This is a genomic window from Staphylococcus sp. HMSC063A07, from assembly GCF_001836955.1.
Lineage (GTDB): Bacteria > Bacillota > Bacilli > Staphylococcales > Staphylococcaceae > Staphylococcus > Staphylococcus lugdunensis.
Map to the genome: position 1 here is coordinate 1 of NZ_KV830905.1, position 55,954 is coordinate 55,954.

68 protein-coding genes (1 of these 68 cut by a window edge) are annotated in these 55,954 nt (G+C 34.1%); 53 read left to right on the plus strand and 15 right to left on the minus strand.

What is annotated here, in order from left to right; translation table 11 throughout:
- Positions 1–200: 200 nt before the first annotated feature.
- The 5 genes from HMPREF2597_RS01240 to HMPREF2597_RS01260 form a co-directional block, all read right to left on the minus strand.
- Positions 201–1,154, minus strand: a complete 954-nt coding sequence (locus HMPREF2597_RS01240) for a 2-hydroxyacid dehydrogenase family protein (RefSeq protein ID WP_002492284.1) — start codon at positions 1,152–1,154, stop codon at positions 201–203.
- Between the two features lie 68 nt (positions 1,155–1,222).
- A complete protein-coding gene (locus HMPREF2597_RS01245; protein WP_002478798.1) occupies positions 1,223–1,537 on the minus strand; it encodes a DMT family transporter in 315 nt (104 codons plus the stop codon).
- On the minus strand, positions 1,537–1,869 hold the full coding sequence (locus HMPREF2597_RS01250) for a DMT family transporter (RefSeq protein WP_002478799.1): 333 nt from the start codon (positions 1,867–1,869) through the stop codon (positions 1,537–1,539). Before HMPREF2597_RS01250 ends, HMPREF2597_RS01245 begins: the two co-directional genes overlap by 1 nt.
- A 412-nt stretch (positions 1,870–2,281) precedes the next feature.
- Positions 2,282–2,818, minus strand: coding sequence for a CHAP domain-containing protein (locus HMPREF2597_RS01255; RefSeq protein WP_002478800.1), 537 nt, complete (start codon positions 2,816–2,818; stop codon positions 2,282–2,284).
- 298 nt (positions 2,819–3,116) lie between these two features.
- Positions 3,117–3,539, minus strand: a complete 423-nt coding sequence (locus tag HMPREF2597_RS01260) for a DUF4870 domain-containing protein (protein WP_002478801.1) — start codon at positions 3,537–3,539, stop codon at positions 3,117–3,119.
- A 231-nt stretch (positions 3,540–3,770) separates the two neighbouring features.
- Here HMPREF2597_RS01260 and HMPREF2597_RS01265 point away from each other — a divergent pair, with 231 nt between their 5' ends.
- Positions 3,771–4,844, plus strand: a complete 1,074-nt coding sequence (locus HMPREF2597_RS01265) for an NAD/NADP-dependent octopine/nopaline dehydrogenase family protein (protein WP_002478802.1) — start codon at positions 3,771–3,773, stop codon at positions 4,842–4,844.
- 42 nt (positions 4,845–4,886) lie between these two features.
- Positions 4,887–6,278 carry a Na+/H+ antiporter NhaC gene (nhaC, locus tag HMPREF2597_RS01270; protein ID WP_002478803.1) on the plus strand — a complete coding sequence of 464 codons (1,392 nt, stop codon included), beginning with the start codon at positions 4,887–4,889 and terminating at the stop codon, positions 6,276–6,278.
- Positions 6,279–6,931: 653 nt separating this feature from the next.
- Here nhaC and HMPREF2597_RS01275 read toward each other — a convergent pair.
- Positions 6,932–7,669: a CHAP domain-containing protein gene (locus HMPREF2597_RS01275; protein WP_002478804.1), complete on the minus strand. Its 738-nt coding sequence runs from the start codon at positions 7,667–7,669 to the stop codon at positions 6,932–6,934.
- Positions 7,670–8,239: 570 nt separating this feature from the next.
- Between HMPREF2597_RS01275 and HMPREF2597_RS01280 the strand changes: the two genes are divergently transcribed.
- From HMPREF2597_RS01280 to HMPREF2597_RS01295, 4 genes are all read left to right on the plus strand, one after another.
- Positions 8,240–10,216, plus strand: a complete 1,977-nt coding sequence (locus HMPREF2597_RS01280) for an AraC family transcriptional regulator (RefSeq protein ID WP_002478805.1) — start codon at positions 8,240–8,242, stop codon at positions 10,214–10,216.
- Positions 10,217–10,252: 36 nt separating this feature from the next.
- Complete coding sequence (locus HMPREF2597_RS01285) at positions 10,253–10,993, plus strand: transcriptional regulator, SarA/Rot family (protein ID WP_002478806.1); 741 nt, start codon at positions 10,253–10,255, stop codon at positions 10,991–10,993.
- 29 nt (positions 10,994–11,022) lie between these two features.
- A complete protein-coding gene (locus HMPREF2597_RS01290; RefSeq protein ID WP_002478807.1) occupies positions 11,023–11,343 on the plus strand; it encodes a PH domain-containing protein in 321 nt (106 codons plus the stop codon).
- Between the two features lie 371 nt (positions 11,344–11,714).
- Positions 11,715–12,056, plus strand: a complete 342-nt coding sequence (locus HMPREF2597_RS01295) for a transcriptional regulator, SarA/Rot family (RefSeq protein ID WP_002478808.1) — start codon at positions 11,715–11,717, stop codon at positions 12,054–12,056.
- 157 nt (positions 12,057–12,213) lie between these two features.
- Here the strand turns inward: HMPREF2597_RS01295 and HMPREF2597_RS01300 are convergent, their stop codons facing one another.
- Positions 12,214–14,307 (minus strand): AAA family ATPase, encoded by a 2,094-nt coding sequence (locus tag HMPREF2597_RS01300; protein ID WP_070817113.1) that lies wholly within the window; start codon positions 14,305–14,307, stop codon positions 12,214–12,216.
- A 206-nt stretch (positions 14,308–14,513) separates the two neighbouring features.
- On the opposite strand from HMPREF2597_RS01300, the gene HMPREF2597_RS01305 reads away from it, so the two are divergent.
- The 5 genes from HMPREF2597_RS01305 to HMPREF2597_RS01325 all read left to right on the plus strand — a co-directional run bounded on the left by HMPREF2597_RS01305 (position 14,514) and on the right by HMPREF2597_RS01325 (position 19,330).
- Entirely contained in the window at positions 14,514–15,659 is a 1,146-nt protein-coding gene (locus HMPREF2597_RS01305) for an acyl-CoA dehydrogenase family protein (RefSeq protein ID WP_070817114.1), read from the plus strand.
- Between the two features lie 239 nt (positions 15,660–15,898).
- Positions 15,899–16,807 (plus strand): ABC transporter substrate-binding protein, encoded by a 909-nt coding sequence (locus HMPREF2597_RS01310; protein ID WP_002478811.1) that lies wholly within the window; start codon positions 15,899–15,901, stop codon positions 16,805–16,807.
- A 178-nt stretch (positions 16,808–16,985) separates the two neighbouring features.
- Positions 16,986–17,927, plus strand: a complete 942-nt coding sequence (locus HMPREF2597_RS01315) for a nucleoside hydrolase (RefSeq protein WP_002460105.1) — start codon at positions 16,986–16,988, stop codon at positions 17,925–17,927.
- A gap of 69 nt (positions 17,928–17,996) precedes the next feature.
- On the plus strand, positions 17,997–18,542 hold the full coding sequence (locus HMPREF2597_RS01320) for a biotin transporter BioY (protein WP_002460104.1): 546 nt from the start codon (positions 17,997–17,999) through the stop codon (positions 18,540–18,542).
- Positions 18,543–18,565: 23 nt separating this feature from the next.
- A complete protein-coding gene (locus HMPREF2597_RS01325) occupies positions 18,566–19,330 on the plus strand; it encodes a GNAT family N-acetyltransferase (RefSeq protein ID WP_002478812.1) in 765 nt (254 codons plus the stop codon).
- Positions 19,331–19,436: 106 nt separating this feature from the next.
- On the opposite strand, the gene fdhD is transcribed toward HMPREF2597_RS01325, so the two are convergent.
- Entirely contained in the window at positions 19,437–20,225 is a 789-nt protein-coding gene (gene fdhD / locus HMPREF2597_RS01330; RefSeq protein ID WP_002478813.1) for a formate dehydrogenase accessory sulfurtransferase FdhD, read from the minus strand.
- Positions 20,226–20,409: 184 nt separating this feature from the next.
- Between fdhD and modA the strand changes: the two genes are divergently transcribed.
- From modA to HMPREF2597_RS01355, 5 genes are all read left to right on the plus strand, one after another.
- Positions 20,410–21,186: a molybdate ABC transporter substrate-binding protein gene (gene modA, locus HMPREF2597_RS01335; protein ID WP_002460100.1), complete on the plus strand. Its 777-nt coding sequence runs from the start codon at positions 20,410–20,412 to the stop codon at positions 21,184–21,186.
- Between the two features lie 13 nt (positions 21,187–21,199).
- Positions 21,200–21,871 (plus strand): molybdate ABC transporter permease subunit, encoded by a 672-nt coding sequence (gene modB, locus HMPREF2597_RS01340; protein WP_002460099.1) that lies wholly within the window; start codon positions 21,200–21,202, stop codon positions 21,869–21,871.
- The gene (locus HMPREF2597_RS01345) at positions 21,872–22,477 is read left to right on the plus strand and encodes an ATP-binding cassette domain-containing protein (protein WP_002460098.1); all 606 of its coding nucleotides are present in this window, start codon (positions 21,872–21,874) and stop codon (positions 22,475–22,477) included.
- 215 nt (positions 22,478–22,692) lie between these two features.
- Positions 22,693–23,697, plus strand: a complete 1,005-nt coding sequence (locus HMPREF2597_RS01350) for a ThiF family adenylyltransferase (protein WP_070817115.1) — start codon at positions 22,693–22,695, stop codon at positions 23,695–23,697.
- Positions 23,698–23,710: 13 nt separating this feature from the next.
- Positions 23,711–24,217, plus strand: coding sequence for a MogA/MoaB family molybdenum cofactor biosynthesis protein (locus HMPREF2597_RS01355; RefSeq protein WP_002478815.1), 507 nt, complete (start codon positions 23,711–23,713; stop codon positions 24,215–24,217).
- 23 nt (positions 24,218–24,240) lie between these two features.
- Here HMPREF2597_RS01355 and moaC read toward each other — a convergent pair whose 3' ends face one another.
- Entirely contained in the window at positions 24,241–24,726 is a 486-nt protein-coding gene (gene moaC / locus HMPREF2597_RS01360) for a cyclic pyranopterin monophosphate synthase MoaC (RefSeq protein WP_002460095.1), read from the minus strand.
- Positions 24,727–24,787: 61 nt separating this feature from the next.
- Between moaC and glp the strand changes: the two genes are divergently transcribed.
- The 7 genes from glp to HMPREF2597_RS01395 all read left to right on the plus strand — a co-directional run bounded on the left by glp (position 24,788) and on the right by HMPREF2597_RS01395 (position 29,637).
- Positions 24,788–26,047, plus strand: a complete 1,260-nt coding sequence (gene glp, locus HMPREF2597_RS01365; RefSeq protein WP_002478816.1) for a molybdopterin molybdotransferase MoeA — start codon at positions 24,788–24,790, stop codon at positions 26,045–26,047.
- A complete protein-coding gene (gene mobB, locus HMPREF2597_RS01370; RefSeq protein WP_002460093.1) occupies positions 26,044–26,514 on the plus strand; it encodes a molybdopterin-guanine dinucleotide biosynthesis protein B in 471 nt (156 codons plus the stop codon). The genes glp and mobB overlap by 4 nt, the downstream gene beginning before the upstream one ends.
- A gap of 5 nt (positions 26,515–26,519) precedes the next feature.
- Positions 26,520–26,972, plus strand: coding sequence for a molybdenum cofactor biosynthesis protein MoaE (locus HMPREF2597_RS01375; RefSeq protein WP_002478817.1), 453 nt, complete (start codon positions 26,520–26,522; stop codon positions 26,970–26,972).
- Positions 26,972–27,205 carry a molybdopterin converting factor subunit 1 gene (moaD, locus tag HMPREF2597_RS01380; protein ID WP_002478818.1) on the plus strand — a complete coding sequence of 78 codons (234 nt, stop codon included), beginning with the start codon at positions 26,972–26,974 and terminating at the stop codon, positions 27,203–27,205. Before HMPREF2597_RS01375 ends, moaD begins: the two co-directional genes overlap by 1 nt.
- Before the next feature lie 8 nt (positions 27,206–27,213).
- On the plus strand, positions 27,214–27,816 hold the full coding sequence (mobA, locus tag HMPREF2597_RS01385; RefSeq protein ID WP_070817116.1) for a molybdenum cofactor guanylyltransferase MobA: 603 nt from the start codon (positions 27,214–27,216) through the stop codon (positions 27,814–27,816).
- Positions 27,817–27,833: 17 nt separating this feature from the next.
- Positions 27,834–28,856, plus strand: a complete 1,023-nt coding sequence (gene moaA, locus HMPREF2597_RS01390) for a GTP 3',8-cyclase MoaA (protein ID WP_002460088.1) — start codon at positions 27,834–27,836, stop codon at positions 28,854–28,856.
- A 430-nt stretch (positions 28,857–29,286) separates the two neighbouring features.
- Positions 29,287–29,637 carry a SarA family transcriptional regulator gene (locus tag HMPREF2597_RS01395; RefSeq protein ID WP_070817117.1) on the plus strand — a complete coding sequence of 117 codons (351 nt, stop codon included), beginning with the start codon at positions 29,287–29,289 and terminating at the stop codon, positions 29,635–29,637.
- Between the two features lie 188 nt (positions 29,638–29,825).
- Here HMPREF2597_RS01395 and HMPREF2597_RS01400 read toward each other — a convergent pair whose 3' ends face one another.
- Both HMPREF2597_RS01400 and HMPREF2597_RS01405 read right to left on the minus strand, forming a co-directional pair.
- Positions 29,826–31,031, minus strand: coding sequence for an MFS transporter (locus HMPREF2597_RS01400; RefSeq protein WP_002478820.1), 1,206 nt, complete (start codon positions 31,029–31,031; stop codon positions 29,826–29,828).
- Complete coding sequence (locus tag HMPREF2597_RS01405) at positions 31,028–31,462, minus strand: MarR family winged helix-turn-helix transcriptional regulator (RefSeq protein WP_002478821.1); 435 nt, start codon at positions 31,460–31,462, stop codon at positions 31,028–31,030. Before HMPREF2597_RS01405 ends, HMPREF2597_RS01400 begins: the two co-directional genes overlap by 4 nt.
- Positions 31,463–31,623: 161 nt before the next feature.
- Between HMPREF2597_RS01405 and HMPREF2597_RS01410 the strand changes: the two genes are divergently transcribed.
- The 3 genes from HMPREF2597_RS01410 to HMPREF2597_RS01420 all read left to right on the plus strand — a co-directional run bounded on the left by HMPREF2597_RS01410 (position 31,624) and on the right by HMPREF2597_RS01420 (position 37,027).
- Positions 31,624–32,400, plus strand: coding sequence for a VOC family protein (locus HMPREF2597_RS01410; protein ID WP_002478822.1), 777 nt, complete (start codon positions 31,624–31,626; stop codon positions 32,398–32,400).
- A 91-nt stretch (positions 32,401–32,491) separates the two neighbouring features.
- Positions 32,492–33,742 (plus strand): lipid II:glycine glycyltransferase FemX, encoded by a 1,251-nt coding sequence (locus tag HMPREF2597_RS01415; RefSeq protein ID WP_002478823.1) that lies wholly within the window; start codon positions 32,492–32,494, stop codon positions 33,740–33,742.
- A 99-nt stretch (positions 33,743–33,841) separates the two neighbouring features.
- Positions 33,842–37,027, plus strand: a complete 3,186-nt coding sequence (locus HMPREF2597_RS01420) for an efflux RND transporter permease subunit (RefSeq protein WP_012990769.1) — start codon at positions 33,842–33,844, stop codon at positions 37,025–37,027.
- Positions 37,028–37,106: 79 nt separating this feature from the next.
- Here HMPREF2597_RS01420 and mspA read toward each other — a convergent pair whose 3' ends face one another.
- Both mspA and HMPREF2597_RS12685 read right to left on the minus strand, forming a co-directional pair.
- The gene (mspA, locus tag HMPREF2597_RS12800) at positions 37,107–37,424 is read right to left on the minus strand and encodes a membrane stabilizing protein MspA (RefSeq protein WP_002478825.1); all 318 of its coding nucleotides are present in this window, start codon (positions 37,422–37,424) and stop codon (positions 37,107–37,109) included.
- A gap of 62 nt (positions 37,425–37,486) precedes the next feature.
- Positions 37,487–37,654: an SE1832 family protein gene (locus HMPREF2597_RS12685; protein ID WP_002460077.1), complete on the minus strand. Its 168-nt coding sequence runs from the start codon at positions 37,652–37,654 to the stop codon at positions 37,487–37,489.
- A gap of 136 nt (positions 37,655–37,790) precedes the next feature.
- Here HMPREF2597_RS12685 and HMPREF2597_RS01430 point away from each other — a divergent pair, with 136 nt between their 5' ends.
- Positions 37,791–38,702: an AEC family transporter gene (locus HMPREF2597_RS01430; protein WP_002478826.1), complete on the plus strand. Its 912-nt coding sequence runs from the start codon at positions 37,791–37,793 to the stop codon at positions 38,700–38,702.
- A 205-nt stretch (positions 38,703–38,907) separates the two neighbouring features.
- Here the strand turns inward: HMPREF2597_RS01430 and HMPREF2597_RS01435 are convergent, their stop codons facing one another.
- Entirely contained in the window at positions 38,908–39,792 is an 885-nt protein-coding gene (locus HMPREF2597_RS01435) for a GNAT family N-acetyltransferase (protein ID WP_002478827.1), read from the minus strand.
- Between the two features lie 150 nt (positions 39,793–39,942).
- Between HMPREF2597_RS01435 and HMPREF2597_RS01440 the strand changes: the two genes are divergently transcribed.
- Positions 39,943–42,078 (plus strand): DNA topoisomerase III, encoded by a 2,136-nt coding sequence (locus HMPREF2597_RS01440; RefSeq protein ID WP_002478828.1) that lies wholly within the window; start codon positions 39,943–39,945, stop codon positions 42,076–42,078.
- A gap of 111 nt (positions 42,079–42,189) precedes the next feature.
- Positions 42,190–43,524 carry an NCS2 family permease gene (locus HMPREF2597_RS01445; protein ID WP_002460073.1) on the plus strand — a complete coding sequence of 445 codons (1,335 nt, stop codon included), beginning with the start codon at positions 42,190–42,192 and terminating at the stop codon, positions 43,522–43,524.
- A 175-nt stretch (positions 43,525–43,699) separates the two neighbouring features.
- Here the strand turns inward: HMPREF2597_RS01445 and HMPREF2597_RS01450 are convergent, their stop codons facing one another.
- Positions 43,700–44,095, minus strand: a complete 396-nt coding sequence (locus tag HMPREF2597_RS01450) for a hypothetical protein (RefSeq protein WP_002460071.1) — start codon at positions 44,093–44,095, stop codon at positions 43,700–43,702.
- Between the two features lie 352 nt (positions 44,096–44,447).
- Between HMPREF2597_RS01450 and rpsJ the strand changes: the two genes are divergently transcribed.
- The 24 genes from rpsJ to infA all read left to right on the plus strand — a co-directional run.
- Positions 44,448–44,756 (plus strand): 30S ribosomal protein S10, encoded by a 309-nt coding sequence (gene rpsJ, locus HMPREF2597_RS01455; RefSeq protein WP_001118667.1) that lies wholly within the window; start codon positions 44,448–44,450, stop codon positions 44,754–44,756.
- A gap of 27 nt (positions 44,757–44,783) precedes the next feature.
- The gene (gene rplC, locus HMPREF2597_RS01460; protein WP_002478829.1) at positions 44,784–45,446 is read left to right on the plus strand and encodes a 50S ribosomal protein L3; all 663 of its coding nucleotides are present in this window, start codon (positions 44,784–44,786) and stop codon (positions 45,444–45,446) included.
- A 28-nt stretch (positions 45,447–45,474) separates the two neighbouring features.
- Positions 45,475–46,098, plus strand: coding sequence for a 50S ribosomal protein L4 (rplD, locus tag HMPREF2597_RS01465; protein ID WP_002478830.1), 624 nt, complete (start codon positions 45,475–45,477; stop codon positions 46,096–46,098).
- Entirely contained in the window at positions 46,098–46,373 is a 276-nt protein-coding gene (rplW, locus tag HMPREF2597_RS01470) for a 50S ribosomal protein L23 (RefSeq protein WP_002460068.1), read from the plus strand. The genes rplD and rplW overlap by 1 nt, the downstream gene beginning before the upstream one ends.
- A 31-nt stretch (positions 46,374–46,404) precedes the next feature.
- Positions 46,405–47,238, plus strand: coding sequence for a 50S ribosomal protein L2 (rplB, locus tag HMPREF2597_RS01475; RefSeq protein WP_002460067.1), 834 nt, complete (start codon positions 46,405–46,407; stop codon positions 47,236–47,238).
- Positions 47,239–47,304: 66 nt separating this feature from the next.
- Positions 47,305–47,583 (plus strand): 30S ribosomal protein S19, encoded by a 279-nt coding sequence (gene rpsS / locus HMPREF2597_RS01480; protein WP_002478831.1) that lies wholly within the window; start codon positions 47,305–47,307, stop codon positions 47,581–47,583.
- A 27-nt stretch (positions 47,584–47,610) separates the two neighbouring features.
- On the plus strand, positions 47,611–47,964 hold the full coding sequence (gene rplV / locus HMPREF2597_RS01485; protein ID WP_000387527.1) for a 50S ribosomal protein L22: 354 nt from the start codon (positions 47,611–47,613) through the stop codon (positions 47,962–47,964).
- A 23-nt stretch (positions 47,965–47,987) separates the two neighbouring features.
- Positions 47,988–48,641 (plus strand): 30S ribosomal protein S3, encoded by a 654-nt coding sequence (gene rpsC, locus HMPREF2597_RS01490; protein ID WP_002460064.1) that lies wholly within the window; start codon positions 47,988–47,990, stop codon positions 48,639–48,641.
- A gap of 2 nt (positions 48,642–48,643) precedes the next feature.
- Positions 48,644–49,078, plus strand: a complete 435-nt coding sequence (rplP, locus tag HMPREF2597_RS01495; protein ID WP_002460063.1) for a 50S ribosomal protein L16 — start codon at positions 48,644–48,646, stop codon at positions 49,076–49,078.
- Complete coding sequence (gene rpmC, locus HMPREF2597_RS01500) at positions 49,068–49,277, plus strand: 50S ribosomal protein L29 (RefSeq protein WP_000644737.1); 210 nt, start codon at positions 49,068–49,070, stop codon at positions 49,275–49,277. The genes rplP and rpmC overlap by 11 nt, the downstream gene beginning before the upstream one ends.
- Before the next feature lie 17 nt (positions 49,278–49,294).
- Entirely contained in the window at positions 49,295–49,558 is a 264-nt protein-coding gene (gene rpsQ / locus HMPREF2597_RS01505) for a 30S ribosomal protein S17 (protein WP_002460062.1), read from the plus strand.
- 31 nt (positions 49,559–49,589) lie between these two features.
- The gene (rplN, locus tag HMPREF2597_RS01510) at positions 49,590–49,958 is read left to right on the plus strand and encodes a 50S ribosomal protein L14 (RefSeq protein ID WP_002460061.1); all 369 of its coding nucleotides are present in this window, start codon (positions 49,590–49,592) and stop codon (positions 49,956–49,958) included.
- Between the two features lie 36 nt (positions 49,959–49,994).
- Complete coding sequence (gene rplX, locus HMPREF2597_RS01515; RefSeq protein WP_002448459.1) at positions 49,995–50,312, plus strand: 50S ribosomal protein L24; 318 nt, start codon at positions 49,995–49,997, stop codon at positions 50,310–50,312.
- Between the two features lie 25 nt (positions 50,313–50,337).
- Positions 50,338–50,877 (plus strand): 50S ribosomal protein L5, encoded by a 540-nt coding sequence (rplE, locus tag HMPREF2597_RS01520; protein ID WP_002460060.1) that lies wholly within the window; start codon positions 50,338–50,340, stop codon positions 50,875–50,877.
- 24 nt (positions 50,878–50,901) lie between these two features.
- The gene (locus tag HMPREF2597_RS01525; RefSeq protein ID WP_001140799.1) at positions 50,902–51,087 is read left to right on the plus strand and encodes a type Z 30S ribosomal protein S14; all 186 of its coding nucleotides are present in this window, start codon (positions 50,902–50,904) and stop codon (positions 51,085–51,087) included.
- Between the two features lie 31 nt (positions 51,088–51,118).
- A complete protein-coding gene (gene rpsH / locus HMPREF2597_RS01530) occupies positions 51,119–51,517 on the plus strand; it encodes a 30S ribosomal protein S8 (protein WP_002460058.1) in 399 nt (132 codons plus the stop codon).
- A 24-nt stretch (positions 51,518–51,541) separates the two neighbouring features.
- A complete protein-coding gene (rplF, locus tag HMPREF2597_RS01535; protein ID WP_002478832.1) occupies positions 51,542–52,078 on the plus strand; it encodes a 50S ribosomal protein L6 in 537 nt (178 codons plus the stop codon).
- A 31-nt stretch (positions 52,079–52,109) separates the two neighbouring features.
- Positions 52,110–52,472, plus strand: a complete 363-nt coding sequence (gene rplR / locus HMPREF2597_RS01540; protein ID WP_002460056.1) for a 50S ribosomal protein L18 — start codon at positions 52,110–52,112, stop codon at positions 52,470–52,472.
- A gap of 20 nt (positions 52,473–52,492) precedes the next feature.
- Complete coding sequence (rpsE, locus tag HMPREF2597_RS01545) at positions 52,493–52,993, plus strand: 30S ribosomal protein S5 (protein WP_002460054.1); 501 nt, start codon at positions 52,493–52,495, stop codon at positions 52,991–52,993.
- Between the two features lie 16 nt (positions 52,994–53,009).
- On the plus strand, positions 53,010–53,189 hold the full coding sequence (gene rpmD, locus HMPREF2597_RS01550) for a 50S ribosomal protein L30 (RefSeq protein WP_002460053.1): 180 nt from the start codon (positions 53,010–53,012) through the stop codon (positions 53,187–53,189).
- Between the two features lie 19 nt (positions 53,190–53,208).
- The gene (gene rplO, locus HMPREF2597_RS01555) at positions 53,209–53,649 is read left to right on the plus strand and encodes a 50S ribosomal protein L15 (RefSeq protein WP_002460052.1); all 441 of its coding nucleotides are present in this window, start codon (positions 53,209–53,211) and stop codon (positions 53,647–53,649) included.
- Complete coding sequence (gene secY / locus HMPREF2597_RS01560; protein ID WP_002460051.1) at positions 53,649–54,941, plus strand: preprotein translocase subunit SecY; 1,293 nt, start codon at positions 53,649–53,651, stop codon at positions 54,939–54,941. The genes rplO and secY overlap by 1 nt, the downstream gene beginning before the upstream one ends.
- 17 nt (positions 54,942–54,958) lie before the next feature.
- A complete protein-coding gene (locus HMPREF2597_RS01565; protein ID WP_002478833.1) occupies positions 54,959–55,609 on the plus strand; it encodes an adenylate kinase in 651 nt (216 codons plus the stop codon).
- 193 nt (positions 55,610–55,802) lie between these two features.
- Positions 55,803–55,954: the 5' portion of a translation initiation factor IF-1 gene (gene infA, locus HMPREF2597_RS01570; RefSeq protein WP_001829792.1), read on the plus strand. Its footprint extends 67 nt past the window's final position; the window shows 152 of its 219 coding nt (coding positions 1–152); it begins with the start codon at positions 55,803–55,805; its stop codon lies off the right edge, out of view.

The window sequence follows — 55,954 nt, forward strand, 5'->3', positions numbered from 1 at the left end:
GAATTCAATTCATCTGAGTGTTATTTTTCTAGGATTTATGTCCCAACCTGACAAGGTTGACTTGAATTGAAAAAAGCTTAGTATAAGCGTATTTTCAATTCAATCAACTACCGTCAATATAGAGTTCAGAGTCTAAAATATCATTATGTTCTAGACTATTGTTGTATTTATATTAAAGGAAATTGATAGTTTAGAGGTCATTAATTGACGATAAATTGCGGCGTTTCACCTGTTAATTTTTTAATTGTATCATTTGCAACAATTTTAGACATCATATCACGTGCTTCATACGTCGCATTCCCAATATGCGGTGTGATGACAACGTTATCTAATGATTTCAAGCCTTCAGTAATTTTAGGCTCGAATTCATAAACATCTAATGCTGCGCCTTCAATCTCTTTATCATGCAATGCTTGTACAAGTGCTTCTTCATTAACAATAGGACCACGTCCAGCATTTACAAGATAAGCAGTTGATTTCATCAATTTAAATTGCTCAGTATCAATAAGATGATGTAGCTTTGGAGAATACGCTGCATTAATCGTGATAAAATCGGAATTTTTAAGCAACGTTTCTAAATCAACATATTTTGCACCAATCTCGCGCTCTTTTTCAACCTTTTGATGTGGACCTGTATATAAAATATCCATATCGAAAGCTTTTGCACGTTTGGCAACAGCGCCACCAATTTCGCCTAATCCAATGATACCAATCGTTTTACCTGATACTTCACGTCCTCTAAAGAAAAGCGGAGCCCATCCATCAAAGCCTTGTGTGCGTGATAATTTATCACCTTCAACGATGCGTCGAGCAACTGCTAAGACTAATCCAAAGGTAAGTTCGGCTGTTGCATTTGTAGATGCTTTAGGCGTATTTGTTACATCGATATTTTTTTCGCGAGCATAATCAACATCGACATTATTAAAACCAGCACCGTAATTTGCAATGATTTTTAAATTATTAGCAGCATCAATTACCTCTTTATCAACATTTGTCGATAAGATACTAATAAGTGCAGAAGCATCTTTGACACCACGTTTTAACGTTTCTTTATCAATAATACCTTCACCTTCATACATTTCAACTTCGAAATGCTCTTTTAATAAATTTAAACCGACTTCTGGAATTTTTCCGGCAATATAAACTTTTTCCATCATTATCACTTCCTTTAGCTCCAGTATAGTAAATTGAGAAAACGTATACAATTTATATACTTTACTAATTAGCCGAGCAGCCGGAGTCCAATTACAGCTGCAATAATTACTGCAATAAAACCTATGCGTAATGGGTGTGTAGATTCTTGGTAGAACAACATACCGATAAATGTGCCTCCTGCAGTTCCTATGCCCGTCCATATTGCATAAGCAGTACCCATCGGAATGGACACCATAGCTAATTTTAAAGTTGTAAAACTAAGCACAAAGGTAAGTGCCAATAAAATTATGTAGTACCAACGAGATGTGCGTGCAAGTTGATTTAACAGCACAACACCTAAAATTTCAAAACAGCCAGCAATGATTAAATAAAACCAAGACATTAGTTGCTACCTCCATGTTCTGTTATATCAGTAGTTAACTTGAGCCCTAAAATGCCTATAATCAACATTAAAATAAGTATTAGTTTTAATATGGAGATGGGCTGATGGAAAAATAGCATGTCAACAATAACTGTTCCAGCCGCACCAATACCAACAAATAATGCATAGACTGTTCCAACGGCTAGAGACTTTGTTGCAGATATAACAAGATAGAAACTTAGCGCAATCATTAATAATGTGAAGCTCCAAGATGTCAATGAATGCGCTTGATTCAAGCTTGTGACCCATACTATTTCCAATAAACCTGCCATGATGACTTTTAACCAGGTCATTTGTTATTCCTCCTCTAGCTTTAAATCGCAACAGTCGTATTTTCTCAAATATGCTATACAACTGCAATATTTGGGCATTAAAAAAGTGTGGCACAGAAATTTAAAGCGTTCTCTTTCACACTAATTTACTTTCTTTGTATATGCTTGGAGCACCAGCTTGTATATTTTTTGAAATGCATATGCCATTTTTCCTTGCATAGAGCTTAGACAAGGTTGATTCATTAGAATGTCTGAGTCATTTATTGGTAAACGTGCATATGCTGAAAACTGTTATGATGGATACATGCGATATATAAGTATAACTAATTTTTAAATAGAACCAATTGAGTATTGTCAAAATATAGATGTGAGCCCAGGACAAGAATGATGTCCCAGGCCCAAACGTGTAATTTATGATATTTAAATATTATGCTTAGTTCAAATGAATATAATTATAAGCGCTAGCTTGACTGGCTGAAATTGTGCGTGTGTCTGTTGAAAATGGACCGTTTGAGTAGTTCATTTCTGATATAGTCACTGATCCATCACTATTGACACTTTCTACGTATGCAACGTGTCCATAACTACCTTCAGAAGTTTGTAATATCGCGCCTTCTTCAGGTTGATGATCTACTGTGTAACCCGCTGCTTGAGCTGCACTTGCCCAGTTATTGGCATTGCCCCATGTAGAACCAATTTTTCCGTCGACACGGTCAAATACATACCAAGTACATTGACCGGCAGTATATAAATTGCCAGAAGATGTAGATATTGATTGTGTAGATGTGCTAGTTGATGTTGTATTTGTTTCTGTAGTGTGATATTGATAAGCTTGTTGGCTAAAGTTTTGTTGTTGATAGCTGTATTGATGTGAAGGTTGAAATTCTGCTGCATCAGCTTGATGGGATGTGCTGATTAATGTGGCACCTAATCCTGCAGTTAAAGTTGTTATTGTTAGTAGTTTTTTCATTATAATAAAATCCTCCCAATTGTATGAAATATTCACAAAGATGGTAGCGCATCTTAATTGTGAATGTTATCGTCGTTTAACGACAAAACTTACTTTAACAGAAATATACATGGAAATGTGTGATGTTATCTTTTCGTAAATAAAATAATAAAACCCTGCATCTCTCTGTAATAAAAGAGCTGCAAGGTTACAAGTGATATACAGAGCTAAATGTGCGCTGCAAAGATGAAAAGTAGCTGATTTAAATAAAACTAACCTTTAAATATTACAAATGTTTGTAACAAAAACACTGTACAATTTATTTGAAAAATCGAATGGATAATGGAGCTTGGTAATAGGTACCTTGATAATATTTAACACAGCCAATGATGTTGAAAACAGAAAAGGTAATCAGTAATCCCAAAATGACCAAATTTAATAACAAAAATATAAATATTGAAATCAAGCCTGAAGTTGGATCAAAAGGCATATAAAAAATGAGTGAAAACATCATGATTACTACAGGTACTGCACACCAAATCATATAAGAAATAAACATATTTAAATAGCTTTTTCCTGACTGATCAATTAATTTAGAATCATCTTTTTTAACTAGCCATATAATTAGAGGGCCTATAAATCCTGAGACGAAACCTAATAAGTAAATAAGCATAGCCATAAGACGAACATCGTCACTATCGTTATGTTGTGGTGTATTAAAACCTTGTGATTGTTGCGTCATAATAACTCCTCCTGAGTTTAATAAAAAATCTAATCACATTAACTATAGCAGAATAAGTAACCCATGGGTATTAAGAACGTATTAACATGCAGTACTTATGCAAATTGTAGGTTTAACATATATGATAAATGGTTATATATTTATGAATATGTATGGTGCGCTTTGTTTAAAACGCATCATTTTTTATTGAATTTATTTTGTATTGAAATATTTTAAAAGTGAGGTATTCAGATGAAAATAGCTATTATTGGTTCAGGTAATGGTGCGGTTACTGCCGCATTAGACATGGTAGATCAAGGACATGAGGTAAGATTATATTGCCGAAATCAATCACTGGAAAAATTTAATACTGCATTTGAGCGTGGCGGCTTTGATTTTAATAATGAAGGAAATGAAAAATTTATAGAATTCACTAATATTAGTGATGATATAGCTTATGTATTACAAGATGCCGAACTCGTTCAAGTGATTATTCCTTCATCTTTTATAGAATACTATGCAAAGGTTATGTCATATCACGTAACCAATGACCATTTAATCTTCTTTAATATTGCAGCGTCAATGGGCTCAATTCGTTTTATGAATGTGTTAGAAGATCGCAATATTGATGTACACCCTAAATTTGCTGAAGCTAACACGTTAACATATGGTACAAGGGTAGATTTTGCACAAGCGCGTGTTGACTTATCTCTTAATGTGCGACGCGTGTACTTTTCAACATTTAATCGTGAAGAATTAAATGATAGTTATGATAAAGTAAGTCAAATTTATCCTCAACTAGTCAAAGAAGAAAGTTTATTGAAAACGAATTTAGAAAATGGGAACCCAGAAGTGCACCCAGGGCCAACGTTACTTAATGTAGGCCGTATTGATCATGCACAAAAGTTTTCACTTTATAAAGAAGGAATTACGCAACATACAGTAAGATTACTCCATGCGATAGAATTAGAGCGTATTAATTTAGGCCGTCGATTAGGATTTGAATTAGAATCGGCGAAAGAATCAAGAATTCAACGGGGCTATTTAGAACGTACAGACGAAGATGAACCTTTAAATCGATTATTTAATACAAGTCCAGTCTTTTCTCAAATACCGGGTCCTAATCACGTAGAAAATCGTTATTTAACTGAAGATATCGCTTATGGTTTAGTGTTATGGTCAAGCATAGGTCGTGTTATTGATGTGCCGACGCCCAATATTGATGCAGTTATAATTATCGCTTCAACCATACTAGAGAGAGACTTTTTTGAAGATGGACTTACTGTTGAAGAATTAGGTCTTGAAAAGTTAGATCTCAGTTACTGATAAATAAAATCATAACTAGTTGTGAGATAAGGAGCTGACTATATGACAAGAAAACCAACGTTTTTCGAGGCACTTTCTACCATCATTGTTATGGTCTGTGTAGTGACAATAGGATTTATTGTTTTTAACATTCCCATTCAAGTACTATTACTTATTTCATCAGCTTATGCCGCATTGATTGGTATTCGAGTAGGGTTGAAATGGAATGACATAGAAGAAGGGATTACGCATCGGTTAACTACAGCGATGCCTGCTATATTTATCATATTGGCTGTGGGTATTATTGTTGGGAGTTGGATGTACGCTGGTACTGTGCCTGCTTTAATCTATTATGGATTAAAATTTTTAAATCCTCAGTATTTTTTAGTGTCTGCATTTATTATTTCTGCCATCTGTAGTTTAGCTACAGGTACAGCTTGGGGATCCGCATCAACTGCAGGTATAGCGCTTATTTCCATTGCAAGCCAATTGAATATGAATTTAGGTATGGCTGCAGGTGCCATCATTGCAGGTGCCGTCTTTGGGGATAAAATGTCACCGCTATCTGATACAACTAATTTAGCAGCATTAGTTACGAAGGTGAATATATTTTCACATATTCGTGCGATGATGTGGACGACAATACCTGCTTCACTCATTGGTATGATTGTCTGGTTTGTCTTAGGCTTACATAACGATGGTCATGTAAATACAAAGCAAATTCAATCACTATTATCTGAACTTGCAACGTTATATCAGTTTAATTTCTTTGTTTGGATACCGCTCATTGTTATTATTATTTGCCTTATGTTTAAAGTATCGACAGTGCCGTCGATGCTAGCATCTAGTATTACTGCAATTTTTGTAGGTGCGTTTAATCATCACTTTAATTTAGCAGATGGATTTAAAGCTACATTTGATGGGTTTACAGCTAATATGACTGGACATAGTCATATTTCTCATAATGCTAAAACATTAATTGAACAAGGTGGCATGATGAGTATGACTCAAATTATTGTTACCATTTTTTGTGGCTATGCATTTGCTGGTATTTTAGAAAAATCAGGCTGTTTAAATGTTTTATTAGAGACCATTTCAAAAGGTGTCAAATCAACAGGTAGCCTTATTTTAATTACTGTTATTTGTTGTTTAATGATGGTGTTTGCTGCTGGCGTAGCATCTATTGTAATTATTATGGTTGGTGTTGTGATGAAAGATATGTTTGAAGACATGGGGTTAGATCGATCAAATCTATCTAGGACGCTGGAAGATGCAAGTACAATGGTATTACCTCTTATTCCATGGGGAACTTCAGGAATATATTATGCACAGCAATTAAATGTGCCGGTTGATCAATTCTTTATTTGGACAGTACCATGTTATTTATGTGCTATATTAGCTGTTTTTTACGGGTTTACAGGTATTGGTATTAAAAAAAATAATAAAGTTACGTAAAAATTATTTCAAAGCATGTTTAACTATAGCTATATCCGGTTAATATAAAGTATGCTAATAATTATTAGAAGTCACTGTTTATTTTTGTAGCGAGAATAAATGTAGCGATATGATTATTAGTAAAATATCCTCTACATAGGATGATGGTTCAATTTTTGTAGCGAGGATTGAATCTATTAATCTTACATGAATTCCGTAATGTGCATCATTAATATATAGACATAACCATTAAAAGAGATACTGAATTTGTGAAGTAAGGTGAGCCATAAATATGACTCACCTTATTAATGCGTTGTAAAAAGAAATGTAACATTTTATTAGATTGCATCTGTCATAAGGCACTTTGATTAATTCGTTAAGTAAAATTTAATATATAGTACGAAAACACCTTATTTTTTAAAATTTCCAGTACAAAAACACATATAAATACACCGCAATCTAGCGAGCGGGGCCCTAACAAAAAGAAATGCAACAAGCATTTCCACGGACAACGCAAGGTTGGGGCTAAGCACAGAAAAACTGGCTGAAGCGGGTCTTAAGTAAGTCAATCATACAAAGTATTAAATATAAAAGAAGCACAAAGATGATTTATGTTAAACCATCTTTGTGCTATTATTTTGGGATTTATATCCCAGCCTTGATAACTTTAAATATTAATGAATGAAGTTGTATGAAGCTGCTTGAGATGCAGAGATTGTACGTGTTGTTACAACACCTGGTCCATGACCATAGTTCATTTCTGAAACAGTTACTGAACCATTACTTCCAACACTTTCAACATAAGCAACGTGACCATAGTAACCTTGAGATGTTTGCATGATTGCGCCTACTGAAGGTCTGTTATTTACAGTGTACCCAGCAGCTGCAGCAGCATTTGCCCAGTTGCTAGCATTGCCCCAAGTTGAACCAATTTTACCGCCAACTCTATCGAATACATAATAAGTACATTGACCACTAGTATATAAGTTGCTACCTGAATGTGAAGCACTTGAGATTGACACACCATGAGATGATGGTGCACTTGTAGTTGTCACATGTATGTTAGAGCTAGAAGTTGAATAGCTTGCACCCAAGCCACCAGTACGGTATGAATTTGATGAAGCATATGTGTTGCTGTAATTATAGTTGTTGTAATTGTAATAGCTATTATAGTTATTGTAATAAGTGTAACCTTGGTTTTGGTTTAATTGATTTGGTGACCAGTTACCTTTCCAAGTGTAATGATAGTTACCTTGTGCATCGATTGTATAAGAGTAGCTGTATGAGTAAGGGTCATTTGGATTATAACCGTCATGATTTGTTTGTTCAGCAGCATGAGCATGGTGTCCACCAGTCAAAGCAAATGTAGCAATTCCTGCAGTAGCGATTGTAGCAGTAGCGATTTTCTTCATTATAAAATATCCTCCCGAAAAATAATTTAATATAATTGTATTTTTTATAGTGGTTGATGAATCGGACATCAACAATTAATCATCTTGTTTAAGACAAACAATACTTTACCAGAAAAAAGTTGGTTTGTGTGGGTTGTTAACATTTTGTAATTTTCCTCTAATATATTTTAAACGTATTTTGCATAATGAGATATTTTGTAATAAAAAGAAATGCTTATATAACAGACTTTATTCAATTTTTTTTGATTTGTTAATTTTTTTATGTCATCATTTTGTAAAAAAACAGAAAATAAAATAATACAGTTGAATTATGTAGAAAATGGTGCATAGGATAATTGATGATAAAAAACATGGATAAAGGATAAAAAGTTTTAACTGATATGAAATAATATGCGAATAATAAAAAGTTGGCTATAATTAAATATGATTTTGTTACTACTTATACCGAAATAAAAATTACAATTAACTATGTGAGATAGATACATTGAAGGAATGGTGTATGAATACTTCAGGTGGGGATTGAAGTATATTGTTGTATATCTCTGTAATTAATTGATGAGAGGACGACATATGAACGGACAGTTTTCGGTAAAATTATTACAAAAGTTAAATACTTATGGGCAAAAGACAGTCAATGTTAAGTTGATTTATTGGGTGAAAGGGCAAGGTACGATTGATATTAATTTGAAGCAATATCACATGACAGAAGGGGATATTGTACTTTTAATGCTGAACGATTTATATCAAATTCAAAGCGATGATGATGCAGTGACGTTAGTTGTTGATTTGTCTTTTAAAGACTATGTGAAATATGCGAGTGAATATATTGATATCAGTGGCTATAAACTATCAAATATTGAGAAGCAACAAGTATTACCTATATTAATGAATATCATTGAGTTAGAATGCTTTAATAAAGCAGACGAACAGACAACTTTAAAAATGATTAAACATTTATGTGTTGAATTAGGTTCAATGTCGCACTTATATAGAGCAAAAACACAAAATATGACAGTATTAGATGAAGTCCATGACTATTTAATTTCACACCATACAAAAAAATTAAAAAAGCAAGAGATTGCTAATGCATTAAATATGACAAATCAAGAATTGTCAAATGTTATAAAATACCAAACACCTTTTCAAAGTATTAATCAGTATGTCAATGATATTCGCTTGAAATGCGCGCTTATCGATATTTTAAAAGAGCATCGAACTGTGGAAGATATTGCATATCAGCATGGGTTTAATCATTACTCTAGGTTTATTAATTTATTCAAAGATTCATATGGATATACCCCAAAAGAAATTAGAAAGCAGTATCATAGTTTAACAACAAGTTATTATGAAAATATTCAATATTTACCATTAAGCGAACAAACTTATCAATCTTATTTTCATAAGGTAAAACATTATACAACAGTGTCCAATAATAAAGATATCATCCTCTCTTCTAATACTTTGCCAATTTGTCATATAGAACCTAAAGATTTATTTATTACCAGCCAACAATTGTTGTACTTGAATGAGCATCAGATATTTTATGTAACACAGCATTTATTTTCTAAAAATAAACATGTTTATGTGATTATACCCTTTGATTTGACTGATTTCTCAGCGGTGCAGAGAATGTGTGAATATTACCTTACTAAATTAAACTATTTAGGACTAACGCCTATATTTTATTTTAAGGGTTTAGATTTAACATACCTCGAGCAACATGGATTTAATAATGTGAATCAATTATTTATAACTTTATTTTATTCACGCTTTGTAAATGAAGTAGATGGTGTATCAATTATGTTAGATAGTACTGACAAACAAGTGATACAGAAGGTTGTTAATGAGGTTAGACAATTTTTTAACAGATGCACATTGTATTTATCAGTACCTCATCGAGATGTTAGACCATATGAATTTAATGAAATTGATGAGTATATTACCTCATACTTTATAACTTTTGAACAATTAACTACTTGGAAAAAGTATCATCACAAAGTGATTTTAGATACAACAATGTTAAATATGAATCAAAATGGCGAGATCACTCAACAAAATATAATCAATTTTTCTTTGATGGCACGGTACTATTTAATGCTTAAAGGCATAAGTTTTTCGCTTGATTTTTTGCTGCAGTATTTATTTCACGGACGTAATATGGATAACAATATGTTTTTAGCGTTTTTCAATATGATGAATCAACTTAGAGGGGATATTGTCCATCAAGATAATCAAATTATTTTAACCAAGTTTAAATTTGAGTATCAATGTTTAGCTTTCAATATGAATATTTCAACCGCAGAACAGTTACAAGACTTGCAATTAAATTTTAAAACAACTCAGCCGATGAGCCATGCTGAAAGTAGTTTAATTACTTATACAAAAGCACCGAACTTAAATCATCATCAAGATCAAACGAAAAACAAAGATAATTTGTTTCAGCCACATTTTTGGAAAGGCCAATTATCATACCCAACGATAATTAACCGTAAATATATATTGCCTAGTATGAGTATAGGGCATATTAAATTTTCACTTAGAAGCTAATGCATGGTATTTGCTGACTAAGGAGGGTGTGTAGTGATGAACATTAACACACGAATTAGATTGGTGTTAGGATGCTATTCACTAGTAAAAACCGTCAATGAAAGTTTGAGATATGCTTATCATATGAATATGCAACAATTTAAAATACTTCTATTTATTAAAGATTATTCAACAGCGCATGAGCGCCCTTTGACGATTCAAACTTTAGTGATAAAAGAACACTGCAATAAAGCAATGATGCTTAAACATCTAGCTCAGTTATACGCAATGCACTGGATATCAAAAAAGCGTAATCCTAATGATCAACGGCGACTTATTATTTATATGACCAAAATACAACATAAAAAAATTGAGCACCTGCTTCAAGAAATTAAAAAGATAATTGCCAATTATGATATAGATGCTAAGTTGGATTTACACTGTCATTTTAAACTTAAAGAGTTTATGGATGTGAAAGTACTCCACGATGACTTTGAATTAACAAGTTTACATGACAGTATACATTTAGATGAATTATTTATTTTAGGGCTTATCTATCTATATCCTAATGCGTACAATATGGCACAATTAAAATATGTTATTGAACAGCATAATATGTATATTACTCCATTGATCAAATCTTTAGTGGATAAAAAGTACATTTATAAAGAAAGATGTCGAACGGATGAACGGCAAATTCGAATAGGTATTAAAACAGATAAACTGTCCCAAGTGAAATTACTGTTTAATGAATGTTACAATACTATTGTTAACCACTTAGAATTAACCCATATATAGTCAATTCAAAGTGAATAGGATGATAAATAATGATACTTGATAATATTAATCCAAATGATTTGTTTCCAACTGAAACGAAAGGGCCATCTGTCTTAGGGATAATTGAATATCATGTTCAAGGACAATCTGAATTTGAAGGTGCATTTATAGCAACCTCAGAACGTTTAATTATGAATGTTGATATGAATGGCCAATTTTATTACAGAAATATTCCTTATAATGAAATAGAGTCAATTAACATGACTGACGATGGTATCAGTTTTACTTTTAATATTGGGAAAGTTCCAATGACGAAAATTAAGAATAGAGATATTCAACGATTTGTCGATTATGTGTCTAATAAAATATAAAAAAGAGGATATGTAAATCTAAGTATTTGTTGAAGATTATTCAATATCTTAGTTAATGATTGAACTTCATTATATGTATCAATTCCATACGTATACTAGAGGTGGTATAGTAAAGGTCATTGGCCTTACTTTTACCATCTTTTTTCTATGAAAACTGCCATCATTACATAAATAGGGATGTAATTCATTTTGGCGGAATAGAAAAATCTATAATTGCAATTAATGAATTAAATCACTTTAGCTTAATAAAAATATTGAATTTTATTATCTAATTGTTATAAAATATTATTTATAACAAGAGATGCGTTAAAATTTAAAAAACATTTAGCAAACCAAGCAACAAGATATGCATCAGAGGAGTGGTTGAAATTATGAGTAAGATAAAAAATATTGATGAACTAGTCAGTGCAACATTTCAAGTTAAACAATTTTTCAAAGCGACAAAGAAAAAATATAATTTAAGCTATGAAGAAATCTTTATTTTAAATTATATTTTAAAAAGTGAGTCCAATGAAATAACTTCTAAAGAAATTGCAGTGACTTCAGAGTTCAAGCCTTATTATTTAACAAAAGCACTACAAAAACTTAAAGAGTTAAAGCTATTATCTAAAAAGCGTAGCGTTCATGATGAAAGAACCGTTATTGTTTATGTTTCTAAAGATCAACGTCAGCGTATTCAAGAACTTATTCATGAATTAGAACAATATATTTAACTCATATAAGCATTGTTCATTAGCAAATGATGCCATCATTTATTCAAAAAAGCGCACTTTTTTCAGGAGTGATGTGCACCCCAAAAGTTGGATTAAAAATCTAACTTTATGGGGTGCACATCACAGTAGGAGAAAAAGGTGCGCTTTTAATTAAATATTAATTTGTACCTTTTACAATGATTTCATCATTATCAATATCTATGTCAACATGTTTTACATCAGTATGATCTAAATAATAGTCTGTAATTTTATCTCGTACCTGTTGTTCAACAACTCTGCGTAATGGACGTGCGCCCATTTGTTTATCATAGCCTTGTTCAATTAACCAGTCTTTTGCTTCTTGAGAAACATTCATTGTAATATCTTTTTTATCTAAAGTCACTTGAACATCATCTAAGAGTAAATTAATAATATCTTGTAAAGCGTGTTTATCTAAATGCGTAAACTCAACGATACCATTAAATCTGTTAAGAAATTCAGGTCTGAAGAATCTTTTTAATTCATTCATAATGTCATCAAATTCTTCGTTGTCTCCATAACCAGCATTGGAAGTGCATATGACGATTGTATTTTTAAAGTTAATAACATTGCCTTGCCCATCTGTTAAATTACCATCATCCATTACCTGTAAAAGCAATGTGAGAATTTGAGGATTTGCTTTTTCAATTTCATCAAATAAAATAACTGAATAAGGATTGCGTCTTACTTTTTCAGTTAATGTATTGGAGTTGTCATCATAGCCAATATAGCCTGCTGTAGTACCTATCATTTTAGACACTGCTGTTTGATCACTATACTCACTCATGTCTAAACGAATCAATGCTTCTTTGTTACCAAATAAATCAATAGCCAACTGTTTTGCTAGTTCAGTTTTACCTACACCAGTAGGTCCTACAAATAAGAAACTACCAATTGGACGGTTACCTTCATCAAATCCAGCTCGATTACGACGAATGGCTCTAGAAACCATATCTACCGCTTTATCTTGTCCAATGATTTTATTTTTTAAACGGCGATTAATATTTTTTAAACGTTCGATATCATTATCATCCATTTGTGATACAGGTATTCCAGTTAGCCTTTCAATCGTATCAGAAACATCTTGGACAGTAGCTACGGATTGTTGTTCTTTCGTACCATTATCTAATTGATTTTGTAATTCTTTAATTTGGGATTGAATTTTATCTGCTTCTTTGTAAGCTTCTTTACTTACCGCTTGTCTCTTATCATTTTCTAATTCAGTGATTCTCTTTTCAGTTTCTACTTTATCCAGCGCAGGGTTTTGAGCAGATAAATGTGCGGATGTAATATCTAAGACATCAATCGCTTTGTCAGGTAAAAGCCGTTGAGGAATATATTGATTTGATAAATCTACACATGCTTGCAATACTTCATCTGGCAACTTAACTTGATGATGTTCTTCGAATTTTTCTCTAATACCTTTTAAAATTTCGACTGTGTCTTGTGCACTTGGTTCATTAACAACGACTTCATTAAAGCGTCTTGCTAGTGCAGCATCCTTTAAAATATTATTACGATACTCATCTTGTGTGGTAGTACCTATAATAGAAATCTCACCCCGACTTAATGCTGGTTTAAGTATATCTGATAATCCTTTACCACCAGATTCACCGCCTGTTGAGCCAGAACCTATCATTTGATGAATTTCATCAAAGAATAAGATGGCATTTTCATTTTCTTTTAAGGCATCAACTAATTTTTGAACGTTTTCTTCATAAGCACCGCGATATTGTGTGCCAGCTTCTAAACTAGAAATATCGACTGAAATAATATCTTTATCTTTAATCGAAGTTGGGACATTCCCTTTAACGATTTCTTGGGCTAAACCTTCAACGATTGCAGTTTTACCTACACCTGCTTCGCCGACAAGTATAGGATTATTTTTAGTACGACGACATAATACTTCTGCTGTCTTTTGAATTTCAGTATCGCGACCTATCACGGGATCAAGTAAACCATCACGTGCTTCTTGTGTTAAATTGCGTCCAATTTGGGATAAGTAATCTTTGCCACCAGTATGTTGTTGATTATTTTGAGCATTTTGAAATACATTTGCACTTTGTTCTGCAGAATGTTGACCTTGCTGTCTTAATTGATTTAATTCTTCAGGAGAAACTTCTTTACCATTAATATAAAACTTTTTATTTCCAGTATTGTTATTTGCTTGCATATCTTGCATCATTCGTCTAAGGATTGAATCAAAATCATTACTAAAAAATTGATTATTCATAAAATTCACCTCAAATATCAAAATTATTTTACATATGTATATTTACACTATTTTATAGTGATCAAACTTTATTAAACGATGAATTAATGAAAGATGTGTGAATTTACTCTAAATATATGACTTAGTACGCATAATGGATGAACTTTAATTCATAAATGTTGAGTGGTAAACTAGGGATAAATAATTGTAATGAATAGGTGATGTCAATGATAAAGTCATTTTTAATACACAGCAAGATTCAGAAAAAGTGGATTGAGAAATTCAAGACTATAGAGGATAGCTTTAAAGCAAGGGCAAATTCTAATGATTTACATGCTAATTTTCCCTTTGAGAATATAGAATGGCTTATTAAAGAAGGATATAGTTTATTAACACTTCCAGTAGCTTATGGTGGTAAAGGAGCTACAATTGAGGATATGGTTGTGCTACAAACATACTTAGGCTCTATCGATGGAGCAACTGCATTGTCAATCGGGTGGCATCTTAGTGTTGTGGGTCAACTTTACGAACAAGATTTATGGGACCAACGTATGCTTAATCGCTTTGCTGAAGATATCAAACAAGGCGCCCTTGTCAATAGAGCAGTAAGTGAAGCAGAAACAGGTAGTCCAACTCGTGGGGGTCGACCGGCTACGCATGCGGTTAAAGAAGGTGATGTATATGTGCTTAATGGCGTGAAAACATATACTTCTATGAGTAAAGCATTAACACATTTTATTGTTGGTGCATATGTTGAAGCTATTGATCAAGTTGGCTTTTTCTTAGTATCCAAAGATGCAGATGGTGTAGAAATTGCAGATAATTGGAATGTATTGGGCATGCGTGCTACAGAAAGTCATGATTTAGTGCTAAACGATGTTAAAGTTCCTCTTGAACATTTTGTTGAAACACGAGGACAACGACGCCCAAATGGATGGATACTTCACATTCCTAGTACATACTTGGGAATTGCTCAAGCAGCTAGAGACTATGCAGTCGACTTTGCTAAGTCATATCATCCTAATAGCATTCAAGGTAGCATTGCTGAGTTATCTACAGTTCAACAAAATATCGGTAAAATGGAGTCATTACTATTATCAGCGCGACATTTTCTATTTAGTACGGCAAGAGGATATCAAATGTTAGACGGAGAAAGCCAAATTTGGAATGAAACCTCAGCGAGTAAAGTTGTGGTGATGAATCAGTGCCTTGAAGTGGTTGATTTAGCTATGAGAATCGTTGGCGCAAAAAGTTTGGAAATGGAACGCCCATTACAACGATATTATCGTGATATTCGTGCCGGCTTACACAATCCACCAATGGAAGATATGGCCTATAGTAATATTGCCAAGTCTGTCTTAGATTTATTTTAATGATGAACTATTAAAGTTAAAGGGTGTAACTATTGTTTTTTTATGTTCTGTAGGCATTATTAATCATAGACCAAGCAATATATTTTAGTTGCTGTTTACTTATTTTTATTTTGGAGAAAAGTAAGGCAAAAAAATAATTTGCAAAAATACCCATAAAATAGTAAATGTTATGTTGTAAAAAATCTAAAAATTGAGTATAATAGCACAATAATGATAATCATTATCAATAGGAGGATGTTATGAAAAAATTATTATTACCGCTAATCGCCTTGGTACTTGTACTAGCAGCTTGTGGACAAAGTAAAGATGCAGATAAGAAAGAAGATACAAAATCTTACACAATGGATGATGGCAAGAAAGTGGATATTCCAAAAAATCCAAAACGTATTGCCGTTGTTGCACCTACATATGCTGGAGGACTTAAGAAGTTAGGTGCTAATATTGTTGCTGTTAGTAACCAAGTTGATCAAAGTAAAGTATTAAAAGATAAATTCAAAGATGTGGAAAAAATTGGAGATAACGATGTAGAAAAAGTTGCTAAGCAAAAGCCAGACTTAATTTTAGTATATTCTACTGATAAAAATATCAAAAAATACAAAAAAATTGCACCTACTGTAGTAATCGATTACAACAAACACAAATATTTAGAACAACAAGAAATGCTTGGGAAGTTAATTGGTAAAGAAGATGAAGTGCAAAAATGGGAAAAAGATTGGAAAGCACAAACAGCTAAAGATGGTAAAGAAATAAAAGAAAAAATTGGCCAAGATAAAACAGTATCAATTGTTGACGAGTTTGACAAAAAGTTATACACATATGGTGACAATTGGGGCCGTGGCGGCGAAGTATTATATCAAGCTTTCGGTTTGAAAATGTCTGAAGGTCAAAAGAAATTAGTTGAAAAAGCCGGCTGGGCTGAAATCAATCAAGAAAAAATCCAAGATATTGCGGGAGACTACATTGTTTCAACGAGTGAAGGTAAAACAACACCTGGATATGAAACAACAAACATCTGGAAAAACTTACCAGCTGTAAAAAATGGTCATGTAGTAAAAGTAACTGCTGGTACATACTGGTACAATGATCCATACACATTAGACTTTATGCGTAAAGATTTAAAAGAAAAATTAATTTCTGCAGCAAAATAATCTTTTAACTTCATTTATCAGTTTGGGACATAAATCCTAAACAATAGGGAGCGGGGGAGAATTCATTATGAATTCTCCCCCCGTTTCTTTCAACTTGTCAGAAATATTTATGTCCTATCTTCATTTTAATATACTATACTATAATATTGATATGTAAGACGACTAAAGGAGAAAAAACATGACACAACAAGTATATTTTAATCATGATGGTGGCGTTGACGATTTAGTTTCACTTTTTTTATTATTACAAATGGATAATATTAATTTAATCGGGGTAAGTACTATTGGCGCTGATTGTTATTTAGAACCTTCATTAAGCGCCTCAATGAAAATAATTAATCGATTTTCAACAAAAAATATTGCTGTTGCACCTTCATATGAGCGTGGTGCTAATCCGTTTCCTAAAGATTGGCGAATGCATGCGTTTTTTATGGATGCGTTACCTATTTTAAATGAAACACATTTACATACTTCTGCTAGTATAAGTCAGATGGAAGCCTATGAAGATATTATTTTTAGATTAGAACAGAGCACTGATAAAGTAATCCTACTATTCACCGGACCGCTTACTGACTTAGCTGAGGCACTAAAAAGAAAACCCAATATCATACATAAAATTGAAAAGTTAGTATGGATGGGAGGAACGTTTTTAACACGAGGTAATGTAGAAGAACCTGAACATGATGGGACAGCGGAATGGAATGCATTTTGGGATCCTTCTGCAGTTAAAACAGTATTTGACGCCGATTTGACTATTGATATGGTTGCTTTAGAAAGTACTAATCAAGTGCCGCTCACATGGGAAATAAGACAACGTTGGGCGAATGACAGACGTTATACAGGTGTTGATTTTTTAGGTGTTAGTTATGCTGCTGTACCGCCTTTGACTCATTTTGTTACAAATTCCACTTATTTTTTATGGGATGTGCTAACAACTGCTTACGTTGGTAATCCACAGTTAGTGGATTATCAGACAGTAATGGCTGATGTTATTGCAAAAGGACCAAGCCAAGGTCGAACATTTTTAACTGATCAAGGACGTCCAATTAATGTTATCAATGATGTGAAACGTGATGCCTTTTTCGACTATATCACCGCATTAGCAATGAAAGTTGACTAAATGTAAACTTTCCATTTATAAAAGTTTACAAAGGTGTTATAATCATTCTCATATAAGGAGGATCACGATATGAGTACAAAAGAATTAGTATATACAGCAGTCATGACTGCCATTATATGTATTTTAGGATTGGTTCCTGGAATACCTCTACCTTTTATGCCAGTACCCATTGTTTTACAAAATATAGGCATATTTTTAGCAGGGATTATTTTAGGACGTAAATTAGGTGCATTAAGTGCTGTTGTCTTTTTATTGCTTGTCGCTACAGGCCTACCAGTTTTATCTGGAGGAAGAGGTGGTATAGGTGTCTTTGCGGGGCCATCTGCTGGCTTTCTAATTTTATATCCTTTTATTGCTTATGCGATAGGTTCTGTTAGAGATGCGTACAAGCATAAAATCAATTTTCTAGTATTGATTGTGCCAACACTCCTCTTTGGCGTGTTATTATTAGATATTGTAGGCACGATTGTTATGGGCTTTATCACACAAATACCTATTTCTAAAGCATTTTTATTTTCATTCTCATTTATGCCTGGAGATATCATTAAAGCAATCATTGCTTGTCTGATTGGTGCAACCATGTTAAATCATAGTAGATTTAAAAATTTGATATAATTTAAAAAAATTAGGTGATATGTATGGAAGAATTGAGTTTTGAGCATATAGCGATAATGGGAAACCTCTTTTATGAAGATTCTAATAAAAAGATATATTTAACTCCTGAAGAACCGCATACGTATCATTCTAATCAATGGATATATAAACAACTACCTAATATCGAAGAATGGCGACGAGATGTACAAAGACAACAACAATTTCATCAAGCGCATCAATGTACACATCTTGCCTTTACATTTCCAGCGAATCATCATTTAGACAATGATTGGAAACAGATACTTAATAAAGAAGGGTACCAACTTGGGGTGCTTGAGCTCTATGTGATTGAGTCTGCTGAGCTGGCGCGTTGGCAAACGAAATCAGATGTACAAATTCAGATTGTAGACAAAGATAATTTAGAGGATTATTTAACAATTTATAAACATTTTGCATTACCGTTTGGTCATAGATTTGCTGATGAAAGTGTCAAACGTACACGTATCCATATTCAACAACAATACGATAATGTTGTTCGCTTATTAGCTTATTATCAAAATCAACCAGCGGGTATTTTAGATATGATCGTAAGTGACGAAATTGTTGAAATTGATGGTTTTGGTGTCTTAGAGAATTACCAACATCAAGGGATTGGTAGTACGTTACAAGCCTATGTAGGGCAATATGCTGACACAAGACCGGTTATTCTAGTTGCTGATGGTGAAGATACGGCACGTGATATGTATCTTAAGCAAGGATATATCTACAAAGGTTTTTGTTATCAAGTTGTTAAAGAAAATATCAAATAAAATATAAAAAGGGAGCGAAAAAGAATTCATTATGAATTGTATTTCGCTCCTTTTATGACATGAAGATAATTGACGTGGGCTTTTAATTCTATAAAAGGTTGAAATCTTATGCTTTAACGCGTTCTGGATGACTGTAAATATTAAATGTACCATCTCGTATAAAGCCAATTGCTGTAATATTTAAATCATTAGCTAGCGTGATGGCAAGCGTAGTTGGAGCTGATTTTGAAAGTATTACGCCAACACCGATTTTTGCAGCTTTAATAAGAATTTCAGAGGAAATACGTCCACTAAAAATGAGGATTTTATCTCGAACGGGAATACGGCGTTTTAAACAAAAACCATAAAGTTTATCTAAGGCATTATGTCGACCAATATCTTGGCGGTGTTCAAAGAATGTGTTGCCATCGCTAATTGCAGCGTTATGCAGACCGCCTGTTTGTTTGAAAAGTGTACTAGCTCCTTGTAGACGTGTCATCATATTTAAAATTTGTTGTGGATGCAGCGTTATATGAGACATCGACGTTTTTGCTATCGCCGCATCGTTTTGGAAATAAAACTCACGACTTTTGCCACAACAAGAAGCAATCATGCGTTTAGTTGAATATTCAAATCGATCACCGAGTTCATGTGTCAAATCCACATGGGCAAACCCCTTACTATCATCTATTTGGCAAGATTTAATTTCATCACGCTTGTATATTGCACCTTCTGATGCTAAAAAGCCAATCACTAATTCTTCCATATGAGTTGGACTGCAAATAACAGTAGCAAACTCATCTCTATTTACCATAATTGTAAGTGGAAACTCAGTAACATAGCTATCCGTTGTAGTTATAAGTCGCTCTCCATCATAATGAACAATGGATTGTCCTTGTAATACATCTCTTTCCATAATCATGCTCCCCACATCGTACAAGATAATATATTTATTATAATGCTAAAATACTAAGATTAAAATATAAATGATAGTACCACATTTAAGGCGTATTATTTAAAGTTATATGAAATTGTAAAATACACCTTTTATGAATATAAAAAAGTAGTATAATAATCCTAGAAGAGAGGGAATTTTGTCAATGAAATTTAAACATTTATTAGTTGTAATTGCAACATTAGTACTTATTTTAGCTGGTTGTTCTAGTGGTGGAAACGACAAAAAAGACGATAAAAAGTCATCTAGCTCAGATAGTAAACAAGAATTACGTATTTCTGCAGCAGCAAGTTTAGCCGATGTTTCAAAAGCACTTGAGAAGGAATTTAAAAAAGATCATAAAGATGCCAAAGTAACTTTTAATTATGGTGGTTCTGGAGCATTAAGACAACAAATTGAAAAGGGTGCCCCTGCTGATGTATTTATGTCTGCAAATACGAAAGATGTTGATGCATTAAAAGATAATGTGCATGATACATATAATTATGCTCATAATAAACTTGTACTTATTGGTGATAAAGACAGTACACAATCTTCAGTCAAAGATTTAAAGGGCAATGAAAAATTAGCTTTGGGTGAAGTGAAAACAGTACCAGCAGGAAAATATGCGAAACAATATTTAGATGATCAACATCTATACAATGCTGTGAAAGATAAAATTGTATATGCGAAAGATGTTAAACAAGTTTTAAATTATGTTGAAAAAGGTAATGCTCAGATGGGATTTGTTTATAAAACGGATCTCTATACTAACAAACAACGCAATGATAAAGTGAATGAAATTAAAGAAGTTGAATTGAAAAAACCAATCACATATAAAGCAGGTGCAACTTCAAATAGCAAACTTGCAAAAGAATGGATGGACTTCCTAAAATCAGATAAAGCCAAAGCCATTCTTAAAGATTATAAATTTTCGAATTAAGGAGGTCTAGTCAATGCCTGATTTTACGCCATTTTGGATTTCGCTTAAGGTTGCTGTGATAAGTACGATTATCGTAATGATTTTAAGCATAATAATTGCAAGACTGCTATATCGTGGCACAGGGCATTTTACGAAACTCCTTGAAAGTTTGATTCTCTTGCCGATTGTCTTACCGCCAACGGTCATGGGATTTATTCTATTAATTATTTTTTCACCGCGTGGTTTTGTGGGGCAATTTTTTCAAAATGTCTTACATCTTCCAGTGGTATTTACAATGACAGGTGCAGTTATAGCATCTGTCATTGTTAGTTTTCCACTTATGTATCAACATACTGTTCAAGGATTTCGTAACATTGAGCCTAAAATGCTTAACACAGCTAGGACAATGGGAGCAAGTGAAAATAAAATCTTTTTCAAGTTGATTTTACCGTTATCAAAACGTGCTATTTTAGCAGGAATTATGATGAGCTTTGCCAGAGCAATTGGTGAATTTGGTGCAACATTAATGTTAGCTGGATACATACCTAATAAAACGAATACATTACCACTCGAAATATACTTTTTAGTAGAACAGAGTCGTGAAAATGAAGCGTGGTTATGGGTGCTAGTTCTTGTGGCATTTTCAATTGCAGTCATCGGTACTTTAAATTTTGCTAATCGAGATAAGTATCGGGAGGTTGATTAAATGCTTAAAATACAATTGCATTATCAATTAAAACAAACACATATTCATATTGACATTGATGATAATATACCGAAGATATATGCACTTAGAGGACCATCAGGAATTGGAAAGACGACCGTATTGAATATGATTGCCGGTTTAAGACAAGCAGATAAGGCCTATATTGCTGTTAATGGACGTGTCATTACTGATACACAACAACATATACAAACTAAAATTCAATCAAGACATATTGGTTACCTTTTCCAAGATTACCAGTTATTTCCGCATATGACGGTGTACGACAATATTACATTTATGGCTGAACCATCAGAACATTTAAATCAGCTGATGAAGACTTTGAATATAAGTCATTTGAAAAAACAATATCCAATGACATTATCAGGTGGCGAAGCTCAGCGTGTTGCTTTGGCACGTGCATTGAGCACAAAACCAGATTTAATTTTATTGGATGAACCATTTTCTAGTTTAGACGATGCTACGAGAGATGAAGGTATAGAATTAATAAAACGTATTTTTCAAGAATGGCAAATTCCTATTATATTTGTTACGCATTCAAACTATGAAGCTGAAACGCTTGCAGATGAACTGATTATTATTGGTTAATATCATTTTAATTGGAGCTAAACAGGTCATTTTTGATCATTTAAATCGCATTTTTATGAGAGCGGTACTCAAAGGTAAATGAACCTTGGTTTCGCTCTTTTTTGATTCGCTAAAAAGTATCCTACAAAGTATTTTTATATAATAATTCAAATTTTTGAGAGTAGCTATAAATACTTATATAATGATGATAATGATGCAGAAAGAGGGAGCTAAGCATGACGCAAGACCGATACTCAAGGCAAATTTTATTTAATAAAATTGGTGAAAAAGGTCAAGAAGATTTACGACAAGCTCAAGTACTAATTGTTGGAATGGGAGCGTTAGGTACGCACTTAGCAGAAGGGCTAGTGCGTGCAGGAGTAAAGCAATTAACGATAGTTGATCGAGATTATATAGAATATAGTAATTTACAACGCCAAACATTATTTACAGAGCAAGATGCAGCAGAGGGCTTGCCAAAGGTAATTGCTGCAAAGGCGCATTTGGAAAGTATTGATAAAGATGTACAAATACATGCTTTTATAGCGCAAGTCGATCATGCATTTTTAAGCTCGAATGGCACGCATGTTGATTTAATACTCGATGCAACAGATAATTTTGTAACGCGTCAATTGATTAATGATTTCTGTTATCAACAACATATTCCATGGATATATGGCGGAGTTGTTCAAAGTACTTATGTAGAAGCTCCATTTATACCTGGTAAGACACCATGCTTTAATTGTTTAATACCACAGTTACCATCGATGACGCTAACCTGTGATACGGTGGGTGTGATACAACCAGCAGTAACTATGACAACGAGTTTACAGCTTAAAGATGCATTGAAAATATTAACGCATCAAGATATTGCAGCAAAACTAACTTATGGAGATATATGGGAAGGACAGCATATAAGTATTGGTTTTAGTAAAATACAACAAGATAACTGTGCGACTTGTGGAACGGCAGCAAACTACCCTTATTTACAGCAACAACCTCAGCGCTATGCCATGTTATGTGGACGTGATACTGTACAGTATGTCAATCCAGATATTTCTCAAGAGATGTTGGTGTCATATTTGGGCGCGCGTCAAATCGATTATCAAACGAACGGTTATTTAGTGATGTTCCACTTTAATAAATATCGTATTGTTTGCTTTCATGATGGTCGCTTTTTAATACATGGAATGACTAATATTACGCAAGCTACAAAACTCATAAATGCTTTATTTGGATAAAGGAGGTCTAAATATGCATACACATAGGAAAATAGATAGAGCTATAAATTGTGCTGTATTAACGGTTTCAGATACTCGAGATAAAAAGAGTGATAAAGGAGGACAACTTGTTCAAACATTACTGCATGATGTAGATGCGGAACTTGCTATTAAAGATTACGCCATAGTAAAAGATGAAAAAATAGCAATACAAAATCAATTACAGTTATGGTTGAAGTCTGATATTGATGTCATTATCACAACGGGTGGTACAGGAATTGCACCAAGAGATGTAACGATTGAAGCGGTAGAACCATTGTTGACAAAAAAATTAGATGGTTTTGGGGAGTTGTTCAGGTATTTAAGCTATGCTGAAGATGTTGGTACAAGGGCACTTTTATCGCGTGCAATTGCAGGCACAGTAAATAAAAAACTTATTTTTACGCTACCAGGTTCTACAGGGGCTGTTAACTTAGCAATGAAAAAGCTCATACAACCAGAATTAAATCATATGGTTTATGAGCTCAATAAAAAAGTGTAATAATTGAAATAAATAAAAAATGGTTATTGTCTATAGTATTCGCCGGATTTGCCGCCAGTTTTACTTAATAAAAATGTTTCACCAATAATCATGCCTTTGTCAACCGCTTTAGTCATATCGTAAATAGTTAAGGCGGTTATAGAAGCTGCAGTTAATGCTTCCATTTCGACGCCAGTTTTGCCAGTAGTTGAAACGGTTGCTTCAATATTAAGTTGATGTTGACCTTTGTCTAAATCTGACCAAGAAAATGTAATATCAATACCAGTAAGCGGTAAAGGATGACACATTGGAATCATTGTAGAGGTGTTCTTAGCAGCCATAATTCCTGCAATCTGTGCAGTATTTAAGACATTCCCTTTTTTAGCTGTATGATTAACAATTTGTTCATAAATTGTGTGATTTACTATAATACTTGAATGTGCAACGGCAGTGCGTTTAGTGATGTTTTTTGCTGAAACATCAACCATTTTGGCGTTGCCTTGATGATTTATATGTGTGAAATCAGCCATGATATTCCTCCTCTTAAAATTCAGTATATCATGAAATATTAGTTAACTTGGAGATGATAAAATGACAATCGAGAAAAGAACGCCGATTCCTGTAAAAGAAGCAATTTCAAGAGTCGTAAATCAAGATATTTATACCTCAGTAATAACCGTTCCACTTGATGAAAGCTTAAATTATGTATTAGCCGAAAATATTGCTGCAACAAGTGATATTCCAAGATTTAATAAATCGCCATACGATGGATTTGCTATTCGTAGTGAGGATAGTGCGGGTGCTTATCATCAGAATAGAAAAAAATTTAAAGTTGTTGATCATATCGGTGCTGGAGATGTATCGTCTCATCAATTACAAGCAGGTGAAGCGGTGCGCATTATGACTGGTGCTCAAATGCCAGAAGGTGCCGATGCTGTGGTTATGTTTGAACAAGCGGTTGAAGATAAAGATACATTTACAATTCGAAAATCTTTTGAGCCATATGAAAATGTTTGTCTCAAAGGAGAAGAAACTGCAACTGGAGATATTGTGTTACAACGAGGGCAGCTTATTAATGCAGGGGTCATTGCTGTATTAGCTACGTTTGGCTATAGTGAAGTTCCTGTATTTGATAAACCAAGTATCGCTGTTATTGCAACTGGTAGTGAATTATTAGATATTAATGAAGATCTACAGCCAGGTAAAATACGTAACTCTAATGGACCAATGATTCAAGCACTTGCTAACAAGATTGATATTGGTGCTGATGTATATAAAATTCAACAAGACGATTTAGATAGTAGTATTACAGCAGTTCGTGAAGCACTCGAGACACATCAAATTGTGATTACAACAGGTGGTGTTTCTGTGGGGGATTTTGATTATTTACCAGAGATATACAAGGCTATTGATGCTAAAGTATTATTTAATAAAGTTGCTATGAGACCTGGAAGTGTCACTACAGTCGCAGTTACTGCTGATAAATATTTATTTGGCTTATCCGGTAATCCATCAGCCTGCTTTACTGGTTTTGAATTATTCGTTAAACCTGCAATTTATCATATGATGGGCGCAGATGCTTTTTATCCACAAGTTGTTAAAGCTACACTTATGGAAGATTTTACGAAAGCGAATCCATTCAGTCGATTTATTCGTGCTAAAGCAACATTGTCAGCTAATGGCGCTACTGTGGTGCCGTCAGGTTTTAATAAATCAGGGGCTGTTGTCGCTATTGCACATAGTAACGCCATGATTATGCTTCCTGGAGGTACACGTGGTTTCAAAGCGGGACATACCGTTGACGTTATTCTCACTGAGTCGCATGCTTATGAAGAGACGTTGTCGCTATGATTATTCAAATTGTTGGCTATAAAGACTCGGGAAAAACGACACTGATGGCGCACACCATTCGGTTACTAAAACAACACAATTTGACTGTTGTAACAATAAAGCATCACGGGCATCATGGAGAAGAAATCACGTTACAGCATCAAGAAGTTGATCATATGAAACATTTACACGCTGGTGCAGATCAAAGTATTGTTCAAGGACATCAGTATCAGCAAACGATTACGCGGCAATGTAATCAAAGTCTTAAGGATGTTATTGACAAATCTGTTACAATTGACTATGACATCATTTTAGTAGAAGGTTATAAATTAGCTGAGTTTGACAAAATCATTGTTTATCGTAACGAAAAAGATTTAACTCAACTTCAAGCATTATCCAATGTACGCTACAGTATTAATCTTTCCGACGCGCAAGCATTAACAAAATTTGATAGTTGGTTATTAGATTGGATAGAAATTAAAGGATGAACGTAATGAAACAATATGAAATTGTGACTGAACCAATAAATACAGAACAATATAGAAATTTCACTGTGAATGAATACCAAGGTGCAGTAGTTGTATTTACGGGTCATGTACGAGAGTGGACGCAAGGCGTTAAGACTAAGTATTTGGAATATGAAGCATATGTGCCTATGGCTGAAAAAAAGCTTGCCCAAATAGGTGACGAAATCTCAAAAAAATGGCCAGGAACGATTACCTCCATTGTTCACCGTATAGGGCCACTCGCAATTTCTGATATCGCTGTGTTGATTGCTGTTTCATCACCACATCGTAAAGATGCTTATCGTGCAAATGAATATGCGATTGAACGCATAAAAGAAATCGTGCCAATTTGGAAAAAAGAAATATGGCAAGATGGTTCAGCTTGGCAAGGTCATCAACGTGGGTATTACCAAGATGCCAAAAAGGGAGAGTCAAGATAGTGAAAGTATTGTATTTTGCTGAAGTTAAAGAAATACTTAATATGAGCAATGAATATATAGATATTTTGGAACCGAAAACGGTTAAGGAAATTAGACAACTGCTAAATCAATATCATCCAGAACTAATGGATAAAAAATTCCAAATTGCAGTCAATGAAGAATTTACGAAAGAAGACGGTATAGTTCAACCTGACGATATTATTGCTTTAATACCACCAGTAAGCGGAGGATAAAATATATTATGAAAGCTATTATACTAGCTGGTGGCCATTCAGAGAGATTTGGTCAGCCCAAAGCTTTTGCCACCATTGATAACGAGCCTTTTTATAAAAAAATAATTCAAGTATTGCAAGATACTAATATGTTCAATGACATTATTATTAGTACAAATGATAAACTAGCACCTTTTTTTGACTATTCAAATGTGATGATAGATGAGGTCAAAGTTAGTGATAAAGGTCCGTTAGCAGGTATTTATACCGTTATGAAAGCATATCAAGATGAAGAACTCTTTTTTGTCGTATCGGTGGATACCCCTATGATTACTGGTAAAGCTATTAGTGGATTATATCATTTTATGGTTTCTCATCTGATTGAGAATCATGTAGATATTGCTGCTTTTTCTGAAAATGGACGAATGATACTTACAATCGCATTTTATAATCCTAAAATTTTACCTGTCATTAAGCAAGCTTTAACATCAAATGACTATAGTATGAAACACGTTTATGACCAAGTATCTGCAGCTTGGTTAGATGTGACTGAGATACAATCTCCAGACTATTGGTATAAGAATATCAATTATCAGCAAGATTTGGACTCTTTAATGCAGCAGATAAAATAAGCAAGGAGGTCCAGACGATGGTAATGCAAATAAAAGATAAACTTGGTCGGCCGATTCGTGATTTAAGAATATCTGTGACAGATAGGTGCAATTTCAGATGTGATTATTGTATGCCTAAAGAAATATTTGGTGACGATTTTGTCTTTCTACCTAAAGATGAATTACTTACATTTGAAGAAATTGAACGTATTGCTGAAATATATGCCGAATTAGGTGTAAAAAAATTACGTATTACCGGAGGAGAACCTCTACTGCGTCGAAATTTATATCAACTCATTGCAAGGCTTAATAAAATTGAAGGTATTGAAGATATAGGTCTAACGACAAATGGCTTATTATTAAAAAAACATGGCTTAAAATTATTTGAAGCAGGGTTACGTCGTATTAATGTTAGTCTTGATGCTATAGATAATAGTGTATTTCAAGCAATTAACAATAGAAATATTAAAGCAGAAACTATTTTAGATCAAATTAATTATGCAATTGCAATTGGTTTTCATGTCAAAGTGAATGTCGTTATTCAAAAAGGTGTGAATGATGATCAGATCATTCCGATGCTGCATTATTTTAAAGCTAAAAATATCGAAGTTAGATTTATTGAATTTATGGATGTTGGTAATGATAATGGTTGGGACTTCAGCAAAGTTGTTACTAAAGATGATATGTTGACAATGATAGAGGATGAATTTGATATAGAACCGATGGCGCCTAAATATTACGGCGAAGTTGCAACATATTATCAGCATAACGATAACGGTGCAAAATTCGGTTTAATTACTAGCGTATCAGCCTCGTTTTGTTCTAGTTGTACTCGAGCTAGACTCTCATCAGATGGTAAGTTCTATGGTTGTCTTTTTAGTACAGCAGAAGGATTTAATATTAAAAAGCTATTGCGCTCAGGTATAAGTAATAGTGAATTAAAAGCAGAACTCATTAAATTATGGCAAGTACGGGACGACCGTTATTCTGATGAACGGACAGAACAAACAGTTAAAAATAGACAACGAAAAAAGATAAATATGAACTATATAGGCGGATAAAAAGTAAATATGTAGATGAAAAACATTTAACACCTAAGTCTTCAAATAGAGGTGATTTCTATGTTTGAACAGTGTTTATATATTAGACCATGATCAATCATAAAGCTTTATTTTAAAATAATTAGTTTGAATATGTAGTTACTTCTCTATAATGCGTATTATTCATTCATCTTTTCATTAACAAGTTGACATGATTAGAAGCATCATTTTATTATTACGTTCGAAAAATTGTCGAATTTTGGTGTTGTTACTTTAGCGATTGTATTGCTTATAATTGCTCTCGATTTTAAAATCAATAATTGATAACAATATTTTGCTATTAATTTAATAATTTTAATAGATTAAATTGAAACTATGGTATATAATTTTTATGAGCAATTAAAATTTCATATTCACTTACAACAGAGAATCAACATAGGAGGATTTTAATATGAGTCAAAAAGTACAACATTTTATTGCTGCCGAGAGAGAATTGAGTCAACTAAAACATTGGTTAAAGACAACTTACAAAGTCTCAATCGAAGAATTTGTCGTGTTGTTCAAAGTTTATGAGGGCAAAAAAATAAGTGGTAAAGAATTGAGAGATACTTTACACTTTGAAATGCTATGGGATACAAGTAAAATCGATGTGATTATACGTAAAATTTATAAAAAAGAATTAATTTCAAAAGTTCGTCCAGAAACAGATGAAAGACAAGTCTTTTATTTCTTTAATAAAGCACAATTAAAAGTGATTGATAAAATGAAATCAGAAATTGAGTCAATTAGTATAGCAAATTAGTATTTTAAATAACTAGGCAAAAGGCTGGGGCAAAATTTCTAGAAAAATAGAAAAAAGCCAGTAAATGAGTTTTTTATAAATTCATTTACTGGCTTTTTTGTTTAAACTACTGCCAATATTTAGTTCATAGCTTAAAACATGTGCCATACGCATTCATCTTCTCAGAGACATATATGTTTAGGGGCATATTAATTTGGAGTAAGGTGTTTAACTTTACGACCATGAATGACAAAATAAATTACAATAGTTATCGTGCTGACAAGGGCCATTAGCAAATAAATACTACTATAAGAAATCGTATTGGTAAACATACCCAAAACACTAGGACCAAAGCCAATACCAATATCCAAACCTATAAAGTATGTTGAAGTTGCTAAACCATATTTTGCTGGTGGAGATACTTTGATTGCAATGGCTTGCATTGAAGATGAAAGATTTCCATAACCAATGCCTAAAGTGATACCAGCTAGTAACAACGTAAATGGGTTAAAGCTAAAGACAAGTAAAACAAAGGATATGATTAAAGCAATAAATGCGGGATAGACCACAATATTTTCGTTATGCTCATCCATTAATCGGCCTGCAATAGGTCTTGTAATTAGCGAAGCGATAGCATAACAGATAAAGAAATAACTTGAAGCCTCAATTAAATGTCTTTGCTCAGCAAAAAACTGTAAAAAAGTAAGAATTGAGGCATAGCCCAATCCAACTAATAGCATAATGATAGCGACAGGAATAGCTTCTCGAGCAATAAAGCGTTGTAAGCTAAATCCTTTATTATGTTGATGAGGATGTTGATATTTTCCAGTGAAATCAAATGCTACGTGAACAAACAAAGAAAGTATGAGACTAATAATGCCCAGAATAATACAAATTGTAAATAGTAGCATGATTGAAAATGATTTAACAAGCAATAAACCGAAAAATGGACCGATTGCGGTACCTAGAACAAGACTTAATGAAAATAAACTAATCCCTTCACTTTTACGTGTTTTTGGGGTAATACATGCTGCTATTGTTCCTGTCGCTGTAGATGCAACAGCTGTAGCTAGGCCATTTATTAAGCGTGTAAAAATTAAAAAACATAACGGACCTGGAACAAAATATAATAATTGAGTAATCACTAGAAAAAGTAATCCAAAGATTAAAATTTTCTTGGGACCAAAATGATTGACATAGCGACCTGTAATAAAGCGACCTATTAATGAACCTACAACAAAGATACCAACAACAAGTCCAGCCAAACTATCAGGTGCATGGAAAGCTGTTTTAGTATAATCTGCAATAATGACTATTAATAAGTACATACATAAATAGATAAAGAAATTAATTACGAAGTTTAGTGTAAAACTTCTAGTGAATATAGGTTCTTTATGTAATACTGTTGAATTCAACGGTTATCTTCCTCCATAAATATTTGATGCAGCGAGGCCATCATATTAATAACTTGCTCCATTTGTTTTTCGTTTATTGAAGCATGTGCTAATAAATCTATTTGTATACGAGATACTTCATCATTTATTTGTTGATATAGCACGTCTCCCTCAGGTGACAAATTTAATACCTTTTCTCGTTTATCATGTCCAGGTGTGATGGTCAATAAGCCTTTTTCGGATAGTGCTTTTATAAACTGACGTGTAGTAGGCTTTTCAATGAAGCGACGTTTTGATATTTGGACTAGCGTTGTAGGTTGTTGTTTCGCAATATCTTTTAATACTAGCCATTGACCACTATGCAAATCAAAACGGTCTAATATTGGTTTAGTCGCTTTTATATATGGTCGATACAATTCAATAAAGCTATTGAAAAAATCATTTTGCAACAATCATAACACTCTCCTCGGAAAATGGTTAGGTTAACTAACTAAATTTGCACAAGATTTATTATAAATTGAATTGATACATTTGGCAATATCAAATTTGACACAGAAATATATGCTATAGTTTGTTAAACTATGGGTAACTAAAAGAAAAAGAGGGATGTACGATGGCAACACTTAATTTTGATCATCTTATTCATTATGTTGATCATTTAAATCAATTTCATTATCCAGGACAGCTACTCAAGCTTGAGCCAGGTGGCAAACACCATCGCTATGGTACATTTAATCGTTTAACATACCTAAATGACAACTATATTGAATTATTAGATGTTGAACAGCCGGATAAATTGGCTAAAGAAGTGAAATCCGAGGAAGGGCGCGTATCATTTGCTGCAAAAATTATTCAAGATTATTTTGCTGAAGGCTTCAAAGGGATATGTTTAAGAACAACATCTATTGAAGAAACTGCTCAACGGTTATGTGATAAAAATGTCGATACTATTGGTCCAATTCGCATGCATAGAGAGAATAAAAAAGGTGAACAAATTGACTGGCAATTATTATATATCGCTGATCCTGATTATTTAGTTAAGCCACCCTTTTTTATCCAATGGAATGAAACTGAAACAGAGCGGAAAGAGAGGTTTGCGCGTCATCAGCAATCACAATTTGTTATTGAGAAACTTGTTATTGCAAGTGAAAAGCGTGCTGTGACAGTTAAGAAATGGCAACTATGGTATGATATGGATATCATTGCTGATAACGATAAGTACACTGATTTGGTGCTAAAAGATGATAATATAATCTTCCGCATTCAAGATGGCAAGAAATCTGAATATGCCTCAATTGTAATTCAAGATCATGAAGCATCATCACCGTACAATATGACAATTAGAGGGGCAACATATCGTTTCATCAATGGAATGTTGCCGAAATCGTGATTCTTTTTAAATGATGTCTTGTTCGTCGACACTCACTTATGAACGATGTATAATGATAATTATTGCAATAATAAAGGAGTTAGTTTAGAGCATGGAAAAGATGAATATCACAAATCAAGAACATGACGCGTTTGTTAAATCTCATCCTCATGGAGATTTATTACAATTAACTAAATGGGCAGAGACGAAGCAACTTACTGGTTGGTATTCAAAAAGAGTTGCTGTAGGTGAAAATGGTGAAATTAAAGGTGTAGCCCAATTATTATTTAAAAGAATCCCAAAACTACCATTTACATTATGTTATGTCTCACGTGGGTTTGTTGTGGATTATGAAGATACAGCAGCATTAGAATTATTGTTGGCAGAAACAACTGCGCTTGCTAAAGAAGAAAAAGCCTATACGATTAAAATTGATCCAGATGTCGAGGTTGACCAAGGAATTCAAGCCATTAAAAATCTTAAGAAATTAGGCTTTAAACATAAAGGATTTAAAGAAGGGCTGTCTAAAGACTATATTCAACCGCGAATGACAATGATTACACCTATCGATAAATCAGATGAAGAACTTATCAAGAGCTTTGATAAACGCAATCGATCAAAAGTAAGACTTGCTCTAAGACGTGGTACTCAAGTAGAACATGCTGGGCGTGAAGGTTTAGGAACGTTTGCACAGTTAATGAAAATCACTGGTGAACGTGATGGCTTTTTAACTCGTGATGTGAGTTACTTTGAAACGATTTATGATGCACTTCATGAAGATGGAGATGCTGAACTCTTTTTAGTGAAACTAGAGCCTAAACCGGTTATAGCTGAAACAACAAAAGAAATTGAAAAATTAAATAATGAAATTGAAAAGTTACAACAAAAAAAGCAAGATAAAAAAACTTTAAATAAAATTAATGATGCACAAAATAAGATGAATAATGAAGTAGAACGACGTCAAGAATTAGAATCACTTTTGGAAAAACATCCTGATGGTCTTTATTTATCAGGTGCGCTACTAATGTTTTGCGGCAAAAAAGCTTATTATTTATACGGTGCATCATCTAATGATTATCGTGATTTCTTACCAAACCATCATATGCAATTTGCGATGATGCGCTATGCGAGAGATAAAGGTGCAACATCATATGATTTCGGTGGTACCGATAATAATCCACCTAAAGATAGTGAACATTATGGTTTGTGGATTTTTAAAAAGACATGGGGAACATACTTAAGTGAAAAAATTGGTGAATTTGATTATCCGCTTAACAAACCATTATATCAACTTATTGAAAAGGTTAAGCCCACTTTAACTAAAGCAAAGATAAAGTTATCTCGAAAATTGAAACGAAAGTAATGTCGGTGTACGTAATAAGGTGACAATTTGATCTGGACGTGTCTGTATTGGAGATTCGTTCAGATTTTTTTAGACATTCAAAGGTAGGGGACAATATAAATGATAAAAAAGCTATTAAAATTTTCACTTGGTAATAAATTTGCAATCTTTTTAATGGTCGTCTTGGTGATTTTAGGTGGTGTATATGCGAGTGCAAAACTAAAATTAGAATTGTTACCAGATGTTGAAAATCCAGTGATTTCTGTGCAAACGACAATGCCTGGTGCAACACCGCAAACAACTCAAGATGAAATCAGTAGTAAAATCGATAGTCAAATTCGATCGTTAGCCTATGTCAAAAATGTGAAGACTGAGTCAATACAAAATGCATCTATTGTTACTGTAGAATATGAAAACAATACAGATATGGATAAAGCAGAAGAAGTATTGAAAAAAGAAATAGATAAAATAGAATTTAAAGAAGGGGTAAGTCAGCCGGAATTAACACGTAATTCTATGGATGCTTTTCCTATTGTGGCATATTCCTTTACGAATAAAGATGGTAATTTAAAAGAAACAACCAATGCAATACAGAAACAACTGATTCCGAAACTACAAACCATTGATGGTGTACAAAATGCCCAATTAAATGGGCAAACAACACGTGAAATTACTATGAAATTTAAGCAAGATCAATTGGATAAAGTAGGGATGACAGCTGAGGACGTTGAAAATTATGTTAAAGCGGCATCTAGAGAAACACCACTGGGCTTGTTCCAATTTAATAATACAGATAAATCAATTGTTGTAGATGGTCAGTTCACCTCTGTAGATGCTTTTAAAAATCTACAAATACCGTTAAGTATGGCTGGTCAAAGTCAGAATTCAAATCAATCAAGTAATAGTAAGCAAACATCTGCTAGTAATAGCCAATCTAATGATACTAGTGCATTAGCTTCATCTAAGCCACAATCTTCTGATTCATTAACTTCAACAGGTAATATACCATCTGTTAAATTACAGGATTTAGCTGATATAAAGATTGGTGATGAACGTCAATCTATTTCGAAGACAAATGGTAAAGATGCTGTTAATGTTCAAGTAATGAAAGCGCAAGACGCCAATACTGTTCAAGTTGCTAAAGATGTTCAACAAACCATCGATAAGTTTACTCAAAATAACGCTAAAATTGATGGCGTGAAAACGATGGATACGGCAAAACCTATCCAAGACTCTCTTTACACGATGGTTGAAAAAGCCGCATTAGGTACGATGGTGGCTATTATTGTTATATTACTATTCTTGCGCAATATTAGAACGACAGCAATTTCTATAGTATCAATTCCATTGTCAATATTAATTGCATTGGTAGCTCTGAAACTAACAGATGTGTCATTAAATATACTAACTTTAGGCGCTTTGACGATTGCAATTGGCCGTGTTATTGATGACTCCATTGTAGTTGTAGAAAATATTTATCGACGGTTGTCAGATCCAAAAGAACAGCTCAAAGGGAATCCATTGATTATAAATGCAACAACAGAAGTGTTTAAACCAATCTTGTCTTCAACATTAGTTACAATTGTCGTCTTTCTACCTTTGGCATTTGTTTCTGGTTCTGTAGGAGAAATGTTTAGACCATTTGCCTTGGCGATTGCCTTTAGTTTATTGGCATCATTACTTGTGTCAATCACGGTTGTACCGGCGTTAGCCTCAACATTTTTCAAGAGAGGTCTCAAACAACAACGACAGGTTAAACAAAATAATGAAAGTCTAGGTACAGTTGGTCGTGGATACCAAAAAGTCTTATCATGGTCATTGAATCACAAATGGTTAGTTATTATTATAACTACAATTATATTAATAGCGAGTGTTGTCTTAGGTGGCACTAAGTTGGGAACAAGTTATATCTCTACTGGTGAAGATAAGTTTTTAGCAGTTACTTATACACCGAAACCAGGTGAAACTGAAGAAGCAGTATTAAAGCATGCGAAAGATGCTGAAAAATATTTGCAAAGTAAGAAGAAAGTTAAGACGGTACAATATTCAGTTGGTGGACCATCACCGGCTGACCCAACTGGTAGTACAAATAGTATGGCAATTATGGTTGAATATGCCAAAGATACACCTCACTTTGACGAGGAACCAGATAAAGTGTTAAAACACTTGGATCGTTATAAACACCCTGGAACATGGAAGAATTTAGATATGGGAACAGGTGTCGGCAACAGTTCAATAGAAGTAACGGTAAAAGGTAAGTCTACAGAAGCAATTAAAGGGACCGTCGCTAAAGTTGAACAAGCGATGAAGAAAACTTCAGGAGTGGCAAATGTCAAATCAGATTTATCAGAGACATATGATCAATATGAGATAAAAGTTAATCAAAATAAAGCGACTGACAATGGCATTTCTGCAAGTCAACTTGCGTTAAATTTAAATGAAAATTTACCTGAAAAGACGATTTCAACGGTTAAAGAAAATGGAAAATCTATTGATGTTAAAGTGAAACAAAATAAACGTACAGATTGGTCTAAAACGAAATTAGAAAATATTGAGTTGAAAAAACCAACTGGAGGCTCAATTAAGTTAAGTGATATAGCAACACTTAATGAAACATCAACACCTAGCAAACTTGTACAAGAAGAAGGTGATTATGCGACTACGATTTCTGGTAAGGTGATTAGTAAAGACGTAGGTGGTACGTCACAAACAGTCATGCAAAAGGTGAACAAAATAGATAAACCTAATCATGTCAGCATTAGTGTTGGTGGCGCGACGGATGACATTAATACAGCCATGGGACAATTGGCAGTTGCAATGTTGGCTGCGATTATTATTGTCTATCTCATTCTAGTTATCACGTTTAAAGGCGGACTAGCACCATTTACAATTTTATTCTCTTTACCTTATACAGTTATTGGAGTTGTATTAGCACTGCTCATTACTGGAGAAACTATTTCGGTCCCAAGTTTAATTGGTGTGTTGATGTTAATAGGTATTGTAGTGACCAATGCAATTGTATTAATTGATCGAGTAATCAATAATGAGCATGCAGGCATGTCGATGAAAGAAGCATTAATTGAGGCAGGAGGCATCCGTATACGTCCAATTTTAATGACAGCTATTGCTACTATTGGTGCATTATTACCATTATTATTTGGACAAGATAGCTCAATTTTAATTTCTAAAGGGATGGCAGCAACAGTCATCGGTGGACTTATTTCTTCTACACTCTTAACGCTCATTGTTGTACCAGTAATATACGAAATTTTATTTACTTTAAAAGGAAAACTAACCCGTAAATAATCTAAAAAAACACACATGACTAACGAGTATGATAGTCATGTGTGTTTTGCAATATATAGTATTCATTTCACAGTTTAAACTAATACATGATGAATACTAAAATTAAGTAAACAATGTATAACAAAAGAGTTAAGAGATTCAAAATAAGCAAGCCTTTGCGATCTTGTTTTATTGCTTTGAATCCAGTTACTTCAACATTACCAACAAGTAAAAGTAATACAATAAATACCCACCAATTTTCTGTTGGGAATTGCAGAGTAGTGATTGCAATTACGAAGAGTAGTAATATCCCCATAATAATGCGCAATATTCTTGTGAAAATTGTTGGCATTTTATAAATGCTAATATAGCTCACAACGAGATATAAAATAGGTAAAAGTATCAGATATAGTTGCATTTTAGACTTCCTTTCTAGGCCAGAGCCTATCATAGCATGTTAATGTTAATATGACTAGATGATTAATTATGACGCATTTTTGACCGTAATGTTGCAATTTGCTGTTCAATTTCAGCTAATTGTCCAATCAATGGATCAACATTTTGATTTAACGATTCTTTTTTTTCTAAATCATTTTGCAAGCGAACATAATCATATTTCAATTCAGCTAATTTAGCTTCTAAATCCATAAAATGAACTCCTTTGTCATCATAAAATAATGGTTAAAAGAATTATATCATGAATATAAAGACTTCTAAACCGAAGTAAAACTATGATAGAGTACTTTAATGTATATATAAACTTTAAATGAAAGAAGGGCGTATCGTGACTGAACAATTTGTTATGATTATTTTGCTAATAGGGCTTGGTTATTTTCTTAAGCGCATTCACTTTGTTAAAGCGGCTGATAGCCAGGTACTAGCAACACTTGTAATTAATGTCACTTTGCCTTCTCTGGTGATTGTAAATTTAAATCAAGCAGATTTAGATATGTCTTTTGTAATATTGCCTATTATGATGCTCGTTTACGGTGTATTATCTAAAGTCTTTATAATTTGGCTGTTTAAAAGGTATTCAAATAATATGCGTGGATCAGTGGGAATGATGATGGCAGCTTTAAATATAGGATTATTTGCCTATCCATTAGTAGAAGCGATATGGCCTCAAAAAGGGTTGATTTATTTTGGTATGGCTGATATTGGGGGAGCTATCATTATGTTTGGCGTAACATACTTTGTTGGGAGTTACTATAGTGAAGGTACCGATCAATTTAATTTTAAATTTTTAGCTAAAAAGTTAGTTCAGTCTGTTCCTCTAGTAACTTATATCACGATGTTTTCACTTAATATGTTTAACATTCATCTGCCACATATTGCTATTGACTTCTTTAGCATTTTATCAAAGGCTAATATGCCATTATCAATGATACTACTGGGAATGATGCTTAACTTCCAAATTGAACGGAATTATATTGCTGTAGCAATAAAGTACTTAGCAATTCATTACGGCGTTGGTTTGGCAGCAGGTCTGGCAGTCTATTTCTTCTTGCCGGTCTCCGATCCAATGATTAGAACGACATTGTTTGTTACTTGGCTATTACCAGTAGGTGTAGCTATTATTCCTTACGCAATTCAATTTAAATACAAAACGCTACCGTTTATTGGCATGGTGACCAATTTAACGATAATGATTAGTATCGTTATACTATATGTATATCAAGCAGTCTTTGTATCATAAATAACAGGATATATTATGATTGGGTAAAAACCGTAATCATACAAACAAGAACTGGAGCAGAACAGTATTCATTATGAATTCGTAGTCCCGCTCCAACAAGGTTGACAAGGATTGAAAAAGGTTGGTATCAGCGTATTTTCAATCCGTCAATATTTAGTTCATAGCTTAAAACGTAATGATGTCCCAGACTTGTCCAAATCACTTTTTAGTTGCTACTTGTAGGCTTAGTGAATTGTTCAAGTTTAAATTTTTTATATTCATAATTGACTTTGAAACCAAGTTCATTAAAGCGTGATACAAGTTTTGTATTTTTACTTCGTATTTTAAAATGAACTTTTTTAATTTCATAGTGCTTAAAGGCATAATTCAGTCCATAACTTAATAAATCAAAGCCAATGCCCATGAAACGATAATCTGAGTGAGAGCTAAAGTATTTAATTTCAGCATGGGAACCAGTAGTATCAATTTGTAGATACAGATAACCTTTTAAGATGCCTTCACTAACAAAAAGGAATAAACGATGGTAATCATCTAATGTAGCGATAAGTTCTTCTGCTGTATGTGCGCCGTGTTTAAAAGTATCATGATGCAACTTAGCAAAATGACGGTAAAAAGCTGTATGATATTCAATAATATTAGGATTAATTGTCTCCGCATGTGTTTGCTTATAGGCTTCTAGATAGTAATCCGTGAAATTATAATGCGCATGAATAGCATCCATCAATGGATAATACGTTTGGAGTCCTTCTTCAAAAGAAAAATTAAAAATCGAATGAGCAGATACATTTGAATTTAATGCATTAAATAACGCTTGAAAATCCTCCACAGTTAAGTCATGCTCTCCTTTAGTAAATGGACCAATGACTTTATAACAATCTTTTGCATAAGAGAAAGCAAACAAAATGGCCTTTATATCATTGTTATTATCTGCACATGCAAATACACCTGGAAAATGTATTGCCTTGGTTAATAAAGTATCTATATCATCATAATTTTGAGGCAATTTATATAAATATGAGGTCTGAATGTAACTCGAAGCTTCTATAAATGACTTAATCGTTGCTAATTCTGTGAGTTTATGAATTTCCATTGATTTACCTCCCGCACCTTATAGTTAAGTTAATTATAAGAATAATCGTCAACAATTAAAAGCTTTGCATGTGAAATCACATGTTACAATAAGACTATTAATGACAAAATAGTGTCGAATATGGTGACACTTGAAATGAAAGGACTTATTATGAAATCTTTAATTTTAGCTGAAAAACCTTCTGTTGCGAGAGATATAGCAGATGCTTTACACATAACGCATAAGAAAAACGGTTATATAGAAAACGAAAAATATATTGTGACCTGGGCACTTGGACATTTAGTAACCAATGCTCAACCCGAGCATTACGACAAAAGATATCAGACATGGAATTTAAACGATTTGCCCATTATTCCCAAACATATGAAAACGATAGTAATTGGAAAAACAAGCAAGCAATTTAAAACAGTGAAATCATTATTGTTAAATAAGCAGGTAAATAACGTGATTATTGCTACTGATGCGGGTAGAGAAGGCGAACTTGTTGCGCGGCTTATCTTAGACAAAGTAGGCAATAAAAAGCCAATTCAACGTTTGTGGATTAGTTCAGTTACTAAAAAAGCAATTCAACAAGGTTTTAAGAACTTACAAGACGGGAGAAAATATAATCATCTGTATCAAGCAGCATTAGCGCGCAGTGAAGCTGATTGGATTGTAGGGATTAACGCAACACGTGCTTTAACGACTAAATATGATGCTCAATTATCATTAGGACGTGTGCAAACGCCAACCATTCAATTAGTGTATGAGCGTCAGAAAGAAATCAAGCAATTCAAACCTGAAGATTACTACACATTGCATATTAAAGTTGCTGGCTATGAGTTTGATTTGGACTCACAGCAACGCTTTAAACAAAGAGAAGATTTAGAGCATATCGTTAAAGCCATCGCACAAAATAATATTCAAGTGACGACTGTTGAGACAAAGCGTAAAAAAAGCTATCCGCAAGCATTGTTTAACTTAACTGATTTACAACAAGAGGCGTACCGCCGATTTAAAATGGGACCTAAAGAAACTCTGAACACGTTACAAAATTTATATGAACGACATAAATTAGTGACTTATCCTAGAACCGATTCTAACTTTTTAACTAGTGATATGGTAGAAACGTTCTCTGAACGACTGCAAGCTTTACTTGCAACTGATTACAAAGTTGCAGTTAAAAATCTAATGAAAAAGTCGTTCAATACAAAACTAAATATCATTAATGATAAAAAAGTTTCAGATCATCATGCGATCATTCCAACTGAAATTAGACCAGATTTAAATCAACTTACTGCAAGAGAACAAAAAATATATATGCTTGTGGCTGAGCGCTTTATTGCATCATTAATGGAACCATACCAATATGAAATGACAACGGTTAAGTTAGAAGTAGCACAGCACCAGTTTAAAATGAAAGAAAACATACCTTTGCAACTAGGATATAAAGCCTTATTTGACACAACGCAAACTGAAGTAAAGAAACAACCTTTCCGTCAAGGGCAACAATATCCAATTTCACAAACAAATATAAAGAAACATCAAACAACACCACCAGATTATTTTAATGAAGGAACGTTATTAAAAGCGATGGAATCACCACAACAAGTTATTCATATACAAGATAAGAAATATGCACAAATGCTTAAACAAACTGGAGGTATTGGCACCGTAGCGACTCGGGCAGACATTATTGAAAAACTTTTCAATATTAATGCAATTGAATCAACAGACGGAAAGATTAAGGTCACATCTAAAGGACAACAAATATTAGATTTAGCACCAGAAGCCTTAACTTCACCGCTATTAACTGCAGAATGGGAAGAAAAATTAACTCGAATTGAAAAAGGTAAGTATAATCAGCGGAAATTTATACAGGAAATGCAAGATTTTACGACAAAAATAGTGCATGACATTAAAAATAGTGTGCAGACATATAAACATGATAACTTAACTACAACAGAATGTCCTACATGTGGGAAATTTATGATTAAAGTAAAAACAAAGAATGGGCAGATGCTAGTATGCCAAGATCCTTCTTGTAAAACGAAAAAGAATGTGCAACGTAAAACGAATGCAAGATGTCCAAATTGTAAGAAGAAAATGACATTATTTGGTAAAGGGAAAGAAGCGACATATCGTTGTATTTGCGGCTATACGGAAACACAACGACATATGGATGAGCGTATGAAGCATAAAAATAATAATAAGATATCTAAAAAGGAAATGAAGAAATATATGTCATCTGATGAAAAGTTGGAAAATAATCCGTTTAAAGATGCATTGAAAAATTTAAAACTATAAATAATTCGAACAAAATGAAGATTTATAATAATAAAGTTCGTATTTGCTATTGTTTTTTCTACTAATAGGTATTAAACTATTAAAGTATTTTATTAAAAGGAGCATTTTACGGTGAGAAAATATTTCCAATTTGACGAAAATAACACGAATTATAAGAAGGAAATTATTGGTGGGATAACGACATTTTTATCCATGGCTTATATATTGGCTGTCAATCCACATGTCTTAAGTCTTGCAGGAGTTAAGGGTGTAACTCCAGACATGAAGATGGATCAAGGAGCGATTTTTGTAGCAACTGCGTTAGCAGCTTTTGTTGGTTCTTTATTTATGGGATTGATAGCGAGATACCCTATTGCATTAGCACCAGGTATGGGATTAAATGCCTTCTTTGCATTTACAGTAGTATTAAATTTGGGTATTCCATGGCAAATCGGATTAACAGGTGTGCTTTTCTCAGGAATTGTGTTTGCCTGTTTGACAATTTCTGGTTGGCGCGAAGTCATTATTAATGCCATCCCATATCAAATGAAAATGGCAGTATCGGCTGGTATTGGTTTATTTATCACCTTTGTTGGTTTACAAAGCGCTGGAATCATTGTGAAAAACAAATCCACACTTGTAACGCTTGGAAAGTTAACAGAAGGGCCAGTATTATTAGCGATATTAGGTATTGTTGTAACGGTTATTTTATATGCTAAGAAAGTACCTGGTTCAATTTTTATAGGAATGGTGATTACTGCAATTGTTGGAATGGTAACGGGACTTATTCATGCACCTTCAGGTATAGTAGGACATGTTCCAAGTATTAAACCAACATTTGGGGCAGCTTTCGAAGCATTTAAAGATCCATCACAACTGTTTACGATTCAATTTTTAATTGTAATATTAACGTTTTTATTTATTGATTTCTTTGATACTGCAGGTACATTAGTTGCGGTTGCAACTCAAGCAGGTATTATGAAAGATAATAAACTCCCACGTGCAGGTAGAGCATTATTTTCAGACTCACTAGCAACGATCGTCGGTGCAATATTTGGTACGACAACGACAACATCATATATAGAATCTACTTCTGGTGTTGCTGTAGGAGCAAGAACAGGATTTGCGAGTATCGTGACAGGTTGTTGCTTCTTATTGGCATTATTCTTCAGCCCATTGATGCAAGTTGTAACAAGTGCTGTTACTACACCAGCCCTTGTTGTTGTTGGGGTATTGATGGCGGCAAACTTTGCTGAAATTGATTGGAAAAAGTTCGAAGTAGCTGTTCCAGCGTTTATTACAATTATCATGATGCCTTTATCGTATTCTATTGCTACTGGAATTGCGTGTGGTTTTATTTTCTACCCAATTACAATGCTTATTACTAAAAAACATAAAGAAGTGCATCCAATCATGTATGTATTAATGGTGCTCTTCATTTTATATTTCGTGTTTGTACACGGTTAAAATTAAAAAGATCCTAAGACATATGAATCATGTTTTAGGATCTTAATTACATATGGACAATAGTTGACTTGATTGAAAATGCGTTTATACCAAGTTTTTTCAATCTTAGCCAACCTTTTGTCGGGGCGGGACTACGAATTCAAAATGAATGTTATCCCGCTTCGTTTTAATTAAATCAGCGATTCTCATGTTTATCATCTTTATACTGTGTATAAACAACACGCGCATTTTTATTAGGTAGATAAGTTGGAGCGCTTAAGACGATAAATAAGAAAAATACCATCAAGAAGAATAAAATCCAATGCGTAATCATCCCAATAATTGGAAGAATTGCAATAAGTGACCCGACAATTCCAATTAAAGGTATAACTAGCATAGGCTTAATGGCATTTTGTTTATCGAAAAGCAAGATTATAACCAATACTAAATATAAAAATGCATTAAATAATAACGGTTGCCAAAAATAACTAAAGATAATCATTCCACCTAAAAAGGGGATTCCATAAAAGAATTCACATACTAATATAAATACACTAATAAGTGAAAGTGTAACTTTAATACTATGTTTCATGTAACGACACCTCCATTTACCTATATTATATGTAAAAAAAAGATATATAGAAATTAAAAAGGCTGTAAACTAATATTACCTAAATAATTAATGACTAAAAATGCGAAAAACAGTTGAACTGACTGTAATTATCAAGTACAATACAAAGGTATGTGTTAGACAAGGTTAGAAAAAATACAGAAACCCCTTGAATTAGATGGGTTTTTACTGTATCATATCTAATGTTGGACTTGTAAGAAGCGATGAAGCGAAAGGTTACTGACACACCCGGCCGCTTTGCCATGGCGTTGTGGCAGATAGTTTTCGTGGAGAAGTCTATCACTTAAATGTAGACGAATAAGGAGGGAAAATTATGGCAAAACAAAAAATCAGAATCAGATTAAAAGCTTATGATCACCGTGTGATTGATCAATCAGCAGAAAAAATTGTTGAAACTGCAAAACGTTCTGGTGCAGATGTTTCTGGACCAATTCCGTTACCAACTGAAAAATCAGTTTATACAATTATCCGTGCGGTGCATAAGTATAAAGATTCTCGTGAACAATTCGAACAACGTACACACAAACGTTTAATCGATATTGTGAACCCAACACCAAAAACAGTTGATGCTTTAATGGGCTTAAACTTACCATCTGGTGTAGACATCGAAATTAAATTATAATAGAAAATTTTAGGAGGTGGACTTTCGATGACCAAAGGAATCTTAGGAAGAAAAATTGGGATGACTCAAGTATTTGGAGAAAATGGTGAATTAATCCCAGTTACAGTAGTAGAAGCAAGTCAAAACGTAGTATTGCAAAAGAAAACTGAAGAAGTAGATGGATACAATGCTATTCAAGTAGGTTTTGAAGACAAACAAGCATATAAAAAAGATGCAAAATCAAACAAATATGCAACGAAACCAGCTGAAGGTCATGCTAAAAAAGCAGGCACAGCACCTAAGCGCTTCATTCGTGAATTCAGAAACGTCAATGTTGATGAATACGAAGTAGGTCAAGAAGTCTCAGTTGATACATTTGAAGCTGGCGACATCATTGATGTAACAGGCGTATCTAAAGGTAAAGGTTTCCAAGGTGCTATTAAACGACATGGTCAAGCACGTGGACCAATGGCTCACGGTTCTCATTTCCACAGAGCACCAGGTTCAGTAGGTATGGCTTCTGATGCTTCAAGAGTATTTAAAGGTCAAAAAGCACCTGGACGTATGGGTGGTAACACAGTGACTGTACAAAACTTAGAAGTAGTACAAGTTGATACTGAAAATGGCGTTATCCTTGTAAAAGGTAATGTTCCAGGAGCTAAAAAAGGCTTAGTAGAAATTAAATCTTCAATTAAAAAAGGTAATAAATAATTAAGTAGCGAAAGGAGGAAAATGCATAATGGCTAATTATGATGTATTAAAAGTAGACGGTTCTAAAGCAGGTTCAGTAGAACTTAGCGATGCAGTATTCGGCATTGAACCAAATAACAGCGTGCTTTTTGAAGCAATTACATTACAACGTGCTTCATTACGCCAAGGAACACATGCTGTTAAAAATCGTTCAGCAGTTCGTGGCGGTGGACGTAAACCATGGAGACAAAAAGGTACAGGACGTGCGCGTCAAGGTACGATTCGTGCGCCACAATGGCGTGGTGGTGGTATCGTATTTGGACCAACTCCAAGAAGCTATGCTTATAAAATGCCTAAGAAAATGCGTCGTTTAGCGTTACGTTCAGCATTGTCATTCAAAGTTAAAGAAAATGGATTCACAGTTGTAGATAGCTTTGGTTTCGAAACACCTAAAACGAAAGAATTCAAAAACGTGTTAACTACATTAGAACAACCTAAAAAAGTTTTAGTAGTGACAGAAAATGAAGATGTAAACGTAGCATTATCTGCACGTAATATTCCTGGAGTACAAGTTACTACAGCGACTGGTTTAAACGTATTAGATATTTCAAGTGCTGACAGTGTAATCATCACTGAAGCAGCTGCTAAAAAAGTTGAGGAGGTGCTCGGATAATGGAAGCTAGAGACATTCTTAAGCGCCCCGTAATCACTGAAAAATCTTCAGAAGCTATGGCAGAAGAAAAATATACATTTGACGTTGATACTCGTGTGAACAAAACACAAGTTAAAGATGCTGTTGAAGAAATCTTTGACGTTAAAGTTGCAAATGTCAACATCATGAACTATAAACCTAAGAAAAAACGTATGGGCCGATACCAAGGTTATACGAATAAACGAAGAAAAGCGATTGTTACATTAAAAGAAGGATCAATCGACTTATTTAACTAAAATAAAATTACCAATAAGGAGGTAAGCGACAATGGCTCTTAAAAAATATAAGCCAATAACAAATGGTCGTCGTAATATGACTTCATTAGATTTCGCGGAGATTACTAAAACAACTCCAGAAAAGTCATTATTACAACCGCTACCGAAAAGAGCGGGACGTAACAACCAAGGTAAATTGACAGTACGCCATCATGGTGGCGGCCACAAACGTCAATACCGTGTTATCGATTTCAAACGTAATAAAGATGGAATCACAGCTAAAGTTGATTCTATTCAGTATGATCCAAACAGATCAGCAAATATTGCATTATTAGTATATGCAGATGGTGAAAAACGCTATATTATCGCACCTAAAGGATTAGAAGTAGGACAAGTAGTTGAAAGTGGTGAAGACGCTGACATCAAAGTTGGTAACGCATTACCATTACAAAACATACCTGTTGGTACTATCATCCATAACATTGAATTAAAACCAGGAAAAGGTGGACAACTTGCGCGTTCAGCAGGTGCCAGCTCTCAAGTACTTGGTAAAGAAGGTAAATACGTATTAATCAGATTGCGTTCTGGTGAAGTTCGTATGGTGCTATCAACATGCCGAGCAACAATTGGACAAGTTGGTAACTTACAACATGAACTTGTTAACGTAGGTAAAGCAGGACGTTCAAGATGGAAAGGTATCCGTCCTACAGTTCGTGGTTCTGTAATGAACCCTAACGATCACCCACACGGTGGTGGTGAAGGTCGTGCTCCAATCGGTAGACCATCTCCAATGTCTCCATGGGGTAAACCAACTCTTGGTAAGAAAACACGTCGTGGTAAAAAAGCATCAGATAAACTTATCGTACGTGGACGTAAGAGAAAATAATAAAATCAACTTATTTGGGTGTGCGGCGTAAAGCTGCACGCACACAATAAGAAGGGAGGCGCCCAAATGGCTCGTAGTATTAAAAAAGGACCTTTCGTCGATGATCATTTAATGAAAAAAGTTGAAGCTCAAGACGGAAGTGAAAGAAAACAAGTAATTAAAACATGGTCTCGTCGTTCTACAATTTTCCCTAATTTCATTGGACATACATTTGCAGTATACGATGGACGTAAGCATGTACCTGTTTATGTTACTGAAGATATGGTTGGTCACAAATTAGGTGAATTTGCTCCAACTCGTACATTCAAAGGACATGCAGCAGACGACAAGAAAACAAGAAGATAACATATATAAGTAGAGGAGGAAATCCTAATGGAAGCAAAAGCGGTTGCTAGAACTATAAGAATCGCACCTCGTAAAGTTAGATTAGTTCTTGACTTAATCAGAGGTAAAAATGCTGCTGAAGCAATTGCAATTTTAAAATTGACAAACAAAGCTTCATCACCAGTAATTGAAAAAGTATTAATGTCCGCTTTAGCAAATGCTGAACACAACTATGATATGAACACTGATGAATTAGTTGTTAAAGAAGCATATGCTAATGAAGGACCAACTTTAAAACGTTTCCGTCCACGTGCACAAGGCCGTGCAAGTGCAATTAACAAACGTACTAGCCACATCACTATCGTCGTAAGTGACGGAAAAGAAGAAGCTAAAGAAGCTTAATAATTATTTAAGGAGGGAACACTGTGGGTCAAAAAATTAATCCTATCGGACTTCGTGTCGGTATCATCCGTGATTGGGAAGCAAAATGGTATGCTGAAAAAGACTTTGCATCATTACTACACGAAGATTTAAAAATCCGTAAATTTATTGATAACGAATTAAAAGAAGCATCAGTTTCACACGTTGACATTGAACGTGCAGCTAACCGAATTAACATTGCGATTCATACTGGTAAACCTGGTATGGTAATCGGTAAAGGCGGTTCAGAAATTGAAAAACTTCGTAACAAATTAAACAATTTAACTGATAAGAAAGTACACATCAACGTTGTTGAAATCAAAAAAATTGATATCGATGCACGTTTAGTTGCTGAAAACATTGCACGTCAATTAGAAAATCGTGCATCATTCCGCCGTGTACAAAAACAAGCGATTTCAAGAGCTATGAAGTTAGGTGCTAAAGGTATCAAAACTCAAGTTTCTGGTCGTTTAGGTGGCGCAGACATCGCTCGTGCCGAACAATATTCTGAAGGAACTGTTCCACTTCATACATTGCGTGCTGACATTGATTACGCACATGCTGAAGCCGACACTACTTATGGTAAATTAGGCGTTAAAGTATGGATTTATCGTGGAGAAGTTCTTCCTACTAAGAACACTAGTGAAGGAGGAAAATAATAATGTTACTACCAAAACGTGTTAAATATCGTCGTCAACATCGTCCAAAAACAACTGGTCGTTCAAAAGGCGGTAACTATGTAACATTTGGTGAGTATGGATTACAAGCAACTACAACGTCTTGGATTACATCTCGTCAAATCGAATCTGCTCGTATTGCTATGACACGTTACATGAAACGTGGCGGGAAAGTTTGGATTAAAATCTTCCCACATACACCATATACTAAAAAACCTTTAGAAGTTCGTATGGGTGCCGGTAAAGGTGCTGTTGAAGGTTGGATCGCAGTTGTGAAACCAGGTCGTATCTTATTCGAGATTGCTGGTGTACAAGAAGAAGTTGCTCGTGAAGCATTGCGTTTAGCTAGTCACAAACTTCCAGTTAAAACTAAGTTTGTAAAACGTGAAGAATTGGGTGGTGAAACAAATGAAAGCTAAGGAAATTAGAGACTTAACCACTTCAGAAATCGAAGAACAAATCAAATCTTCAAAAGAAGAACTTTTTAACCTACGCTTTCAGTTAGCTACAGGTCAATTAGAGGAAACTGCACGTATTCGCACAGTAAGAAAAACGATTGCACGTCTAAAAACTGTCGCTCGTGAAAGAGAAATTGAACAAAGCAAGGCTAATCAATAAAAGAGGAGGTTGTAAAAGTGAGTGAAAGAAATGATCGCAAAGTTTACACTGGCAGAGTAGTTTCTGACAAAATGGACAAAACTATCACTGTATTAGTAGAAACTTACAAAACACACAAATTATACGGTAAACGTGTAAAATACTCTAAAAAATACAAAACTCATGATGAAAACAATTCAGCTAAATTAGGAGACATTGTTAAAATCCAAGAAACTCGTCCTTTATCAGCAACAAAACGTTTTCGTTTAGTAGAAATTGTTGAAGAGTCAGTAATTATTTAATACAAGATTAAAGATAAGGGAGGTTTAACGAATGATCCAACAAGAAACTCGATTAAAAGTGGCAGACAACTCTGGTGCTCGTGAAGTTCTTACAATCAAAGTGTTAGGTGGATCTGGTCGCAAAACTGCGAACATTGGTGATGTAATTGTTTGTACTGTTAAAAATGCAACACCAGGTGGCGTTGTTAAAAAAGGCGATGTAGTAAAAGCTGTTATAGTTAGAACTAAGTCAGGTGTTCGCCGTGATGATGGTTCATATATCAAATTTGATGAAAATGCATGTGTCATTATTCGTGATGACAAAGGCCCACGTGGTACTCGTATCTTTGGTCCTGTTGCTCGTGAATTACGTGAAGGTAACTTCATGAAAATCGTTTCATTAGCACCAGAAGTACTATAAACAAACAATAACCATAATATTTAAGGAGGTGCCCACATGCATATCAAAAAAGGTGACAACGTAAAAGTTATCGCAGGTAAAGACAAAGGTAAAGAAGGAAAAGTTATTGCTACTGAACCTAAAAAAGACCGTGTCGTTGTGGAAGGTGTAAATGTTATTAAAAAACACCAAAAACCAACTCAATTAAATCCTGAAGGTGGAATCTTAGAAACAGAGGCAGCTATCCATGTTTCTAACGTACAATTATTAGACCCTAAAACAAATGAACCTACACGTGTTGGTTATAAATTTGTTGATGGTAAAAAAGTTCGTATTGCTAAAAAGTCAGGCGAAGAAATCAAATCTAATAATTAATAAATAATCGAAAGGAGGATCCACTTTGAACCGTTTAAAAGAAAAATTCAACACAGAAGTTACTGAAAACTTGGTTAAAAAGTTTAACTACAGTTCAGTAATGGAAGTACCAAAAATCGAAAAAATCGTAGTTAACATGGGTGTCGGTGATGCTGTTCAAAACTCTAAAGTTTTAGATAGTGCAGTTGAAGAATTAGAATTAATCACTGGTCAAAAACCATTAGTAACTAAAGCTAAAAAATCAATCGCAACATTCCGTTTACGTGAAGGTATGCCAATCGGTGCAAAAGTAACACTTCGCGGTGAAAGAATGTATGAATTCTTAGATAAATTAATCGCAGTTTCATTACCACGTGTACGTGACTTCCATGGTGTTTCTAAAAAAGCATTTGATGGTCGCGGTAACTACACTTTAGGTATTAAAGAACAATTAATTTTCCCTGAAATCGATTATGATAAAGTAAGCAAAGTAAGAGGAATGGATATTGTTATCGTAACAACTGCTAACACTGACGAGGAAGCTCGTGAATTGTTATCAAACTTCGGTATGCCATTTCGTAAATAATCTCTAAAAAAGGAGGCTAATTAAGTGGCTAAAACTTCAATGGTTGCTAAGCAACAAAAAAAACAAAAATATGCAGTACGCGAATACACACGTTGTGAACGTTGTGGACGTCCACATTCTGTATACCGTAAATTTAAATTATGCCGTATTTGTTTCCGTGAATTAGCTTATAAAGGTCAAATTCCTGGCGTACGCAAAGCTAGTTGGTAATTATTAAGAGTCTGAAAGGAGGCAACAATCAATGACAATGACAGATCCAATTGCAGATATGCTAACTCGAGTGAGAAACGCTAACATGGTGCGTCACGATAAATTAGAGTTACCTGCATCAAACATTAAAAAACAAATTGCTGAAATCTTAAAAAATGAAGGTTTCATTAAAAACGTAGAATTCGTTGAAGACGATAAACAAGGTGTTCTTCGCTTATTCCTAAAATATGGTCAAAATAACGAACGTGTTATCACAGGTTTAAAACGTATTTCTAAACCAGGTTTACGTGTTTATGCTAAAGCTAACGAAGTGCCTAAAGTATTAAATGGTTTAGGTATCGCATTAGTTTCTACATCTGAAGGTGTTATCACTGATAAAGAAGCAAGAAAACGTAATGTTGGTGGAGAAATTATCGCATACGTTTGGTAATAATAAATAAGGAGGTGCCCTAACATGAGTCGTGTTGGTAAGAAAATTATTAATATTCCTACAGACGTAACAGTTACATTTGATGGTCATACTGCAACTGTTAAAGGTCCAAAAGGGGAATTATCAAGAACTTTTGATGAAAAAATGTCTTTTAAACAAGAAGAAAACACTATCGAAGTAGTAAGACCATCAGATTCTAAAGATGATCGTACAGTTCATGGTACTACTCGTGCTTTATTAAACAACATGGTGCAAGGTGTATCACAAGGTTATGAAAAAACGCTTGAACTTGTTGGTGTTGGTTACCGTGCTCAAATGCAAGGAACTAATTTAGTATTAAATGTGGGATATTCTCACCCTGTAGAAATTAAAGCAGAAAATGGTATCACATTTGCTGTTGAAAAGAATACTACAATCAAAGTATCTGGCGTATCTAAAGAGCAAGTTGGAGCAATTGCTTCTAACATTCGCGCAGTAAGACCTCCAGAACCTTATAAAGGTAAAGGAATTCGTTACCAAGGTGAATACGTTCGCCGTAAAGAAGGTAAAACTGGTAAATAATAGATAACTCTCGAAAGAAAGGAGTATAACAATGATCAGTAAAATTGATAAAAATAAAGTGCGTTTAAAAAGACATGCACGTGTTCGTACTAGCTTATCTGGTACAGCTGAAAAACCTCGTTTGAATGTTTATCGTTCAAATAAACATATTTACGCACAAATTATTGATGATGTAAAAGGCGAAACAATCGTACAAGCATCATCTAAAGATAAAGATATTGCTAGTGACTCAACTTCTAAAGTAGATTTAGCTACAAAAGTTGGTGAAGCAATTGCTAAAAAAGCCAATGACAAAGGCATTAAAGCTATTGTATTTGACCGCGGAGGTTACCTATACCATGGTCGTGTAAAAGCATTAGCAGATGCTGCAAGAGAAAGCGGATTAGAATTTTAATTTAAAGGAGGGACAATTACATGGCTCGTAGAGAAGAAGAAGCGAAAGAATTTGAAGAACGCGTTGTAACAATCAACCGTGTTGCGAAAGTTGTTAAAGGTGGACGTCGTTTCCGTTTCACTGCATTAGTAGTAGTAGGAGACAAAAAAGGTCGTGTAGGTTTCGGTACTGGTAAAGCACAAGAAGTACCTGAAGCTATCAAAAAAGCTGTAGAAGCAGCTAAAAAAGATTTAGTAGTCGTTCCACGTGTAGAAGGAACAACTCCTCATACTATCACTGGTCGTTATGGCTCAGGTAGCGTATTCATGAAACCTGCTGCACCTGGTACTGGTGTTATCGCTGGTGGTCCAGTTCGTGCGGTATTAGAATTAGCAGGTATTACTGATATCTTAAGTAAATCATTAGGTTCAAACACACCAATCAATATGGTTCGTGCAACAATCAATGGATTACAAAACCTTAAAAATGCTGAAGATGTTGCGAAATTACGTGGCAAAACAGTAGAAGAATTATACAATTAAGGAGGGAAAATAAATAATGGCTAAATTACAAATTACCCTCACGCGTAGTGTTATTGGTCGTCCTGAAACACAACGTAAAACTGTTGAAGCATTGGGTCTTAAAAAGACAAACAGTTCAGTAGTTGTTGAAGACAACCCTGCAATTCGTGGGCAAATCAACAAAGTAAAACATTTATTATCAGTAGAAGAAAAATAAATAAGGAGGTGCCGAGAGAATGAAATTACATGAGTTAAAAGCAGCTGAAGGATCACGTAAAGAACGCAATCGTGTTGGACGTGGTGCTGCAACTGGTAACGGTAAAACAAGTGGTCGCGGTCAAAAAGGTCAAAAAGCACGTTCAGGTGGTGGCGTAAGACCAGGTTTTGAAGGTGGACAATTGCCTTTATTCCGTCGTTTACCTAAACGTGGTTTTACTAACATTAACCGTAAGGAATATGCTATTGTTAACTTAGACCAACTTAATAAATTTGAAGATGGTACTGAAGTAACTCCAGCTTTATTAGTTGAAACTGGTGTTGTGAAGAATGAAAAATCTGGTATTAAAGTACTAGGTAATGGTTCACTTGAGAAAAAATTAACAGTGAAAGCTCATAAATTTTCAGCTTCAGCAGCAGATGCTATTGATGCAAAAGGTGGAGCACACGAGGTGATCTAATGTTTCAAACGCTTGTGAGCTTTTTTACAACTAAAGAAGTTCGTAACAAGATTTTCTTCACTCTAGCAATGTTAATTATTTTTAAGATTGGGACGTATATCCCAGCTCCAGGAGTAAATCCTGAACCCTTTGCACATCAAGGTTCGGATCAAGGTGTTGCTGCTTTGCTAAATACGTTTGGTGGCGGAGCCTTAAAGAACTTTTCAATTTTTGCAATGGGTATTATGCCATACATCACTGCATCTATCGTAATGCAACTATTACAGATGGATATCGTACCTAAGTTTTCTGAATGGGCGAAACAAGGTGAAGTAGGTAAAAGAAAATTAAGTAACGTCACACGTTACTTTGCAATTATATTGGCTTTTGTTCAGTCAATAGGTATGGCATTCCAATTTAACAATTATCTAGGCGGTAAATTGGTTATTAATCAATCCGTGATGAGTTATTTGTTAATTGCGATTGTCTTAACAACAGGAACAGCATTTTTAATTTGGCTTGGAGACCAAATCACACAGTTTGGTGTAGGTAATGGTATTTCAATCATTATCTTCGCGGGTATCTTATCCACTTTACCATCATCTATCATCCAATTTGCGCAACAAGCATTTGTTGGTAACGATGATACGACTTTAGCATGGTTAAAAGTGATAGGTTTAGTAGTAGGTTTAATCTTGCTAACAATCGGTGCAATTTATGTACTTGAAGCGAAGCGTAAGATACCTATTCAATATGCGAAAAAACAATCAGCTCAACGATTAGGTTCACAAGCAACTTATCTACCTTTGAAAGTTAACTCAGCAGGGGTTATACCAGTAATCTTTGCGATGGCGTTCTTCTTATTGCCAAGAACATTAACGTTGTTCTTCCCTAAAGCAGATTGGGCTCAAACTATATCTCAAACTGCGAACCCATCCAATACTTATGGTATGATTGTTTATGTTGTGTTAATTATTGCGTTTACTTACTTTTACGCATTTGTTCAAGTTAATCCTGAAAAAATGGCCGATAATTTGAAGAAACAAGGTAGTTATGTACCAGGTATTCGTCCTGGCGACCAAACGAAAAAGTATATTACTAAAGTGCTATATCGCTTAACTTTTGTAGGTTCTATTTTCTTAGCAGTTATTGCTATTTTACCGATTTTAGCGACTAAGTTTATGAGCTTACCACAATCCATTCAAATTGGTGGTACAAGCTTGCTTATCGTTATTGGTGTAGCAATTGAAACTATGAAATCTTTAGAAGCTCAAGTAAGCCAAAAAGAATATAAAGGCTTTGGTGGTAGATAACTTGTAGGAGGGCATTTATGAATATCATTTTAATGGGTCTACCTGGCGCAGGTAAAGGAACTCAAGCGAGTGAAATTGTTAAGAAATTCCCAATACCACATATATCTACTGGTGACATGTTCAGAAAAGCGATTAAAGATGAGACTGATTTAGGCAAAGAAGCTAAATCATACATGGATCGTGGGGAATTAGTCCCTGATGAAGTTACTGTAGGTATCGTTAAAGAAAGAATTTCTGAAGACGATGCAAAAAAAGGCTTTTTATTGGATGGCTTTCCTAGAACAATCGATCAAGCTGAGGCATTAAATGAAATTATGTCTGAGCTTGACAGAGATATTGATGCGGTTATCAATATAGAAGTTCCAGAAGAAGAACTAATGAATCGCTTAACAGGTCGACGTATATGTGAAACATGTGGTACGACTTATCATCTTGTTTTTAATCCTCCAAAGGTAGAAGGTATTTGCGATATCGATGGTGGAAAGTTGTATCAGCGAGAAGATGATAATCCAGAAACAGTATCCAACCGTTTGAGCGTTAATGTTAAACAATCAAAACCTATTTTAGAATACTATGATAAAAAAGGTGTCTTGAAAAACATTGATGGTTCAAAAAACATTGACGAAGTAACCAGCGATGTCATTGATATCTTAAATCATTTAAAATAGATCAACTTTATACGGTCTATTAAATGGTGATTTTATTTAGGTTTAATCTATGATTAATAAGTTGAGTGACATAAGACGATATAATTCCCGCACTTTTGTTGAAGTTATTCTAACTAGTCACTGAAATAGATTCGTATCGTTAAAGTTGTCTATTGACGATTACCTTACTATTGCAAAAAGGGGGAAGTAATCAATGGCGAAACAAGATGTAATTGAATTAGAAGGTACAGTACTTGATACTTTACCAAATGCTATGTTTAAAGTAGAATTAGAAAATGGTCATGAGATTTTAGCACATGTAAGTGGTAAAATCAGAATGAATTATATTCGAATTCTTCCTGGCGA

What these genes read in the sequence shown, in the direction of transcription:
- HMPREF2597_RS01240 (WP_002492284.1), bottom strand. Translation starts at nt 1,154, where the DNA reads ATGGAAAAAGTTTATATTGCCGGAAAAATTCCAGAAGTCGGTTTAAAT.
- HMPREF2597_RS01245 (WP_002478798.1), bottom strand. Translation starts at nt 1,537, where the DNA reads ATGTCTTGGTTTTATTTAATCATTGCTGGCTGTTTTGAAATTTTAGGT.
- HMPREF2597_RS01250 (WP_002478799.1), bottom strand. Translation starts at nt 1,869, where the DNA reads ATGACCTGGTTAAAAGTCATCATGGCAGGTTTATTGGAAATAGTATGG.
- HMPREF2597_RS01255 (WP_002478800.1), bottom strand. Translation starts at nt 2,818, where the DNA reads ATGAAAAAACTACTAACAATAACAACTTTAACTGCAGGATTAGGTGCC.
- HMPREF2597_RS01260 (WP_002478801.1), bottom strand. Translation starts at nt 3,539, where the DNA reads ATGACGCAACAATCACAAGGTTTTAATACACCACAACATAACGATAGT.
- HMPREF2597_RS01265 (WP_002478802.1), top strand. Translation starts at nt 3,771, where the DNA reads ATGAAAATAGCTATTATTGGTTCAGGTAATGGTGCGGTTACTGCCGCA.
- nhaC (WP_002478803.1), top strand. Translation starts at nt 4,887, where the DNA reads ATGACAAGAAAACCAACGTTTTTCGAGGCACTTTCTACCATCATTGTT.
- HMPREF2597_RS01275 (WP_002478804.1), bottom strand. Translation starts at nt 7,669, where the DNA reads ATGAAGAAAATCGCTACTGCTACAATCGCTACTGCAGGAATTGCTACA.
- HMPREF2597_RS01280 (WP_002478805.1), top strand. Translation starts at nt 8,240, where the DNA reads ATGAACGGACAGTTTTCGGTAAAATTATTACAAAAGTTAAATACTTAT.
- HMPREF2597_RS01285 (WP_002478806.1), top strand. Translation starts at nt 10,253, where the DNA reads ATGAACATTAACACACGAATTAGATTGGTGTTAGGATGCTATTCACTA.
- HMPREF2597_RS01290 (WP_002478807.1), top strand. Translation starts at nt 11,023, where the DNA reads ATGATACTTGATAATATTAATCCAAATGATTTGTTTCCAACTGAAACG.
- HMPREF2597_RS01295 (WP_002478808.1), top strand. Translation starts at nt 11,715, where the DNA reads ATGAGTAAGATAAAAAATATTGATGAACTAGTCAGTGCAACATTTCAA.
- HMPREF2597_RS01300 (WP_070817113.1), bottom strand. Translation starts at nt 14,307, where the DNA reads ATGAATAATCAATTTTTTAGTAATGATTTTGATTCAATCCTTAGACGA.
- HMPREF2597_RS01305 (WP_070817114.1), top strand. Translation starts at nt 14,514, where the DNA reads ATGATAAAGTCATTTTTAATACACAGCAAGATTCAGAAAAAGTGGATT.
- HMPREF2597_RS01310 (WP_002478811.1), top strand. Translation starts at nt 15,899, where the DNA reads ATGAAAAAATTATTATTACCGCTAATCGCCTTGGTACTTGTACTAGCA.
- HMPREF2597_RS01315 (WP_002460105.1), top strand. Translation starts at nt 16,986, where the DNA reads ATGACACAACAAGTATATTTTAATCATGATGGTGGCGTTGACGATTTA.
- HMPREF2597_RS01320 (WP_002460104.1), top strand. Translation starts at nt 17,997, where the DNA reads ATGAGTACAAAAGAATTAGTATATACAGCAGTCATGACTGCCATTATA.
- HMPREF2597_RS01325 (WP_002478812.1), top strand. Translation starts at nt 18,566, where the DNA reads ATGGAAGAATTGAGTTTTGAGCATATAGCGATAATGGGAAACCTCTTT.
- fdhD (WP_002478813.1), bottom strand. Translation starts at nt 20,225, where the DNA reads ATGGAAAGAGATGTATTACAAGGACAATCCATTGTTCATTATGATGGA.
- modA (WP_002460100.1), top strand. Translation starts at nt 20,410, where the DNA reads ATGAAATTTAAACATTTATTAGTTGTAATTGCAACATTAGTACTTATT.
- modB (WP_002460099.1), top strand. Translation starts at nt 21,200, where the DNA reads ATGCCTGATTTTACGCCATTTTGGATTTCGCTTAAGGTTGCTGTGATA.
- HMPREF2597_RS01345 (WP_002460098.1), top strand. Translation starts at nt 21,872, where the DNA reads ATGCTTAAAATACAATTGCATTATCAATTAAAACAAACACATATTCAT.
- HMPREF2597_RS01350 (WP_070817115.1), top strand. Translation starts at nt 22,693, where the DNA reads ATGACGCAAGACCGATACTCAAGGCAAATTTTATTTAATAAAATTGGT.
- HMPREF2597_RS01355 (WP_002478815.1), top strand. Translation starts at nt 23,711, where the DNA reads ATGCATACACATAGGAAAATAGATAGAGCTATAAATTGTGCTGTATTA.
- moaC (WP_002460095.1), bottom strand. Translation starts at nt 24,726, where the DNA reads ATGGCTGATTTCACACATATAAATCATCAAGGCAACGCCAAAATGGTT.
- glp (WP_002478816.1), top strand. Translation starts at nt 24,788, where the DNA reads ATGACAATCGAGAAAAGAACGCCGATTCCTGTAAAAGAAGCAATTTCA.
- mobB (WP_002460093.1), top strand. Translation starts at nt 26,044, where the DNA reads ATGATTATTCAAATTGTTGGCTATAAAGACTCGGGAAAAACGACACTG.
- HMPREF2597_RS01375 (WP_002478817.1), top strand. Translation starts at nt 26,520, where the DNA reads ATGAAACAATATGAAATTGTGACTGAACCAATAAATACAGAACAATAT.
- mobA (WP_070817116.1), top strand. Translation starts at nt 27,214, where the DNA reads ATGAAAGCTATTATACTAGCTGGTGGCCATTCAGAGAGATTTGGTCAG.
- moaA (WP_002460088.1), top strand. Translation starts at nt 27,834, where the DNA reads ATGGTAATGCAAATAAAAGATAAACTTGGTCGGCCGATTCGTGATTTA.
- HMPREF2597_RS01395 (WP_070817117.1), top strand. Translation starts at nt 29,287, where the DNA reads ATGAGTCAAAAAGTACAACATTTTATTGCTGCCGAGAGAGAATTGAGT.
- HMPREF2597_RS01410 (WP_002478822.1), top strand. Translation starts at nt 31,624, where the DNA reads ATGGCAACACTTAATTTTGATCATCTTATTCATTATGTTGATCATTTA.
- HMPREF2597_RS01415 (WP_002478823.1), top strand. Translation starts at nt 32,492, where the DNA reads ATGGAAAAGATGAATATCACAAATCAAGAACATGACGCGTTTGTTAAA.
- HMPREF2597_RS01420 (WP_012990769.1), top strand. Translation starts at nt 33,842, where the DNA reads ATGATAAAAAAGCTATTAAAATTTTCACTTGGTAATAAATTTGCAATC.
- mspA (WP_002478825.1), bottom strand. Translation starts at nt 37,424, where the DNA reads ATGCAACTATATCTGATACTTTTACCTATTTTATATCTCGTTGTGAGC.
- HMPREF2597_RS12685 (WP_002460077.1), bottom strand. Translation starts at nt 37,654, where the DNA reads ATGGATTTAGAAGCTAAATTAGCTGAATTGAAATATGATTATGTTCGC.
- HMPREF2597_RS01435 (WP_002478827.1), bottom strand. Translation starts at nt 39,792, where the DNA reads ATGGAAATTCATAAACTCACAGAATTAGCAACGATTAAGTCATTTATA.
- HMPREF2597_RS01440 (WP_002478828.1), top strand. Translation starts at nt 39,943, where the DNA reads ATGAAATCTTTAATTTTAGCTGAAAAACCTTCTGTTGCGAGAGATATA.
- HMPREF2597_RS01450 (WP_002460071.1), bottom strand. Translation starts at nt 44,095, where the DNA reads ATGAAACATAGTATTAAAGTTACACTTTCACTTATTAGTGTATTTATA.
- rpsJ (WP_001118667.1), top strand. Translation starts at nt 44,448, where the DNA reads ATGGCAAAACAAAAAATCAGAATCAGATTAAAAGCTTATGATCACCGT.
- rplC (WP_002478829.1), top strand. Translation starts at nt 44,784, where the DNA reads ATGACCAAAGGAATCTTAGGAAGAAAAATTGGGATGACTCAAGTATTT.
- rplD (WP_002478830.1), top strand. Translation starts at nt 45,475, where the DNA reads ATGGCTAATTATGATGTATTAAAAGTAGACGGTTCTAAAGCAGGTTCA.
- rplW (WP_002460068.1), top strand. Translation starts at nt 46,098, where the DNA reads ATGGAAGCTAGAGACATTCTTAAGCGCCCCGTAATCACTGAAAAATCT.
- rplB (WP_002460067.1), top strand. Translation starts at nt 46,405, where the DNA reads ATGGCTCTTAAAAAATATAAGCCAATAACAAATGGTCGTCGTAATATG.
- rpsS (WP_002478831.1), top strand. Translation starts at nt 47,305, where the DNA reads ATGGCTCGTAGTATTAAAAAAGGACCTTTCGTCGATGATCATTTAATG.
- rplV (WP_000387527.1), top strand. Translation starts at nt 47,611, where the DNA reads ATGGAAGCAAAAGCGGTTGCTAGAACTATAAGAATCGCACCTCGTAAA.
- rplP (WP_002460063.1), top strand. Translation starts at nt 48,644, where the DNA reads ATGTTACTACCAAAACGTGTTAAATATCGTCGTCAACATCGTCCAAAA.
- rpmC (WP_000644737.1), top strand. Translation starts at nt 49,068, where the DNA reads ATGAAAGCTAAGGAAATTAGAGACTTAACCACTTCAGAAATCGAAGAA.
- rplN (WP_002460061.1), top strand. Translation starts at nt 49,590, where the DNA reads ATGATCCAACAAGAAACTCGATTAAAAGTGGCAGACAACTCTGGTGCT.
- rplX (WP_002448459.1), top strand. Translation starts at nt 49,995, where the DNA reads ATGCATATCAAAAAAGGTGACAACGTAAAAGTTATCGCAGGTAAAGAC.
- rpsH (WP_002460058.1), top strand. Translation starts at nt 51,119, where the DNA reads ATGACAATGACAGATCCAATTGCAGATATGCTAACTCGAGTGAGAAAC.
- rplF (WP_002478832.1), top strand. Translation starts at nt 51,542, where the DNA reads ATGAGTCGTGTTGGTAAGAAAATTATTAATATTCCTACAGACGTAACA.
- rplR (WP_002460056.1), top strand. Translation starts at nt 52,110, where the DNA reads ATGATCAGTAAAATTGATAAAAATAAAGTGCGTTTAAAAAGACATGCA.
- rpsE (WP_002460054.1), top strand. Translation starts at nt 52,493, where the DNA reads ATGGCTCGTAGAGAAGAAGAAGCGAAAGAATTTGAAGAACGCGTTGTA.
- rpmD (WP_002460053.1), top strand. Translation starts at nt 53,010, where the DNA reads ATGGCTAAATTACAAATTACCCTCACGCGTAGTGTTATTGGTCGTCCT.
- rplO (WP_002460052.1), top strand. Translation starts at nt 53,209, where the DNA reads ATGAAATTACATGAGTTAAAAGCAGCTGAAGGATCACGTAAAGAACGC.
- secY (WP_002460051.1), top strand. Translation starts at nt 53,649, where the DNA reads ATGTTTCAAACGCTTGTGAGCTTTTTTACAACTAAAGAAGTTCGTAAC.
- HMPREF2597_RS01565 (WP_002478833.1), top strand. Translation starts at nt 54,959, where the DNA reads ATGAATATCATTTTAATGGGTCTACCTGGCGCAGGTAAAGGAACTCAA.